Below are 57671 nucleotides of genomic sequence, written 5' to 3' on the forward strand. Positions count from 1 at the left end.
CATACCGTTCCCGCACGGACACGCCGCCAGACTCGCAAGAGCGCGCTGGAGGGCATCAAGAATCCACGCCCCACGTTGAATTCGTGGGACGGGGAGACTTCCGACGGACAAAGGATGTTCGACATGATAGACCACGGCGACAAATGTCCCGCCGCGGGCACGCTTGCGGGAACGGCAGTCCACTCCAGCTGCAGTACAACAGTAATCAATACCAACCGGCGCTGGCTTGAACTGGTCCGGTTCGATTCGACCGGATCCCGGGAACTGCTTCGCAGCCCTAATACTTCGGTCGGCGATCGGATCACGTCCCAGCACGACAGGATCGGCGACGCTCCGCCCCAAAGCATCCGGACCGCAACTGGCGTGATCGAGATGCGCCGCTTGGGCGAGATCAGACTGAGCCTGCTGGCGCAGCGGCCGAGCGATCTCGCCCGTAGTATTCGAAAGGTTGCCTGATTTTGTCAGCCAGCGGCGATGAACACCGTACAGGATCTGTGACGTGGGAACGCATTGAAACGGCGCCCTTTGACCGGGAGCTGGAGATCGCGGTGATCGAGGGTAATACCATTCACCGGTTGGTCTTTCCTTGCCGCCGGATCTTCGGCGGCTGGATCAAGGCCATGACCGGAGAGCACGTCGCTGTGCAGCCCACGCACTGGCGCATCTGGCCGAGATAGCGGCGGCCGCCCTGCACAATAGGTAGCGCAACGAAACGCGGCTGCATCCGGTCGCCTCACATAGACAAACTATGCACAGTCGATCGATGAGAGGGGTTTGCCGGGAAACATGTCGAACCACATCTGGTACCGCTATGGCACAGCCGCGGCGGGCGCCGCGCTGGCGCTCGTGCTTCGTGCGGCGCTGGATCCGTATCTTCAGGACCGCACGTTCACGATCATCTACCTTCCAGTCATCGTTTTTGCCGCTTTCGCTGGTGGCCGCGGACCGGCCATCTTCGCTACGCTGCTGTGCCTCACCATCAGCGCGGCATGTCTTGGGAACAACCTCATCTCCGATTCCGCAAACATGATCGATATAGCCGGGCTCGCGGTACTTGGGCCCCTGCTCGGCTTCATGGGCGATCGGCTGCGGCGAGAATCAGAGCAGGCGCGGTACCGGCAAGCCCATCTGCAGTCGATCCTGGACACCGTGCCGGAAGCCATGATCGTGATTGACGAGAAGGGAATCATTCGCTCGTTCAGCGCCGCGGCAGTGCGTTTATTCGGATTGTCTCCAGACGAAGTGGTCGGAGCGAATGTATCCAGGTTGATGCCGCAGCCCTACCGCGCCGAGCATGACCGCTACATTGAACGCTATCTGACTACCGGAGAGCGGCGCATTATCGGCCTCGGCCGTATTGTGGTCGGCGAGCGAAGCGACGGCTCGACCTTTCCGATGGAGCTTGCCGTCGGTGAGGCCAAGGTGCGCGGTGAACGATTCTTTACCGGTTTCATCCGAGACCTCACCGAACGACGAGCGCAAGAACGCCGATTGCAGGAACTACAGTCTGAGCTCGTGCACGTCTCACGGTTGACCGCCATGGGTGAGATGGCCTCGTCTATTGCCCACGAGATCAACCAACCGCTCTCCGCAATCACAAACTACATGCGCGGCGCCGAGACGCTGCTGGCGTCAGACAAGCCGAATGCCAACCGTATTGGTGATGCCATCGAACATGCTGTCCAGCAAGCTCTGCGTGCCGGCGATATCATCAAGCGCCTGCGGGAATTCGTTGCCAAAGGCGAGACGGAGCACACAACGGAGAATCCGCTCACCCTGCTTGAAGAGGCGGTCGCTCTGGCCTTGCTCGGCGCCAAGGAGCAAGGCGTGCGGGTGACGATCCGCGGCGATCGCGATCTGCCATCGATGATCGTGGACAAGATCCAGATCCAGCAGGTCGCGCTGAACCTGATACGAAACGCGATCGAGGCGATGGCATCCAGCCCACGTCGCGAATTGACCGTCGGAGTTGCCAAAGTCGATGGCCTCGCCAGGTTTACCGTCGCCGATACCGGCTCTGGCATCAGTCCTGATATCGCCGACCGCCTGTTCCAGCCCTTTGTCACGACCAAAGAGCATGGCATGGGTGTTGGACTATCAATCTGCCGGACGATCATCGAGTCCCATGGCGGCCACATCGTTGTAGAAGCCAATCCGGGCGGCGGCACGGTCTTTCAGTTTACGCTACCATTCGCGGAGGGTAATGAAGAAGCATGACCATGCGGCGCATTCTTGTGATCGACGATGACGCCGCGATGCGGGACTCGCTCGCGTTTCTGCTTGATGTTAGAGGCTTCTGCGTGGCAACCTATGAGACGGCGAGCGGCTTTCTCGGTGACACCGCGAGCGGTCCGGTTGACTGCATTGTGTCGGACATCCGCATGCCGGGCATGAGCGGTCTGGAACTGGTCCGCAAACTGAAGGCCGATCGCGCCGACTGTCCCGTCATTCTGATAACCGGTCATGGCGACGTAACGCTGGCAGTCGAAGCGATGAAAGCGGGTGCGGTCGACTTCATCGAGAAGCCCTTCGAAGACGAGGTGCTATTGCGTGCGATCAATAACGCCTTGGAAGCAAGGCCAATCAAGCCAGCGGACGATGTGGCGAAACTGCAGGCCGAAGCCCGCCTGGCAGACCTCTCCTCGCGCGAGCGTGATGTCCTGCAGGGACTACTGGCCGGCAAGATCAACAAGGTGATCGCCCATGATCTTGGTATCAGCCCAAGAACGGTCGAGGTTTACCGGGCGAACGTCATGGCAAAGACCAATGTTCGCAGCATGTCCGAGTTGATGCGAATAGCCATCGCCGCCGGACTCTAGCAACATCGCAAGCGGCGGCATATGAAGCGGATCAAATGCGGGCTCGGATTGTGCTCCGAGGCAGCGGGTCTTGACTCCGGAGAACTACAATGCTCGGGAATATACTGGTTCACCTTCCGACGGAGCTCCCGGTCCGGGCTGCAATCAACGGGTCGATTTCCTTCGCACTGAGCACCGGCGCGCATCTTGACGTTGTAGCCATCGGTTACGAGAGGACCATTATTCCGCTTCTTGCAATCGGCGTAACGGCCGTCACTTCTGTCTTCGACGACGAGCAGGCGCGCGCGTTGGACCGAGCCGAAGCGGCACTTCATATCTTCGATCTGCAGGCACGGAATGCCGGCATTTCCTATACGAGTCGCGCGCTGAGCGCGCTTCCAACAGACGCGCGCCGGATCATCTGCGCGAGCGCGCGAGTCCACGACATGACCATCGTCACACAGCCTCAGAGCGGCTACGATAGTTACGATAATCTGATACCCAGGAAGATCCTTTGCCAGGCTGGTCGACCTGTTCTGTACCTGCCACATATCTTCCACGGCGCTTTTTCGATCAGACGGGTGGGGATTTGCTGGGACGGCAGCCGCCGTGCGGCCCGCGCGTTGCACGATGCGATGCCATTTTTGTGTAAAGCCGATGCCCTCACCATCATAGCGACCACCGCTCCGGACAAGGTTCCGGCAGACAGTTCCACCGCCTGTCTGGGAGAGTACCTTGCGAAATCGGGACTTCCTGCGAAAGTCGTTTCACTTCCGACATCCCAGGCAGCGCAGCGTGCCCTCGTATCGCTTACGACCGACGAGAGCCTCGACCTTCTGGTGATGGGAGGATACGGCCGCTCTCGGCTGCAGGATAGGCTGCTCGGCACCGCGGGGCATATGCTTCGCGGGATCAACATCCCGGTCCTGATGTCACACTGAGGGCAAGACCGTACGGGCGGCATGTCGCCAAATCCGCCAGGATGCCATCAAGATGCTGTCGCGATCGCGTCACCGGCGTCCGACGATGCCCGAGTTCAACATCAGGCTAGATCACGATTTTCCTTTGGTTTCTAAAATTGCTGGAGTGCAGCAGAGCCGGCTGTTGAGCCAGGTCAATATGTCGCGCGAGCCCAGCTCTATGATTCAGCTTCCAACTCGGACCACATGAAATAGCGACCCGGCCGTCGTCCACGTCGACGTCCCAATGACCCCGCCTCGTCACTCCGCGGCCGACCCGGGCTGATCAGGATCAGAGGCATGATTTGCGAAGGAGACTTCGGCGGGCTGAAAGTGACGGTGGACGACTGCTCTTGGATCTCTTCACCTGTGCGGCCGTGCGCTTTCGATTGTTTCCGTGGCGGGCGACCAAGTCAGCATACAGCTTCCGATCCAAAGCTGGCCCAGTCTGATTTGAGCATGTTCGAGTAATGGGGGACCCGCGTCGTTCAAGAGGATCTCATCATGAACTTACGTGTAAATACCTAGTGGCTTCTACTTAGGTAAAATATCCAGATTTCACAGTTCGTCAGGAGCGACCAATCTGCGTCACACCGACGTTTGCAAGCAGAGTCCGCCATGTACGCCCAGGCCGCCAGCCTTACTGAGACCAGCCGCCATCCACCCAACGTCTTGCGTGAGCAATCTGACAGTCGTGGACCGCTTGGTATGATTGCGACACCGATGCGGTTCACACGCAATAGCGAGATTTACGGAGAGGACGAAGCAGCCGAATACCTTTATCAGGTGGTATCGGGTGCTGTGCGAACCTACAAGATTCTGGAAGACGGACGTCGTCAGATCGGCGCGTTTTATTTGCCCGGTGACATCTTTGGCTTTGAGGCCGAAGAAAGCCATATCTCTTCGGCCGAGGCGATCTGCGAGACGCATCTGCTAATGGTGAAGCGCACCGCTGTCATCTTTCGCGCCAGCCACGAGAGGGAACTCGCAAGGCAACTCTGGGACGCGATGGCGCTTGAGCTCCGCCGTTTCCAGGCGCATTCGATGCTCCTGATCAGCAGCGCAGAAGAACGGGTCATCGCGTTCCTGCTCGACATATCTCGCCGCACTACGAAGGGCGCGGCCATCGACCTGCCCATGTCCCGGCAGGATGTTGCAGATTACCTTGGCTTGACCATTGAGACGGTGTCGCGCACTTTCACTCAACTTGAGCAGAATGGCGCGATAGCTCTGCCGAAAACTCGCCGAGTCGAGCTCCGCAAGGACACATTGCCCAAGCGCTTTGCGCAGAACTTTGGCTAACGTGATTTGCGCCAGCTCCAGGCAGGGCGGCGCACTCCTTCTGTGCGCCGAGCAGTGCCGGAAAATACAGCGCAGAAGGACATCAAACTACGGCTTGGGCGATCCGGGCACAGATCGCCGCTAGTTTACATTTTCCCCCATGGAGCACCGCAATGATCATCGATCGCCTGCTTCGAGAGCATCGCAATATTGATATGCTTCTGGTCGCCCTTCAACGCGAATTGGAGATTTTTGAGCAAGGACATCGTCCGGACTATGAGGTGATCCGCGCGATTATCAGCTATTTCGAGGTTTACCCTGAGGTGTATCATCATCCTCAAGAAGACTTGATCTTTTCCAAGCTCAGGAGGCGCGATCCGGATGCGGCCGCAATGGTCGGCGATCTCGCGCATGAGCATCAGGAAGTCATGGACCGTTTGCACCACTTCGCTCGCGCCATTGATGGCGTCCTGGCAGATCGTGAAGTCCTTCGGCAAGACGTCGGCAACATCGTGCGCGACTTTATAGTACGCGAGCGACACCACATGATGTGGGAAGAACGAGACTTCTTCCCCGCTGCGCGTGAGGCCTTATCGGCTCAAGATTGGGGCGAAGTCGCCTCCGCCCTCACCGATCACGGAGATCCGCTATTCAGCGAGACAGCTGAAGCGGCTTCCGACGTGCTAAGAGCGCATATTCTACAATTGGAACAAGAAGCTGAAGCCGAACGGAGCGCACTCGCGTTTTCGAGCGCGTTGGCCGGCAACCAGCGACACAATGCGGGGAGGGATGGACCACATTGATCGCTGCCGCTTTCGGCAGGAAAGTGGACATCATTTCATGGGACCCGAAATGAAGGTCGCCTCACCTGCTCTCAGGTTACGCACAGGCGATATGCTTCTCCGCCCGACGGTCGTTTGCTTCAACTGGCGGCGCAACCGGCATGGCCGAACGTCAAAAGCGGTCTGATTCAAACGTAATCGGCAGTGACCAGGCTCGACCATACCGTATCGCTATCGCGCGAACGGGCATTTCACATCTCCGCGAGCCGATGGAGACGCGTGATGGCGGCCAGGCAGGTGGCGAAACAATCTCCATCCGCAAGCCTTGCCTGGCACGGGCTGAATTCGTGGGCTCGGGGCGGGTTCGGATTGCTGCACGCCATCGCGAGATACAGCAAATCCCGGAATGTTCGCTCTGAACAGCAGAGCTGTCGGATGTCAATTTCGATAAAGATCCGTTTGCTGCTTCGTTTCGTCTCGTTCTCGCTCGATTGACCATGATGAGCCATGGGGGGTGCATTGCTAAGGAGGCTCATTCCTGCCGTGCGACCACTTCATCACAATTCAAAGCATGATGTATGCGCCACTGGCATGACCTACCGGCAAGCCCATCAGAAACCGCGATATTTGAGGCAGCGCAAAGCTTACCATGCACCCATCCGATAATCGGGCGCCCAGAGAGCGAGAGAGGCATCCCAATGCGACCGGACCTAGCACGATCCTACGGGCAGCACCGACTACCGCGCTACACCAGCTATCCGAGCGCCCCTCATTTCTCATCATCAGTTCGGGAGTTCGACTATCAAGCTTGGCTCAAGTCTCTCGACGGCCAGCGGTCCGCCTCGATCTACGTGCACGTCCCATTCTGCCGAAGCATGTGTTGGTACTGCGGCTGCCATACATCTGTCACGAAACGCGACGATCCGATCGCGATCTATACGGCTGGATTGCGCACTGAAGCCTACCTCGTTGCAGAAGCCGTTGGCCAACGACAGCCAATCTCTCATATCCACTTCGGCGGCGGCACGCCGACGATCCTGACACCTGAAGCATTCGCGGATTTGGTCGGCTCGTTGCGTTATTCGTTCGCCGTCCTGCCTGATGCCGAGATCGCCGTGGAGATCGATCCCCGCATGTTGAGCAATCCGATGGCCGAAGCCCTGGGCTATAGCGGGGTCAACCGGGCAAGCCTTGGCGTGCAGAGCTTCGACCCGGTCGTCCAGCAGGCCATCAACCGCTCGCAGAGCTTCGAACAGACCGCAATTTCGGTCGAGCGGTTACGCCACGCCGGCATTTGCCGGATCAATTTCGACCTGCTGTATGGGCTGCCCGGACAGACGGTCGATTCGTGCCTGGACACCGTCGACAAATGCCTCGAGTTGCATCCGGACCGGTTTTCTGCCTTTGGTTACGCGCACGTTCCGACCTTCAAGAAGCATCAACGCAAGATCGACGAATCCACTCTGCCCGACAGCGTCGAGCGCTATCTCCAATCCGAAATGCTAGCTCACACTTTGGTTGACGCTGGATACGTGCGTGTAGGCCTCGATCACTTCGCCCTGCCGCATGACAATCTCGCTGTGGCGGCGAAGCAAGGCAGGTTGCGCCGCAATTTCCAGGGATATACTGACGATTGCGCAGACGCGCTTATCGGCCTCGGTGCCAGCGCCATCGGCCGCCTGCAACAGGGGTTCTTAGCAAATGCTGTCTCGACCAGGGATTACATCGCTCGCATCACCGAGGATCGGCTCGCGACGGCGAAGGGCTATTTACTGACTGATGATGATCGCTACCGGGCGGAGATCATCGAGCGAATTATGTGCGACATGACAATCGATCTCTCCGAGATGTCTCGCCGTCACGGCAGGGATCCGGATGCGGCCGTTGTCGATCATTTCCGGCTTGACAGCCTTATCGCAGATGGCGTCGTCGTGGTCGACAATGGCCGGCTCTCCGTAGCTGACGACGCCCGGTTCCTGATCCGGTGCGTCGCCTCCGCGTTCGACGCTCACCTCGCTCGGTGCGGGGCTACGCACAGCGCGGCGGTCTAATCGTGTGAATGGCGGGCTTGCCACTCTGGCAATCCCGCACTTCAGTCACCAGTGAGAGCATCCTATTTGTCCGCCACGTTCATGGTCGCGCGTCGATCCGCCCATCCATTCCAAACAGAGTCCAAAACCTTCGCCAGAGTGGAACCGGACAGACTGCCTGCACAGCCAGATCAACAGGAAGCCACTCATGTATTGGTTGCTTGAGTAATTCTTGGGTCGCGTTTGCTCGCATGGTCGCGCCGATCCAGCGGGAGGAAAGCGCCGTTAATTGCACTTCGCCTCGATCGGTACCAACGCGGCCGGGCGTCGCCAGCCACGGACTTTTGTCGCCTCGGCAAGCCGTTGTGAACGATGCTCATTGCAGACAAACCTTAGTCTAGTCTTCCAATACTCGACTACATCGGTCGCATACCACAGCATGATTGAGCTATGCTGAGCCGTGCTTTAACTCGGGTTCAGATTTACGGCGAATGCCCTCGCCGGCAATCGGATCATCAGCTGTCCTCCCTCCGCCGATGGGAGTCGGCGACGTTTAGCGTCGCTCTTCTCAGACTTAACTTTTGCCCGGCCTGCTAAGCGTGGCCGGGCTTTTTTCTGTCGTGCAAGCTCGGTCGAGATGATCCAGAGCGCAAACGCCCTATGAGCGGATCAGCGCCCTGGAGGAGAGAGCCAAGCGCTGGATCAACGACTTGGCCGGTCAGATGCCGCGCGAAGTTGCCGGGCGGCGGCGACCATGTTGATCAGCGCCGGGCGAACCTCCTCCCATCTGCGCGTCTTCAGACCACAATCCGGATTGACCCAGAGCTGCGAGTCCTGCAACCGCTGCCGAGCCAATGCCATCAGCTTCTTCATTTCCCCTGCCTCGGGAATGCGTGGAGAATGGATGTCGTACACGCCCGGCCCGATTTGATTGGGATATTTGTAGTTCCTGAACGCGTCGAGCAGCTCCATCTTCGAGCGCGACGTCTCGATCGAGATCACATCCGCATCCATTGCAGCAATGGCGTCGATGATGTCGTTGAACTCAGAATAACACATATGCGTATGAATCTGGGTTTGATCTGCAACGCCTGATGAGCAAATGCGGAAGCTATCGACGGCCCATTGAAGGTAGGCCCCCCACTCCGATCGGCGCAACGGCAATCCTTCGCGGAGCGCAGCTTCGTCGATCTGGATCATGCTCGCACCGGCTATCTCGAGATCGCGGACTTCGTCGCGTATCGCCAGTGCGATCTGCCGGCAGACCTCGCCTCTTGGAATGTCATCGCGAACAAACGACCAATTCAAGATCGTTACTGGCCCGGTCAACATCGCCTTCACCGGCTTGCTGGTCAGTGATTGCGCGTAGAGCCACCAATCCACAGTGATCGGTTTTGGCCGCGAAACATCTCCGAATAGGATCGGTGGCCTGACACAGCGCGACCCATAGGATTGCACCCAACCATTCCTGGTAAATGCGAAGCCGGCGAGTTTCTCGCCGAAGTACTGCACCATGTCATTGCGCTCAAACTCGCCGTGCACGAGGACGTCTAGACCAATGTCCTCCTGCCAACGCAGAGTGCGCGCAGTCTCCTCCTTGAGAAATTTGTCGTATTGCTCGTCGCTCATGACGCCTTGCGAATGTGCCGCGCGGGCATTACGGACCTCTGGGGTTTGCGGGAAGGATCCGATCGTCGTGGTAGGAAAGGCCGGTAGTCCAAAGCGATTGCGTTGGATCTCGGCCCGATGGACAAATGGGCTGGCACGCCGGCGCATGGCTTCGTCGATCGCTCGCATCCGCACCGCGAGATTGGCATCACGGATCTTTGGTGAAGTCCGGCGGACCGTCACGGCCAACTGCGATTCAGCAAGACTTTGAGCAACATTCTTATCACCCGCGAGCGCCCGCGCTAGGATCGCAAGCTCACGCATCTTCTGTACCGAAAAGGCAAGCCAACTCTTGAGATCGGATGCAAGTCCGGTCTCCAGTTCAACATCGACGGGCACATGGAGCAGCGAGCAGGACGGAGCGATCTGAACACGATCCCTGCCCAGCTTCGCAATGGCGGGATCCAGTTGCTGGCGGAGCGTCGACAGGTTCGAGCGCCATACATTTCGTCCGTCGACGACGCCGAGGGACATGACGAGATCACTTCGCCGCGCAGCAATGATCCGGCTCAACAGATTCGGTGCGCGAACCAAATCCACGTGCAGTCCGGCAACGGGCATGTTCAAAGCTATGTCCAGATTATCGCCGAGATCACCGAAATAGCTCGCGACCATGATCTTGACGTCTGGTACTTCCCTGGCGAGCCGATCGTAGACACGCAGCAAAGATCTTCGCGCTTCCTCCTCCAGATCAAGGACCAGGCAGGGCTCGTCGCATTGAACCCAGCTTGCTCCCCTTTTGCCTAGTTCTTGCAGAACCTCGATGTAGACCGGTATTAGCTTATCCAGGAGAGACAGCGGCTGAAACGCGGGGTCCGCACTCTTGCCAAGCTTCAAGAATGTGACCGGCCCGATCAGGACAGGGCGCGTCTGGAACCCCAGGGCCTTGGCTTCCTCATACTCCTCGATAGGCTTGCGAGAGGATAGGCGGAACCTCTGTCCCTGATGAAATTCAGGAACCATGTAGTGGTAGTTGGTGTCGAACCACTTGGTCATCTCCTGTGCGGGCGCGCTAAATCCGCCCGATCCGTGGCCGCAACTCGCATTCTGGCGATCGCATTGTGAACCGCGCGCCATGTCGAAGTACGTCTTGAGCGAAACCGATTCGATTTTCGACGCATAAACTTCCGGGATGGCACCAACCATGACAGAGGTGTCGAGCACTTGGTCGTACAACGAAAAATCGTTGGACGGAATGACGGTGACACCGAGGGATTTTTGGCGGGCCCAGTTCGCAGCACGCAGGCCAGCTGCGGCCTCGAGCAATTGCTGTTCGCTGATTGCGCCGGCCCAGTAACTTTCAAGCGCGCGTTTGAGCTCGCGTCTTGGACCGATCCGAGGCGTTCCAAGCGTGGCAACCGGAAGGGAGAGAAGAGACATAGCGCTAACCCCGTAGTTGGGGGCAAAGGCCAAGGCGGACGCAAGCAGGATCGCCCGAGCGGCGGCGGCTTGGCGCACCACCGGGACACCCCGCCCGTGGACGTATATGTGGTCGAGGCAGGTCTCCTGGCTCGCGGGTCATCGCTGCTGTCCGGCCTTCCCGAAGCCGCACGGGCTTCAGTGACTTTGTTGGACGGCGGCTCGCCGCTTACAGTTGCGGGGGCAGCGCCGGCATGTTCACCGGCTTCCCTCTTAGCTCCGAATCCAGCGGGACCGGAGAACCTCTACGATTTGGATTATCGGCAAGAGACCTCTTCCGTCAACCTCCCAGATGACTCTCTCACGTCAATGCTGCCATCATCAGTGACTCAAAATGATAAACGTCGAAAGTTGATCACGCGATTGGAAGCTTATCCAATAGACGCAGTCTGCAATATATGTGTCGAAAGGATTGTCGAAGGCGCAGGTCGCGGCGCTTCGAGTGTATTTCGGTCTCTCGACAGTCAAAAGCCGCGCCAGGGACAACACACCTGCGAAAACTCCATCAGCAACCGGTCGCCATATTGATCTACGAGCCAACCAATCCTGGTAGGCGATTTGCGGTCTCTGATGACGCTAATACTCGGGCATGCATATCGATTCGCCTCGACGAACACCGGAAGGCCCGCAATGACAATGGCTGTTTGGAGCGCTGTCGGCGTCCTTTCTGTCACCCTCTTTGCGGTCGGCCCGTTCGGGGGCTGGTAAGAGCGTTCATGAATCAATCCGTCAGACAACTGCTCTCGAGAATGTTGAGCAACTCAAGAGGAAGCTAGCGCGACTTGATCGTTTCTCGCTTGCCGCGTGTCGCGACTGGAAAGGGTCATCCCACCATGAATGCGGAGCCGAGGCAGCTGGACTGAGCGGACTGCAACATCGTGCGCGTAGGTAGAAACCCGCGCACCATATCATCTGCCTGCCCCAGAACGCGCTTTCGACGATTCCACACGCCCGGCGGTGACGAGTGGTTTTGCTTATCATCATTACAAGCCGATAGCGATCGCAGGCGTTCGGGTGACCGCGCCGGACCAGACGGTTCAACAGCACTCCAAAGTGCGCCCCGATTTCTCATCCGTAAATCGGCAGCGGCCTTCGCTTTGGCCTCGAAGATCGGCACGACAAAAGCTGAACAAGCTCGAGCGGATCGGCTGAATGGAAACATAGAAACGAGCGTAGGTCGGAAAGCCGACAAACACTGCACGAATCTGGCGGGATTTGCCGGCTATTTCCTGGCACGAAGAATGCAAGCTCAAGGGTGCCCAGGCTTCTCCTCCTGGGCAGGTCCAGCACAGCAAATTGGGGTTGTGGCTGGCCCACTGAAGTTAGCGGCGCGTGACCCGAGGGGACAGCGCCTGCTCGCGCGGGACATCGGCAGGTGCCCGCGTCACGTTGCCGCTAACTTCTTCCGATCGAGCATAGCATTGAAGGCTGCCGCTTTGACGTGTGGATGAAAAATCGATGGTCCGGCCGTTATGAAGAGAATGTCTGCAAGAGGCGTGCTTTGCCTCTGTCAATCGCTAATTTTCGTTGCTGGGCTTGTTGCGACGGGCAACACTGCGCGAGCCGTCGAAAGCGCGCTCGTCGAACGAGTCAAGTCAACCTGGCGAGCGCGAGACGGTGAGACAATCGAGCACATTGTCTCCAAAGTTTCGAAAGTGGCGCAATTCGTCCCTCGAAACTGGGGAATCGCCGAAAGCGTCGACCACACTGAGTATGTTTACCTTTCCTGGACCAGGCATCAGGATAACAGATCAGACGAACATTACGTTATTACCTGGAAAGTCGGGACCGACGGAAAGATTGAAGTTGCGTCTCCCTATGCAAAGCCTATCGAACTCGGCTGGCGCGCCCTGGCGCTTTCACTCATCGCCAGTGAAGTCACCGACGGCGAAAAAGACGCAAACCTTCGTTTTCTGCATAATCCGGTCAATTTCAACTTTGTCACGACTGCGCAAGGCAAGCTCGGCGATCTGCTCCGGCACGGCCGCTGTCATATCATCGAACCTGTAATCGTGGATTACGTTCGAGCGGCGAATGACAAGCCGACCGAGAAAGAAGACCGGTGGCGCGTTCTGCTGTTGGTGAACTGCAACATACCAGGCCCCCGCTATTTCACCCAAAATGGGGTCATCACCTTCGACAAGCGCGAGGGACACGATTGGGAGCCGCAATCTTTCCTTGCCAAGAAGATTGCGACTTTTCCTCCGGGGTCCTGGTTCCATCACAAAGATCAAAATGAACGGGACGCGTTGGAGGGGGGTGCGAAGGGCATCGAGAACTGATCAGGGTGGCAGCGCTACTCATGAGCGTTGAGCGCCTCGGCCCCACACCAAGATCCATCCGACGGAAACTTTAATTCATCGCTCTGAAATGGCATGCGGATCGCCGCTCGCAACAATGCCGGGACGCCTTGGCACCGCAAGCCCGTAAAGCCGACCGCGTCAGTCCCCACGCCGCCATTATGCCGAGCTTCTTGCTTTCTTCCATTCGAGCATCGAAGGCCAGTTAGGCGTTGTTGGAGTCATTTCGCGCAGCGTTTGTTGCGGATACGGTCGCAGATACAGGCCACCGTGTGAGTCAAGCATGGTGGCTTTGTAGCGTAGGATCAAGCGGGAGGCCGATCTCTTTTGAGCAATCACTCTTATCGTGAGTTGTCCCGACTTCCGCTTGATGAACCTCGCGTAGTCCTGTCGAACGATAACAATCATAGGAGGCCCAGCATCGCCGCTTCTTCCGCCCGGCGGCGAAGCGCCCCGCTTCTTCCGAGCCTTTGGAGAAATGACGTACCAAGAGCCGTATTCCTGGGTCGCGAGTGCAGCGCTGAAACATGCGGGATCTCTTCCTGCAGGAGACATGTCGGGGGGAGAGGGAGGGGCAGCTGGAGATGCCAGAAGCACATCGAAAAAAGCCCCCAAAGAAATCCCTTGAATCTCACCCAGCGTCAGGTCGTAGGCTGAAAATATAAGCAAGCCTCCACAACAGCATCGTCGAACGATGCAGACCCGATGACGTATGTGCAGTCAAGCAGTCGGCTGTGACGACACCGGATCGCTGCGATTTTGTGAGCCGATGAACCATGAGCGAAGGGATATTAGGATGAAGTACCGCGTAATGATGGCAGCATTGCTCGCTATCATCGCGTCTCCTGTTTGCGCGGCGAAACTGAGCGGTGCTCCCCAAATCCTCGACGCCAATACGATAGAGATCGAACGAACGCGAATTCGGCTCTCGGGTATCGAGGCTCCCGAGACTGATCAGATTTGCCTGGATGCTCATGGCCGGAAATGGGCCTGCGGGGTAGCGGCTCGCGACGCCCTTATCAACTACTCGAAAGGACGAATATGGGATTGTCAGACCGCAGGAGTAGACAAGTACGGTAGGTCTCTTGGCAGTTGCTTCATCGAGGGCCAGGACGTGAACGCCTGGATGGTAAGCTCCGGTTGGGCACTGTCATCCGAGCCATCCGCCCATGTTTACGTCATCAATGAGGTGGCTGCGAGCAGCGCCTTTGCCGGCCTGTGGTCGGGGGCATTCATCACCCCCTGGGACTGGCGCCGCCGCAACAAGAGCACGATCATTGTCGGCGCGAGCTCGGTGCCGAACGATGCCCAGGAACTCCTGCTCGGATCCGCTCTGCTATCTGACCCACCCTCGCCCGACTGCCTGATAAAGGGCACCGTCGAACGTAACGGCGAGCGCACGTATCACTCTCCTGGGCAACTCAGTTACGGACAAATCGACATGACGAAGAAACCGGCTGAACGCTGGTTCTGCAGCGAAAACGAGGCCGAAGCCATGGGGTGGCATAGAGCCGCGCGATAGAGGTCCTATCCATGTATGCAGACCGTTCACAGGGCAATCCCCATCCGACCAAGCTCGCGCCTTCGCGCCGCTCGCTGTTGCTGTTCGCTATTTCGGCATTTGTCGTGCCGTTTGGCGGCAACATTGTCGAGGCGAAGCAAGCAGCAGCGCCGCCGAAGCCGGATAATCAGCTCTCGCCCGATGCTGCGTTGAAGCGGCTGATGGAGGGTAACGATCGTTATGTGCAGAGCGTGTCGCGAGGGCGCGATCTGGAACGCGAGCGCCGACTTTTAGTCGATAGTCAGAATCCATATGCGGCGGTTCTGAGCTGCGCCGATTCGCGGGTAGCGCCCGAGCTTGCCTTTGACAGCGGACTTGGCGATTTATTCGTATGCCGCATCGCCGGTAACTTCGTCAATGATGACACGCTAGCTAGCCTGGAGTATGCGGTTGCCGTACTGAACGCGCCGTTGATCCTGGTACTCGGTCACGATCACTGCGGCGCGATAGACGCCACGATCAACTCGCTTGACGAAGGCAAGCCGGCACCGGGACATATGCGCTCCCTCGTCAGCGCGCTCGCGCCTGCCGTGAGAGGGTCGGGCCACCAACCAGGTGATAGCTCCGCCGATGCGATCCGGCAGAACGTGATCGATAACGTCAATAAACTCAAATCCGCCAGCCCGATCCTGAACCCGGCGGTTGAGCAGAAAACACTAAAGATCATCGGCGGTCTATATCGGCTCGAAACCGGCAGGGTCGACGTATTGGGCTGACGCTGGTGCCTTCTCGCGCTCGCCCAGCCGGCATTTGTAGGTCCATCGGGCTGCATCAAGTACACCGGACGTGATCCGCTTCACGATTGTCATAGCTTCGGGATAATGTTTTGCGTGGTCTCCTGATACTGGTCATATTCTTCGTACGTGTGTTGGCAACGCGCGGGTCAGCACCAGGAATCACGATATCGGCCGACGGTGTTCATTATCGCTGTCTACAGCAGCGTTGCGACGGCCACCCGGATTCAGCCGCGGCCATCGCCGCCCGTGGAGAGGCCCTCCTTCGCGTAATTGTTTTGTGGCCTTATGGCGCGTTCGAAGACGATGCCGACGGCGATCTCACGGAACTGGTCCATGCCGACGCTTCGGCGGCTCTCTGAAGCCGCGATCCACCAGGGGCCGATGCTGTCCACTCGCTGGCGGCACGCGGCAGTCGGTTGCTGAGCGATGAACAGTCGACACAGTTGGAACCGAATGACCGCAAGACTGTAGCGGCCGGCTCCGCCGGTTCTATCCCCGGTGTCTCACCCAGCCCGCCTGAGCCTAACGAACCCTCCTTCCATTAATTCTGCATTGTAAGCTCGGCCGTTGAGGGCAATGGTTGTTGTGTTGTTTGGACTAGGCATGAAGCCCGTTTCCTGCAGCTTCTCGAGTAGGGCTGGGGGCGCCCACTGCTCCGGAAGCGGAAAACCTCTACGCGACGTCTCGAAGATGAATGCTCCGAAATCTGGTAGCCCCGCCGGCCCGGCTCCAATATTTTGGTCCTCCGGAGGGTTATGAATGAGACGCACGCCGCTGGAGGGGTCCATCGCGGCCGTATAGCGATGCCCTTTGATTTCATAGGTCATACTCGGCTGGTCGGCGTCAGGCAGGAGACCCAAGTGGTTCAGTCTCTCGACCATTTGCCCCGGGGCGGATTGGGTGCCGTGGGAAAACTTGCGGGGAACGGCGAATGAGACATCGTATGCCGCCTCCTCGGGCACGGCGGACGACGATGGCCCGGGTTCATTGATGATCCGATTAAATAGATCATGATCCTCTTGTGTCCAGGCGTACTCTCCTGGAGACCCTTGGGATCCGCCGCCGTTGATCTCATTGAAATCCATGCAGCTCTCCTTCTGTGCGATCCCTTGCAGATCCGCCCGCCAGTACTGCCACCGGTTCGGTCTAGGCGGCTCGACATCGAGAGAGAAGGTCTAAGATGCTTGGCTTTCGAGAAGCTGACGAGTTTCGGGGAGATTGAGCACACCGGCACGCGCGGCGGTCGTGGATCACAGGAAAGGAGATGTCTCGGGTCCGGGCCTCGAACTTAGGTCGATAAGTCCAAGCGAACGACCTACAATCATCGACTTAGGCCGACATCGAGAAAGGGTCGGGGTGCCATCCTAAACCTTCCTGCAATCCCTCCCGTGGACGAGGGCTCCACTGCGACATGGGTCGATCCGGCGATCGGTCGGCATGCTGTTGGACGCAATGTCGAACGGGTTCAGGAAGCTATACGAGCCGGATCGTCCGACCTTGGCGATCAAGCAGGGCTGAAGATTACATAGAGGAGAATTGCGACGACGATGGCTGTCCAGCCCACCGATGAAAGGAAAAGCGCTACTCGCGTCGGCATGTGTCGATTTCTCATGTATCAGTCAACGAAGAGGGCCGCCAGTGTTGGAAACGCAGCCTCGTCGAATTTGTGTTGAGCTCACGTGCGCCGCACAAAGCGGCACTAATGCGTCAGCACATCGTGATCACCGATCGGAGAGGAGATAATTTGCACGCACCGGTGCATCCCTCGGATATCGCTTACCGATCCGGATATCCGCGTCACGTCATGATTATGCGACGTCACCGTACCTCACCCCAAGTCTCTTCAACCAAGGCATCAATCATATCGGATACATCATCTTGCCCGACATTAAGCGTCAGCGAGATCCGCAACCTTGCCGTTCCCACAGGCACTGTTGGTGGCCGTATGCCGCGGATATCAAAGCCGCGCGCCTGCAGTGCAGCGGCGAGCCGCATCGCGCGGACGTTGTCACCCACGATGTAAGGAACGATCTGTGAGCTCGAACGGATCGGCCGGCCGCACATGGCGAACTGCCGATGCGTAAAATCGACAAGATCGGTCAGGCGTTGCTGTCGATCAGGCTCCTCCTGTAGGATCAAGAGCGCCTCCCGAGCAGCGACGGCCATCAGGGGCGATGGCGCGGTGGCGAAAATGAATGGACGGCACCGATTCACCATGAAGTCGCGCAATACGCCGGAAGCGGTGACAAGCGCGCCCTCCGTTCCCAACGCCTTCCCGCAGGTGTGGACCACCAGGAGATTTTCGCGCCCCTCATAGGGCGCGGTGAGCCCCCGTCCCTGGTCGCCGTAAACACCTGTGGCATGAGCCTCGTCCACGACCAAGAACGCCTCGCAGCGCTCGGCGATTGTAACCAGATCCTTGAGGGGCGCGAAGTCTCCGTCCATACTGTAGAGGCTCTCCACCACGATCCAGACGCGTCCCTTTCCGCCCTTGGCGCGCCAGTCGCCAATCGCATCGTCGACCGACTGGGGATCATTATGGTCGCTTATCCGGAACTGGGCTCGGCCCGCTCGTGCGCCTTCATGAATACTGGCGTGCACGAGCGAATCGAGAATAAGCAGATCGCCCCGCTGCGGCAGCGTTGTCAAAAGAGCGAAATTTGCGATGTAACCGCCGCCGAAGAACAGCGCTGTCTCCGCGCGGAAGAACCGCGCCGCCTCCGCTTCGAGAGCTTCGTGTTCCTTACAATTGCCGCGCAGGAGCCGTGACCCACCAGCACCGATCGGCGTGCCTGCATCGAGCGCCGTGAGCAGAGCCTTCTTCATACGTGGCGCGCTCGCCAGCGCCAGATAGTCGTTCGAAGAAAAATCACTTCCTGCGCGCGACTTCAGTCCGCGCAGCCGATCGTCTTCTTTCAAGGCTTGCAGGGCCGCGACATAGCCATTCAGCGGCGTGTTCATTGATCAACATCCTGCCGCCCCGCCGCAGGGCGCGACCAATCGATTCTTCGTGGCACGGATCAGTGCTTGTATCACCGACATGCGATGGATTCGCAAGCAGATCAAGCCACGCAGGCCGAAGACGCGCCGCGCCTCCACCCCGTCGGTCACGGACTGCCGTCCAGCCAAAACAAGCCTCATGAATAAGCAAGCAGGACGAGCATGCCGACGCGATTCTCGACACGCCCGCCCTTGCTGGTGATGCCGACGCGGCTCACCCTGATGCCAGCGCCACGCGGAGACACCTGCGCTCCTAATTTGTTCCGCACCTAAAGGTCCTCCCGGACGGCCGCTGAGAGAATGAACCAGTTGCATGCGCGGACCATTCTGCCTTCGTGTAGCTATTTGGCAGATTTGGCACCCTCATGCGCGCACAAACTTTGTACAGAACGGACAAGCGCGCACACTCAGCGAGCGTGATCTGATTGCACCAAAAGCGCACGCTCCGTACCCCTAGCGATCGCGACGTCGCACGCGATTTCAGGTGCGCCTCCTTTGCGCGCCTCGCCGCACCTGCACCGGCGTTGTGGCGCGGCCAATCTCACGATGTCATTTGGCCGATTTACAACCAAAGCTCGGGTCAACTATGCTTCGTCACATCGTCTTGGATGCTTTTATCGTCGCTTGTAAGAAAGGATAGACTCTCGCACGTCTAGGACGGCGACTTGATCGCAGAATGACACCAAGGGCGGTACGAGCTCGTCTTGATCTTCGTCATATCCTGCGTCTATCGTCGGCTTCTCACTGTAGCTCAAGTATGCATCACCGTGGCGGAGATCGATTTTTTCCCCGCGGCTTTACGTCGTGAACCACGCTCCCTGGAGATGAGCTCCATCAAAAACGGGTACTCAAAGGCCGGTTTCAAGCGACACGCAGGGACGAATTGCATTTAAACATCGCGCTCAGTGAAGATAATGATGCGATCAAATGCGTATCGCTGGCTCGTTGGCGAAAATCGAGCAGGAACAGGAACATGGTCAGTCATTTCTACCGACTGCTTTACCGATTCCGCATGCGCGCATATACTGAAGCTCTGTTCCTGCGTAGCAGGCACGAGAAGCAGGAAAAGCTCTGGCTGCAGTGCAGCCTGATGCGCCTTGGGAGCGAACTACGGCAATCCGAGCACTGGTCCAGTGCAGCGGGTCGGCCGGTCCAGGACGTGGCCGAAGCTATCGGTAGCTCCATCTGAGGACGCGGCAACTCGGCCTGCAATAGCGCGTTACGGCGGCAACAAGCGGTCCTGATGGCCGTGCATCAACGTGCACAACGGCATGAACTAGCGCGAGAAGCACCGACAGGAGGAAAGTCATCCTGAGATAGTCATGCTGTTGGATGGAGCGGGCGCGCCGCGGGTATCACGGCCACTTGTCATCAACCTGCACCGCATCACGCATGCGCTATTCCGTGTTGGCCGACTCTCGCTTGGCAACACCGGTCGTGAGCCCGAGCCGTTCGGTCGGATCGCGCCCGAGCTTCGGCTTCAGCTGCGCTAGTTCAATAAAATCGTCCGCCTGCCGCCGAAGCTCGTCTGCGATCATCGGCGGCTGGATCGCAGTGGTGGAGATGACGGTGACACTGACGCCGCGACGCTGCACCGCTTCAACCAACGAGCGGAAGTCACCGTCACCAGAGAATAGGACCATCTGATCGATATGCTCCGCGAGTTCCATGGCATCGACTGCAAGCTCGATGTTCGTGTTGCCCTTCGCCTTGCGCTGGCCGCTGGTATCGAGGAATTCCTTGGTTGCCTTGGTGACGACGGTGTAGCCGTTGTATCCAGCCAATCGATGAGCGGCCGGATCGACGAATACTCCAGATCCTCAGCAATCGTCGTGTAATAGAACGCCCGCAGCAGCGAGCCCCGCATCCAATACTCATCGAGCAGGCGCTTGTAGTCGATCTCGAAGCCAAGCGCCTTGGAGGTCGCGTGGAGGTTTGGACCGTCGATAAAGAGGGCAAGCTTTTCCGACATTACTGCTCCAACCTCCAAAATGGATCCGCGGGGCCGCGCAGGCTATCGACTGTCCGTCTGCGAGGTAAACTGGGGCTGGCAGCCAAGGCGTGCCGTGCAATGACCCGGAAAGAGCTTTATGTCGAACTCATGCACCGCGGATCCCCTGTTTCATCCAGTTCATGTCATCGGTTCAAGGATCCAGCGGAGGCCCTTTCGAAGTTCTGTTGCTTGCCTGCGCCAGGCGCACGTGCAAGATCTAGCTTGTCAAGCTGACCGTTCGAAACGCTGAGCGCAGGTGCAGAACTGCAATCGGCGCTGCTTTGTACGAAGGCCGTTGAGCGTAAGGATAAGCGGAACGGAAGTCGCCACCGCAATCAGACCGTACTCGACGGAGGTCGCCCCAGCCCTGGCCGTCCAAAACCGCAGAAAAGCAGATGATCTCATGACAATGTCATTTCTGGCGGCTCCCTCCCCGCTTGGCATTCTAGCCCATAAATTCCGTTCAACTTTCAGCACTTTGCGCTAGGTCACGTGAGGTTATTTCAGATCACTTCACAACATGCGCTTTGATGCGCGCAATATCCTTCTTGCAGCACCGCTATTCGCACTATTCACCTATCGTCCCGCGGTGATCGACAGCAGTTCATGTTTCCGTCTGCATGCCCCGGCAAAGAATACTTTGATTCCCTTCGGCTGCGCTCCGACGAACTCAGTACGCAACGGACGAGCAAACTTCATTTTAGCCCGAGCGTCTCATTAGTGCCCTTCGCCCGAGAGGTGCCATCCCGATTAGGCTTTGACGTCATGACCGAGCCTGGATCCGGCGTCCAGCTCCAGGTGCCGTCGTCGCAAATCGGCGCAGCAACCGGGCATCAGACGTCGCGAAAGCGGCTATTGCCCGGGAAGAAACTAAGCTCCTTGAGCCTAAATCATCCGAGCAGGCCTCGCTCAGACCCTGACTGCTCGACCAAAGAACCCACGCGTCTCAAGACAATGAACCGAAGAGGCATAAGCGCTCGAGACAAGCTTATAGCAACAGCATGCCTTTTGCTCGAGGGACTTGCGATCATCAATCTGCAAAACGCCGCGCACCTTGCGAATCAGCCCGTTTCCCTCGAATCGGACGAGCGTCTCCGTGACCGCGGCAAGGCGCAATCCTAAGCCGTCGGAAAGGCAATGATCGGTAATGGGCAGCATAGGGGCGTCAACAGCATCGCTTGCCAAACAGAGCCAGGAGGCGAGTCGCTGTTCGCGATCGTGCCGAACTCCGCACAATGCTGTCTGAACGCACTGAAACGTCATAGCTTGGATGTAACCAACGAGATGCTCTCGGATCTCAGGGCGTTCCTTTATCACTCGACGCAAATCCTCGATACGGGTCCGGTGCGCGTTTCCCGCAAAGAGCACGACCGATTGACGCGTCGAAAGACGCCCTCCCCACAAGAACGCGGCGCCGAGCACGCCCCGATATCCTACGACTGCCGTTTCAAGCATGCTACCCGCCGTGAGAATTCTCAGCGAAGCGAGACCCGACTCTATGAAGTAGACGTGCTCGACATGCTTATTCGGTTCATGCAGAGTCATACCTTTTCTCAAGGTGATCGGCTCAAGGATCTCCCCTATTGCCGCAAGGTCTTGCAAAGAAAGTCGCCCCAGAATCGCATTTTTGATCAAGGCCGCTCCTTGGGCCGCACCAAGAGAGGACGAAGCATTGGCAGCGTGCTGAACGCCCTTGTGAGCTACACTTTCGGAGCAGTCCAGCGCATCGACAACGGCGGGCACGTGGTCGGCCATGGTCCCCTTTTCTAGCGTGCTTTTTGTGCTCCGCGCGGTAAGAGGCCCCGCCCCCACCCACTAGGGAGACGAGGGCGGAGCCCGCCCCCCTTGCCCTGAAGCGGTAAGCCACGCTGTGCCATAGATTCACGGGAGTTCTGGTCTCCCGCGCGTTTTACGCCGTCGCGTAAGATAATTTCAGCCAGCCACACCACCAGGCTTTGAGACGCGCATTCTCTTGCTTTGCAACGTTCCAGCTCGCACTGCTCGTCTGTCATTGCCGAAGCTTCATAGAGAACTTTTTGTCATCGTTCAGTCATATTCATGTAGACCACACGTAGTTGAGAATGCTCCGACTAATGCCGTACGTGAGGTACAAACGATCCAGCTCCTCGACAAAGCGTGTCACCTCGGCCTCAGATTTGATCGTTTCGTACGAACGCAAAAAGAGATCTCAGGGCGGTTTCCTTTGGGTATGTCCGACGTAGAATATCGCCTCGTCCAAGACCTGCGTTGCGGCGGCTATATGAGCAGCGACAGTTCGCTGAAGATAGAGCCGCCGGCGGCCGCGAAAGGTTGACTCACGCCAAGAATCTGCGCGAGTCCCTTGCGTTCGCTGCGACAGACTACGAACAGGCGGATCACTTGCCGGGCAGACCTCCAAATTCTTCGGAGGCTGCTGGAAGCTCTCGGTAGTCGCTTGCATGAGCTGAGGACTCTCGTAGCACCTTTAGGCGGCGACTTGTGCGATGGCAGCGCCGGAAGCCGCCGTCGCATTCTACAATGCACCTTGCATCTGCTGTCCGCTTCTAATCAACAGCTCAAGCGGCGCGGACGAGCCTCGCTAAACTTCGATACAAGTACAGAACTGTGCCGGCGCTGCCGTGAACCTTGGCTGCGACCAGCGATACGTCATGTTCCCAGCTACGATTAACGGCAAATAGCTGAGGCCGGCTATCCGGCCTATTTCAGCTCGCTCGCCTCGCGCCATGTCCGCTTGATGACATCGTGACTGGAACCAGACACAGAGCTCGCACGCATCCTGTTGACGCAACTCGTGCCAGGCGATCTCGCCCCGTGCAAACCAGCTGGCGGACCATGTTTGATGGCACGTCGATTGCTGGGGAAACGGTAAGGGATCCGCGGGCTAGAGCGCGCCAAGTCAGGAATTGACGACGTGGGCTGAAGTGGCCTGCCACCATGTGTGAAAAATCGCCAGCTTGAGAAGACAGGACAAGACATGCGCTGTCACCCCTCGCAGTCATCGTGCAGCCGAGTTGGATGGATCTCGCCGCCGCCTATGGTCTGATTTGCCGGTTCAGCCTCAATACAACGCCGAGCCACATCTTGGCCAGCTTTTCCCGGCCCTCAAGGCCCGTTTCTTTGGCCCGATCCGTTCGGGATGTGATTTAGAGAGGAGACCGCCTGCAATCCGATCACAATCGATATCAACGCAATCGACGATCTTCTCCGACTGGAATCAATCCGGCCGGGCCTCCGCCATGCGTGCACAATCCACATCAATCATGCCGCTGCGCCGCTGGGCGTCTCAAGACACCGAGGACAAATATGAACACTCCGCCAGAGATGATCGCGCCAGAAACCGACGTTACGGCAGCGACACGGGATAATCTGTTGCCGCTGCTGGCCGATATCCGCGCGCGTCGGAACGAATTCACCCGCGCGCAGAAGCTTCCAGACGACATCATCGACGCTTTCAAGCGCGCCGGCGTCTATCGGGCCATGGCCGCCAAGCGCTTCGGCGGCGAAGAGCGAACGCCGGCCGATTTTTGCCGCCTGATCGAGCGCATTTCCGAAGCGGACGGATCGGCAGGCTGGGTCGCCAGCTTCGGTGACGGGGCTTGCTATCTATCCGCTCTTCCAGACGACACGCTTTGCGAAGTATACGCAAATGGACCTGACGTGGTGTACGCCGGTGCGGTCTTCCCGCTCCAGACCGCTAAGCGAAGCGCCGACGGGTTTGTCGTGAACGGCGTGTGGCCATTCGCCAGCGGCTCACCGGGGGCGGAGCTGATAGGCGTTGGGATCACTGTGGCAGATGATCCAACAGGTGGTCTTGCACGTGTAGCCGTGATGCCGGCCGAGAAGGTGACAATCCGTCCCAATTGGGACGTCATCGGCCTGCAGGGCACCGGCAGCCATGACGTCGTTGTCGACGATGTCATTGTGCCGGAGAAGTGGACCCTGATCCGCGGCGGTCCGCCGACACTCGACGGGCCGATCTACCGTTACCCGTCAGTGGCTTTCGCTGCGCAGGCGCATGCGATTGTCGGCATCGGTATTGCGCGCTCCGCGCTAGACGAGGTGATCGCCATGGCCCGAAGCCGCGCCTCGATCACTGGAGCGCCCGTGATGGCAGAGCGCGGCTATATCCAACTGGAGGTGGCCAGAGCCGAAGCCATGCTGCGTTCCGCCCGCTCTTTCTTCTATGAAGCAACCGAGGAGCTATGGAAGGAAGCGTTGGAGGGCACGGTCCGGCCGAACACGACGACGCTGATGCGGCTCGCCGCGACCAATGCCGCCCGACAAAGCGCTGAGGTCTGCAAGGTCGCGAGCGGTCTCGCCGGAACTGGCTCGCTCTATACGACGAGCAACCTGGCGCGCGCGATGTGCGACAGCTTCGTGGTTGCCCAGCACGCCGCTTTAAACGAAGGCACTCTTCAGAGCGCCGGCCGCCTCTTGCTCGGAAGTCCAGCGCCGCCGGGCTTTCCATGAAGTCGTTCAACCACGGCAACTCCGCACGGCCCGCAGCAACGGAGCGTCCGACCTGCGTCATGATGCCGGAACGCACAGCGTCGATCCCGCGCGATCGTGCGCAGTCTAGCCGCCTCTGCACTTGGCCACTGCTATACAGATCGAATTGGATTAAAGCGCCCATGCGAGCGAGCAGTGAAGGAGCGCTTCACCGTATCTCGCGACGAATGATTCCGCACTCGTGGACTTCGCCAATCTGTCCGTTACGTACAAAGTTTGCGCGCAAGACATGTATCGGCAATGCAAGCGACGCACTGGAGCGAATAGGCACGAGGCGGATCTCACTCATCCGATCTACAGCGCCAGGTAAGCCAGGAATGCGTGCTTACTGAAATGGAGAGATCGGAAAACGAGCCGAACACCGCCATGCGATCGGCGCCTCGTTCACGACTAAGCCAATGTGACGCGATATCGCGCCAGGAACATCCTTGTGATCTGCATTAGAATCAAATCATGGTAGATCATCACGATCTGACATGACCGATTCAACCACAGTCCAGTCGCGTAGCGCCGAACGCATCACGGCGCCTCTGCGGCACGCGACGTTTCGCCGTATCTGGCTTGCGAGCCTCCTGTCCAATATCGGCAGCTTGATTCAAGGTGTCGGTGCAGCCTGGGCGATGACGCAGATGACGTCCTCGGCTGACAAAGTCGCGTTGGTGCAGACCGCGCTATTGCTGCCAGTGATGCTGATTTCGATGCCAGCCGGCGCGATCGCCGATATGTACGATCGCCGCATCGTGGCGCTGGTTTCGCTTGGCATCGCGCTTGCCGGCGCAACCGGCCTGACTGTGGCCGCCTGGCTTGGTTTGGCCACACCGAATGTCTTGCTCGTACTCTGCTTCGTGGTCGGCACCGGGATGGCCCTTATGGGACCGGCGTGGCAATCGTCCGTAAGCGAACAAGTGCCGTTGGAAGCGCAGCTGCCTGCGGCCATTGCGCTGAATGGCATCAGCTACAATATCGCACGGAGCGTCGGCCCGGCAATTGGCGGCGTGGTGGTAGCTAGCGCCGGTGCAGTGGCCGCATTCGCGCTCAACACGCTGCTCTATCTGCCGCTGATGGTCGCGTTGTTCCTTTGGAAGCGCGTCAGCGCCCCCTCACGCTTGCCGCCTGAAAGATTGAGCCGCGCAATGGTGTCTGGCGTGCGCTACATCAGCAATTCGCCATCTATCAAAGTTGTATTGCTTCGCACCCTTATAACCGGCGTCGGAGGCGGCGCGATTACTGCGCTGATGCCTCTGGTGGTGCGGGATGTGTTGCATGGCGACGCCCAGACCTACGGCATCATGCTCGGCGCCTTCGGCCTGGGTGCCGTGGTCGGCGCGCTGAACATCGCCGAGATCCGCAAACGAATGAGCGGCGAGGCCGCGATCCGCGCGTGCGCGTTGTCCATGGGCGCGGCGATGGCCGCGGTCGCGCTCAGCCGCCAACCGGTGTTGACCGCGGCGGCACTGGTCCTGGCTGGAGCCGTGTGGATGATGACATGGGCGGTGTTCAACATCGGGGTGCAGCTGTCGGCACCGCGCTGGGTGACCGGACGCTCGCTTGCAGCCTATCAAGCGGCGAGTTCAGGCGGGATCGCCGTCGGCAGCTGGGGTTGGGGCCATCTGACCGACGCGGCCGGCGTTGAAATTGCGTTGCTGGTGTCGGCCGCCCTGATGCTCGCCTCACCACTTATCGGCCGTTGGCTACCTATGCCCCGTGTCGGCGCGCGCGGCGAAGAGCCTGAGCTGCTCGCCGATCCCGAAATACGGCTCGCGTTGACCGACCGAAGCGGGCCGCTCGTCGTCGAGATCGAATACCGAATTGCACAAGAGAACGCCCGCGCTTTTCACAATATCATGCAGGACGTGCAATTGTCGCGCCAGCGCAATGGCGCCTATGGCTGGTCGATCGCGCGCGACATCGCCGATCCCGAATTGTGGACCGAACGCTATCACTTTCCGACCTGGTTCGATTATTTGCGCTGGCGCAACCGCCCGACCCAGTCGGAACGTGCCCTGGAGCGGCGGGCCATTCACTTCCACATCGGTCCTGCGCCGGTACGTGTTCGCCGCATGCTGGAGAGGCCATTCGGCTCGGTACGCTGGAAGGACGACACGCCCGAGGGTGCGAGCGCGGAAATGCGGCCGGAGATGGCAAGCGCGGCAAACGCACGTAGCCGGGCGCTTCGGCCGACCAAGTAACCCGGTTTTCCGAAGCCCGGAACCTTCGCGGACGGACGTGCTCGAATATGCAGAAGGTCGAGTTCCGGGCAGGCTGCACGGCTAGTTCAACGTGCGAGCAGCCCGCCAGCGCCTGACCAAGGCCAGCTCGCCGGCCGTGTCACCCGAGCACTGATGCACTTCTGACAGGCTTCGAACTCGATCCGCTCTTGCTACGCTGCGCTTCAACGAGTTGCGGCGCAATAACGCTGCAAAGATGCACCATCACGCAGAGAAAGCAGGAATAGTGCAATCAGAATCGCCAAGAATTCAGCTTAGCGAACTGCCACCCTGTGCTTCGTTATAGGTCCAATCGAGGGCGATTCATGCGCAATCATGACCTTGTCTCGGGTAGTCTCCTCGCGCTGACCGCAACCAGCTTCGCGCTCCTCTGCTCAAGCCTGCTCGTCTTTGCCTTCATTTGAAACGAGCGCCGGTTGCCTTGTCGCCTTGTGAATGCCGGCCTCGCCATCAAGTATCAAGAGTTCAACGACCTGTAAGGACGACAAGGATTTCTGACCTCGTCGCGGGCTCGGCTGACGCCGAGAGCCTTCGTGCCAGCCTAGCCAGGACAGCGAAAACAACGCTGCAGTCAGTTCCGTCTGCCACCGTCGATGTCGGTAAGGCATGTGGACCGTCTTTCGAATGGCGGACGATGTGAACGATCGCCTCATCTCTCTCCCGTCCAGACCGCTTACCTCTCACGTACGCATTCCTGACGCGACGAGCTCTGTACGTTGCGGACTGAGCTATTACTTTCCTGGCTGCACGTTTCCGCTAGTGTTCGTCCAACGTAGCGCCGCGCGTTGAACGAGCGGCGGGCGATATGAGATGGGCAACGCGTTGCGAGAATGAGACGGGACGAACGTTCGTACGTTAATATTGCTCGTTGATATAGCTCTACCCTTGCGTACGCGCCCCGGCTCCTCCTCACTCTGCTGGAACGGCATCGGAAAATGTCCTTTGTACTGCTTTCGGACGATGAGCTGCCTGCCGATAGTTCACCGTTTTATAGGGTTCGGCGTGACGGACTGCTTCTCCACCGGCTCAAGGTGGGCTGCTCCTCCATCATGGCAGTGCACTCGAAGGGGTTCGATGCGCGACCATGACTTTATCTCCGGCTGCTTTTAGGCGCTGGCCGTCGCCCGGATCGCTTTGCTTTGCTCGACTTACTCGCCGCTGTATTTACCTTGTGAGGACCATCCATGACATCACTCAAGCTGATCGGCTTTGCGTTTGGAGCACTGATTGCGCTGTCCACCGCGGCACTGGCAGAGGACATCACCATCGCCGTCGCTGGACCGATAACTGGGGGCGAGTCCGCCTTCGGGCGGCAGATGAAGAACGGCGCCGAGATGGCGGTGGAGCAGATCAACGCTTCCGGCGGCGCACTCGGCAAGAGGCTCGCCCTCGACATTGAGGACGATGCCTGCGATCCTAAGCAGGCGCGATCGGTCGCGGAGAAGATCGCTGCCGCCAAGACCCCATTCGTTGCCGGGCACTTTTGCTCTTCGTCGTCGATCCCGGCTTCAGAAGCCTATGCGGACGGCAACGTACTGCAGATCACGCCCGCCTCGACCAACCCCCTGTTCACCGAGCGCAAGCTATGGAACGTGGCGCGCGTCTGCGGCCGCGACGACCAGCAGGGCCAGGTTGCTGCCGACTATATCGCCAAGCATTTCAAGGGCAAGAACATCGGCATTCTCAACGACAAGACCACCTATGGCAAGGGGCTTGCCGACGAGACGAAGAGGGCCCTCAACAAGGCCGGCGTCATCGAGAAGATTTACGAGTCCTATAATAAGGGCGACAAGGATTTCAATGCGATTGTCTCGCGTCTAAAGCGGGACAATATCGACCTCGTCTATGTCGGCGGCTATCACCAGGAAGCAGGTCTCATCCTGCGCCAGATGCGTGATCAGGGCCTGAAGACCGTACTGATGTCGGGTGACGCCTTGGCTGACAAGGAATTTGCCTCGATCACCGGCGCAGCTGGAGCGGGTACGCTCTTCACTTTCGGGCCAGACCCACGCAAGAAGCCGGTGGCGGCTGCCATCGTCAGTAAGTTCAGAGCCAGGAACATCGATCCCGAAGGGTACACCCTCTACACCTACGCTGCGGTTCAGGTCTGGACCCAGGCCGCAACCAAGGCCGGCACCACAGATCCGAGGAAGGTGATGGACGTGATCAAGGCGGGCTCCTGGGACACGGTGATTGGCAAGCTGGAATACGACGCCAAGGGTGACATCAAGCAGCTCGACTACGTCGTTTACAGGTGGGATGACAAGGCCGGCTACAGCGAGACCAACCCGAGCGCGTTTTGACGCATCTTAGGCCGACGCATCAAAGCTACGTGTCTCCCGGAGCGGTGATCAATGCCGATCGATCGATTACTCCAGGGCAGTAAACTACGGCCGGAAGAAATTGAATGTCTGAGCTTGGCCTATGCACAGACACTGCATTCGCTTTGCTTGGTTGATCGAGACGACCCTATCGCTGAAATCGTCGCGAAGAAGGTCATCGCGATCGGCGCAAGTGGGGTTAGCGATCCAGCAGAGATATCAAAGCTAGCTGTGGAGCAGCTTCGTATCCATAGATCGCTATCCGCATAAAGCGACCACCGCGTGCATACGCCGATCGTTGACCTTTACCCGATCGATGCACGGCCCGCTCTCCAGGCTCAGCGCCTCCACCGGGTTGGAGGCAATGGAGCTTGTTAGACCTGCCTAACGCAGATCTATGAGGGATCGACAAGATGAAAGGGCTGATCGAGAGCCTGCAGACTCACATCCGTGCGATACGTATCACTGATGTTTATCGATCCACGAAGCGGTTCGACCGGAAATTACGCGGCCCCGCCCCATGAAGAACAAGGGCGGGGCCGCTCCCCTCCCCCAGGGGGACGCCGCGCGGCGGATCATAATGGCTTTGTCTAACGTCCATCATCTGCGGATTAACCATTCGGTATACGGACGAGCGCGTCAGTCGGATTGCGGCTTTCGGCCCTCTGCATTCTGCGTGACATTGCGCAAGACGAGTTCAGAAAGCTGCACGACTAGCTGTTTGAGACGCGCGATCTCCTGTCTGCAGCGCACCAACTCACGCTCTTCATCTGTCGTTGTCGACTCATAGCGGCTCCCAACCGCATGATGCATTTGACCCTCTATCCGACCAATAGCCGCGAACGACAGTTCAAGCACACTCTATTGCCCTGTAATTTTACGGGCACATCGGCCTTTGTACGCCACTAAACATTGTACGCAGCGATCCAACTGTCTCGTCGGCCCTGGCAATGTGTTATCCGCGCCACAGATTGGACCGCTTCGTACTAAACTCACTGGCATGACCGGCAAGGACGTCGAGTTTTGTTCTCTTGGAGCCGGAACGACTCAGCAGGAACGGCGATCGCCTCGTCAGCCTGGGATAGGTTTCGGGTAGGCACGACCGAGCGCCGGTTGTAATTGGCTTTGAGGCGAATGCATTGTTCGTGGGCGAAATCCAGGGCAATTCGCCCACCCGGCCAGCGCCCCGCCGCGATCTCGCCGCAGCGAACGGCTGTCGCCGATCGGATTTCGGGGAAGGCCAGCAAGCTTCAGAAAATCCGCATCGTCAACCGCTGAAGAACCCGCGGCTACAGGAGAGCGATTTCCGTGTTGCCAGCACAGCTCTGGCGCTTGGCTGGGATGGGCCCGCCGAATAAGCCGTGCCCCGCAACTCCCCGGTAAGGATGCTCAGATCGGGCTCCAGGTCTGTCGTGCCCGGACCAATCTGCCGGTATTGGTAGAATGATCATCGCGCATTTGAGATCGTCGACGCCGACCGTGTCATTCGGCTGGCTAACAAGACACTCAAATGGTGCGCTGAAGATTCCCGGCCGCCAATCAGAAAGCACGTCAGCTTCTGGAAAGGCCAACAGGCATGAGCTCACATGGAAAACATGCGCGCAACGACGCCTCGATCGCGGTGCGGTGCACGACCATCAAAAAAAAGCGGATGCAACACGTGAGTCTACCCCTCTCGGAGCACTTAGCTGCTTGTGAAAGACGGTCAGCTTGAAATTGTATGCGGATCAGCTCAAAGAGCTTGATTCGCACGCGGCGTCACGTTGTACCATCTCAGAGCAGCTAACGAGGATACCCGAGCTGCCACGATGAGACGATGACGCCGATGCGGTCGGATGTGTACAGCAGAGTGCAATGCCACTGTTCCAATCATCGTCTATGAGATTACGCAAAGGAGGACAATTCACACCAGATTTGTCAGACATGATCCTTTCGCTGTTTGAATTTGCGGTGAAAGCCTTGCCGCAAATACCGCCGACAGTCCTCCCTCTGTCGACGGAAGTTGGCGCGATGCTTAGCAGCCTCGCTCCCCCAGACTGACTCACGCCCGGCCATCGATCAGGCCGGGCCTTTTTTTGCCGTCTATGGAGGGCGCAGCTTGAGTCGCTCCAGCCGTCGTCTGATGATTGCGGAGAGTTGTGAAAGAAAATGCATTGCTGGTGGGTCCATCATCACACGGACCGGCTGAGTTTCCCGCGATCAAACCGCGCACAATTCGCACAATGATATATGAGAGTAGTGACCGATCGACGCATTCCAGCGGGTGCGACCTTAAAAGCCCCCCGCATGGCGCCTCGAAGCGGAACTTGCGAGCGCCTTCTCGATCACGAAAATATATGTTTGGTGCTCACAACAGGAGCACAGGTGGGTGAATTTGCTTTGAGAGCTCTTAGATCTATCAAAAATTGCGTTCGGAAGAAGCCGCTTGCTCATATTCATGCGGTTGCTGCCTCGAAGGGCTTGAATCGCACGCGGCGTCATATTGTACGATCTCACGGCGATGATCCTTGCAGATGATCCTTGCAGATGAGCGAGGCCAAACCGGATAATCCGAGGCGATCGTATGGATCAGCCGCGCGTTCAGCACTCGCGATGAGACTTGTTTGATGGCACCTGCTCTCTAATGAATACGGCGCTATTGTGCATCGGCGATATTTGTTGCCAGAAGATGGGAAAATGATGGCCGATATTGTTGATGTATGCGTAATCGGGAGTGGCGCCAGCGGCTCGACGGTCGCTCACGAGATTGCGCAACGCGGATTGCGAGTACTGCTTCTCGAGGAAGGTCGAAGACTTCCTCCCGGCGCTTCGCTGGCGAGCGTCCAAAATGGGATGGATAGCGCGCTGGTGCAGTCTGCGGCAGGGACGTTGACGCCGTTCGGGCGTCCGTGGACCGTCTGCGCGCTCGGCGGCGGAATGACTTTGTATGCCGGAATAGCCTTCCGCTGTCGCGCCATCGATTTTGACGCACGAGCGCATGTGGCCGGGGACGCGCTCGACCCGAGCTGGCCGATTGACTACACCGAACTACGCCCATTCTATGATGAGCTGGAACGGCACGTCGGAGTCGCCCGCTTGGCCGGAGCGGACCCGCTCGAGCCGCCGAGCGATCCCCCCGTTCTGCCACCGCACCAGTACAGCGTGCAGGGCCAGTTGATTGCCGATGCCGGGGCACGCCTGGGCCGGCTGCCGTTCCCCACTCCATTGGCAATCAACTCGATGCCGTATCGCGGCCGGCCAGCCTGTGGCTGCGAGGGACCATGCAACGAACATCTGTGCCCGAGCGGCGCGAGGGCCGACGCACGCTCGCCGTTCACGGGTATCGCCCTGCCGCCGGACGCGCTGACGGTTGCGCCCGGCAGCAAGGCCGTCCGCATCGATCTCGGCAACGCCAGTCGAGCCGATTCGGTGGAATGGATGGATACGCTCAACCGACAACGCGCTCGGGTCCGCGCCCGCTGCGTGGTACTCGCGGGCAACGCGGTGCAGTCTGCCGCCCTGCTCCTACGGTCGACGCAACAGGCAGCGCCCAACGGCATCGGCAACGCATCTGGCATGGTAGGCAGTGGCATCTCCTTTAAGATCAGCGGCTACGTGTCCGGTAGGACCACGATAAATCCGCCGATCACGCCCCAGCTTGGCCGCCCCTTCTCCACTGTCGCGGTGTCCGATCACTACCTGGACGACGAGGCGCCTTCGGGGCTTGGCGGAATGATCTACGAAGCAAGTCCGCCTGAACGCACGGATTCCGACGGAGAGATAAGGCTACGGCTGCATTTTTTGGCGGGCGATCAGCCCATGCGCAACAATGCGGTCCGGCGGGCCACCAGCCGGGACGGGCTGGGTTTGCCCAAGATCATTCTCGATTATCGGACCCATCCCCTCGACAAGCGCCGACTAGGTTACTTGTCCCGACATGCGTCGAACTTGCTGGCCGAGGCTGGGGTAAAACAAGTCGATTATCAAGATTCCAACTATCAGTTCGGCAGCGGCCACCTGCATGGCGGCTGTCGGGCGGGACTCGATCCGACACAATCGGTGGTTGACCGATGGGGTCGCGTGCATGACATCGACAATCTCTATGTCGCGGATGGCGGCTTCTTCCCCTATGCCGGGGGCGTCAACCCGACCTTCACCATTCAGGCGAACGCGCTGCGGATCGCTCGAAGAATAGTCACGCAACTGGCGTAAAGAGCGCAACGGAGACGGGTTTTGTCGATCAGCACGCCTACTGCCGCCGTGACCGCGACCGACGGGCATGGATCGGCACTGCGACGCGCCCTGCGCGTCACCGCCTCGCAGAAGTGGGATCTCAACAGGCGTTTTCCGGTCGTGATGACGCGCGTCAGGCGCGCATGCATGGGACATCAATGGAAAGCAATACGTCGATTTCACTTCCTGTAGCGGTGCTGCGCCGCTGGGGGCCGGATTCGAGCCGGTCGTGGCGCATGCAGCCGCTGAGATGCGCCGTACCGGCGGGATTCTGCCCGGACCGCTGTCCGTGCACCGGGTCGAATTGGCCGAACGGCTGGCGGAGATCTTCCCCGTCGCGGAACGCTCAATGTTTTTCCGTACCGGATCTTGCGCTACCACCGCAGCCGTGCGCCTTGCCCGCGCGTTCACGGGCCTCAACCATGTACTGACCAGCGGATATCACGGCTGGCATGACTGGCAGCTGCAGGACCGACCGGAGATGGGGCTGCCCAATCGGGACCGGGACAGCGTGGACTTCCGCTACAACCTAGACTTGCTCGACGAGCTGGCAAGTGTCCAGCGCGTCGCCGCGGTGATCATCACCCCGGAGGTCAACTTCTTCCCGCCTGAATACCATCAGGAACTGCAGAGGCTGGTGCATCGGCACGGCGCCCTGCTTATTCTTGACGAGGTGATGACCGGATTTCGCTACGCCCATGGCGGGTACCACATGGCGATTGGCCTCACGCCCGATCTGATTACACTGAGCAAAGGACTGGCGAACGGAATGGCGCTGTCCGCAGTCGCGGGCCGAGCGGACGTACTCGCCGCGGCCGAAAAGACATACATGGGAAACACCTACCAGCGCGAAGTCACCCCGTTCGCCGCTGCATTGAGCACCCTGCACGCCCTGCGCGACGGGACCGCGCTGGCCCGGATGGGCGAGGTCGGCGAGCAATTGATCAAGGGGCTCAACGGCGTCTTCACAAGACAGCAGGTCGCGGCATGGGCGTTTGCCTGGCCCACCATGTTCGACGTCGTATTTGCTGACGCCGAGCTTGGCCATGCCTTCTTCCAGGAAATGTGGGGTCGGGGCTTTCTGATGCAGTATGGTGGGCGTTTCATGCCATCGGCGGCGGTATCCGACACCGATGTGCAGGCCGCCGTCGAAGCAGCTGGAGAGGCCCTTCCGGCGGCGCTGTCCCGCATGGAGAGCCCGGCTCGCGACCCGGATCCAGTCGCAGCTGCGGTACGGTTCGCCAGAGATCATTTCGTTGCCACCCCGGGAGCGGTTCGGCGCTGGTTCAATGCGCCCGTCCACTGACAAGCACGCATGTCGAACAGAGAACAAGGCCATGTCGCAACCGGATCCATTTTCCACATCGCCGGTGCTTCTCGGAGGTGACAACCGGTCGGGCACCACCCTGCTGAGTATCGTGCTCGACTCGCATCTGGATCTGGTAGCCGGGCCAGAGATCGACTTCCTCGAACCGCCCAACCTCGGGCCGCACATTCTTGGTGCCATCGATCTGCTTGCGGCCGATTCACGGCTCATGGGCGCAAGCAAGAACACAATTGATCCGTTCTGGTACGACGGGACGCATTTTGTGGTGCAGTGCCGCCGCTTCGGTCTCGACTTCGATGACGTGCGCGAACTTATCGGCAAGGTCATGGTCGTCACCGGCAATGACATTGTTTCGTTCGCCGACCGATGCCACCTCATCAACGAGATCGGCGAGTTGCGCCGGACGCGCAGCGGAGCCCAACGCTGGGGATTGAAACTGCAGCGGAAGATCACCCGGATCGACGACTTCGCCCGCCTGTGGCCGCGTGCACATTTCGTGCATATCGTGCGGGACGGCCGCGACGTTGCCGCCTCTCATCTGAGGACAGTTCCTGATTGGGGGTACCGAACAATTGCCGATGCCGCCCAGGGCTGGGCTGAAGTGGTATCCCGGCCGCACGGAATCGCGCCGCCTGGCCGTTACCTCGAGGTGCGTTACGAGGACCTTGTCAGCAGTCCCCGCAGTACTCTGGCGGCGATTTTGGATCACCTCGGCTTGCCTTGGGACGAGGCCGTGCTGCGTCACGCTGAATACGAACACGCGTTGTTCGAACAACCGCACGACCATCCGGCAGCCGAGGCTGCGGGAAAGCCGCTGCATCAGGGACGGATCGGTCGCCATGTCCAGGATTTGACGCCAGCTCAGATTTTGGAGTTCGAGGAGATCGCCGGAAGTGAACTGGCCCGACTAGGCTATCTGTCCACCTCAACCCCGTCTGGCGACGCGTGAGTCGCCGGCACCGATCTGGTGTGCCTCACCGGCTGCCAAACAGCTACCTTGCGCTGCTCGTTGGTCAGACCATTTCCTTGCTGGGCTCCAACGTAACCGTGCTGGCGCTACCGCTCACTGCAATTACCCTGCTGGATGCCGGACCGGCGCAGGCGGGGCTCTTGCTGGCCTGCGGTCGGGCACCGTGCCTTTTCGTGAGCCTGTTCGCCGGGGTCATCGTCGACCGTCTCCCGCACCGACGAATCCTTCTGACCGCCAATGTGGTGATGGCGGTAACGCTCGCCACCATTCCGTTGTGCGCCAGCCTTGGACATCTGGGAATGGTTCAGCTGTACGTGACAACCGTGCTGGTTGGGGTAGCCGCGGTGATCGCCGACGTGGCTTATCTGGCGTGCATACCCGCAGTCCTGGACCGGTCTCAGCTGGTTCGGGTGCAGAGCTCATTGGAATTCAGCCAGGCGACCGCGATGGCCGCAGGTCCGTTTCTGGCCGGCTGGCTCATCAACGCGTTTTCCGCTCCAACCGCAATCCTGGCCGACTGCGTCTCCTTTCTGCTTGCCGCCGCGTTGCTCTCGCTGGTGCCGATGCGTGCCGCCTCATGCTCAGCGGCCCCCTCGAGCACTGTGCTCGTCCAAATTGCGGAAGGGTTGGCGAGCGTGTTCGGCAATCCAGTTTTAAGGGCCGTTACCCTGGCCACCGGCACATTCATCTTTTGGCACAACGCGTATTCTGCGGCTTTTCTGCTGCATCTGACCAGGACTCTCGAATTCGACAGCCGGATCGTCGGCATGGTTCTCGGCATCGGCGCGCTTGGTGGTGTGGTGGGCGCGGCAGGCTCACCATGGGCGGGCCGGACAATTGGGCTTGGTCCCGTATTAATGACCGGTTTGGCGGTGAGCGCGGCAGGCATGAGCCTTGCGGCCCTGCTCACCGGGCCCTGGTGGGCAGCAGTGGCATGCGTGGCGCTCTCCCAATTCATTCTGTGGATCGGCCAGGGACTCTACCACGTGCAGCAAGTTCCAATTCGATATGGGTTGGTCCCGCAGCACCTGCAAGGCCGGGTCAATGCGAGCATCCGCTGCGTCGTGTGGGGACTGGGCTCATTGGGCGCACTGGTCGGCGGCGCGGCCGCCGCTGCAACGGGCCTGCGCACCATGTTGCTGACCAGCAGTGTGCTAGGCACTGCCTCGATACTCTGGATCTGGCGCTCGCCGCTGCGCCGCATGCGCAGCTTGCACCTGTAACCATCGCGACGACCCTTCATGGACATCAAGGAATTTTGCGATACTGATCGGCAGCCGGGTCGGCTGATGGTATGGCGGGTCGGCGTTCCCGACCCGGTCAGCTGGCGGCCCGACCCGCGCCGTCCGTCCCATGTTCAGGAGGACCATCTTCGCTTTGCGCAAGATGGCCGGCCCGGCTGGCTCGGCACCGCCTTCGACTTGCCGGGCGAGTTCAACAGCGCTGCGCTGACCAAATCGATCCTTGGCTGGGTCGACCGGCACGAGGCGCTACGCAGCCGGTTGGTCAAGGATGGATCGGCAATTCGTCGTGCCACGATTGATCGAGGCGCGGCAGCGCTTGAAAAAACCGTGGTGAGTGACTGCGCCGATCCCGATGAAATAGCTCAATTACTGGAAGAGCTGTTCGACGCAGAGACCAAGCCGCTGTCCTGGCCGGCATATGTCTTCGTGACGATCACCCGGCCGACATCGACAAGCCTCCTCTTGGCCTGCGACCACTCCGTCAGCGATGCCTATTCCATCGCCTTGGTGCCATACGAAATCCGCGAGCTGTACACAGCCGCAATCCTAGGAGTGGCACCCGGGCTGGCACCGGTGAGCAGCTATCTGGACCACGCTGAATCCGAACGAGCGCGACTGGGCGATTTGACCGATGATCATCCTGCTATCGCTCACTGGCGCGAACTGATCGCCGCAACCGGCGGTCAATTGCCGGATTTTCCGCTACCACTCGGTGTCCCGGAGGGGACCTTACAACGCACAGGGCGAATGTGGCTGCTCGATGCGGCACAAGCATCTGAGTTCGATCGCGGCTGCAGGTCCCAGGGCGGAAACGCGACGACGGGATTATTCGCCTGTCTGGCGCTCGCCGGAAAGACACTGGCGGACCAACGAGAATTCCTCGCCGTTGCCCCCTTTCACACGCGGTACGATCTGCCCTCGATGCGCTCGGTAGGATGGTATGTCGGGATGGGCCCGGTGCGTTTCCGCCTGGCTGGCACGTTGCCGGAACTCCTGCGCGTCGCGCGGCTCGAGCTCAAGCGAGCCAAGAAAACCGCTCAGGTGCCATTTCCAAAAGCGATGGAGCTGCTCGGCACCGCGCTGCGCGACCGTTTCATGGTCTCTTATATGGACAATCGCATTGTGCCGGGGTCAGACCTGTGGCCGCGGTGGCGGACACGATTTATGATCAGTCGTAGTTCTGATGCTTGCGAGACATACCTGTGGATCAGTCGCTGGCAGGACGGAATTTATGTGCACTTCCGTCACCCCGGCACCGCCCTCGCGCGAACCGCGATGGATCACTATCTCGCTGAAGTCGCGGCGCACGCTCATTTCATCAGTCGCGCTCGTCCGCTGCCGCAAGTTTCGCACTGACCAAAAGGCGCACAGCATCCTCACCTGCCTTTTTTGCACTGAGCCTGGCGATGGCACAGTCCTTGCCAAGTCTCGGCCGTGAGATTAATTCGTCCCAGAACGGCCGAGGAGGCCTACGGGATGATCGGCTGTTGCAGTTATGCTCTCATGGATAAAGGGAGCTTCAAATGAAGCCTGCTGCGACCAAGTTGTCCGCAGATTCAGACCCGTTCGAACAAGGAAGACGCCAGGGATGGCGTGAGCAACGGCATGAAATAACAATAGCGGCGCCAAGTGCGTGACGAAATCCGACCAACTCAAGGAGCTACGCGAACTCATGCAATTGCTTTGGCATTTGTTCGAACGGGTGCACGAGCTTCCAAGAGGCCCAGAACATACAGCAGCCGTTCAGACGCTCAAACGCTTGGAGCGCCGGCTGGTAGTCCTGGTTCAAGCATCTGAAACGGCTCGGGCGACTGACCGCAAACTCGCCGGTCGTGCCGGCTCGCCAAGCCGGTGATTGTCACACTCTCACCAAAGCCTCGACGTGGCCGCCATGGGCGGGATCTGCAATAACAGCCGCGAACAAAAACGACGCTTGCAAGCCTGTCCGACCGCTACGTCTGTTCGCCCTATTGATCACTGGTTGAGCAGCTTTGGGCGGCATAAACTGCGCAAATCAGTCTTCCAGCTACGAATGAGCGCCGTATTCAAGTAGCCGTTAGAAGCGCGTATTTTTGAGCAATACATCGCCTTCCACGTCGCGCGGATAATGCGCCGCCACTTCGAACGACGGTAACAGGTCAAGAATGGCCTGGAGGGACAGCTGCCCTTCGTACAGCTCGCGGTCGCTGTATTCCGTGTAGATGAAGCGCGTGTTGCTGACGGTCTGCATGCCGCCGGCGATGACGTCGGCTTCGGCTCCCTGGACATCCATCCAGATGAAATCGACCCTGTTCAGCCCGGCTTCGTTGCACCAATCGTCAAGCCGCCGCGTTTGAACCGGGACGGGAAGATCGAAACGAACCCAATCATACTCAGTCAAATGATTTTTCGGGCGGCGTATCGAGCCGGAAAGGTCCCATTCCTTCGCATCACCATCTGCATTGCTTGGATGGAATTCGATCACCCCGTTTCGATCGCTGATCGCGATTTCAAGCAACCTCACCTTGTCGAGAGATGGGCCCAGCTTCTTCTTGAAGCGCGCGATCGCTCTCGGGTCAGGCTCGAAGCAGTAGAGCTGCGCTTGCGGGCACAGGTTGAGAAAGTGTTGCGTGTCGGTTCCGTCGTTGCATCCGATATCCAGGATCACCGGATCCGACTTCTGAAGAAGGGAAACAATGTGCTGATGTATTTCCACAGAAGACACCGGTCCTGCCCCAATAGTTGAGATTTGTGCTCGAAGCCGCAATCACATGCCAGACGCCCCCGCACAATGCATATCAACGTATATAATTCATATGCCTGTCCCCCCTTTATCCAAGGCCATCTGGACGGTGATACCAAAGCCGCAGCGATTGTCCTGGGGCGACAGAGCTATCCGGAAGGACCTAAATCGGAAAACGTGCATGAGAAGCGGATAGCCATGCAGGTGTGCGATCCCTCGCCCTCGAGACTAAAGATCGTCTTCCTCTAAACATCGTCGTGCCGGCGCATTACCCGTCGGCGGCTCTCGATGGAGCGGTCGAGGACAGAGTGACCGCTCCTGCGCAACGATGACCAATCACCGTCTATCGCAGTTGCAGCCCAGCCAATGTCGCCCTCCATCTGATAGTCGGCGTTCCGGATTCGCGCACTCTCGATCCTTCGGCTCACGACTTTTAGGCAGTTTGGCCTGAAGGAGCGCGATCACGCCGGAGATCCAGAGAGCGCGCCCCAGGCCACGCTGACCGCCGCTGAATGATGGTCGCAGAACTCACCGCAACGTTCGCCGATGGCGCTCGGAGAAAACAGCATTGGTGCGGCGCGAACTCCTTAAGGAGCATCGATCACGGCCACTCCGACGGGTCACGCGGCCTCCCAGGTGGTCGGGCGCTCCCGACGAATCGGCTCGGTTCCGGAAGGCTACGTCAATTCGGACCGTCGACCGCGGGTCACGCTACGTTCCGCTACCCTTCACTTCGCGGACCCGCGGGGTGCATCCAGAGACCGCGAGATAAGGGTATAGGGGGAATGTGGTTGTGTTGATGAAATGCAATGTCATTTTCGCAACAGCTTGGCTGTCTCTAGACATGATGACGTCTGCTTCCGACCTAGGACACGCGCAGTCCAGGCGCACGATTCAGCAGAACCGCAGGCAAGAGGCGCTCCTCATCGTTGGCCTGGCTCTTGCTATCACCGATACTGTTGCAATGTGGCGAAACGCCAACTCGTTCAAACGCTCAGGAGGCCCGTATGAATTTCCGTCCGCTTCACGACCGCGTCGTGGTCAGGCGCATCGACGCTGAAGAGAAGACCGCTGGCGGTATCATCATTCCCGACACAGCCAAGGAAAAACCCTCGCAAGGCGAAGTCATCGCCGTTGGCCCGGGCGGCCGCGACGAGACCGGCAAGCTGATTCCGATCGACGTCCAGGTCGGCGACCGTGTTCTGTTCGGCAAGTGGTCGGGCACCGAAGTCAAGATCGACAGCCAGGAGCTGTTGATAATGAAGGAAAGCGACATCATGGGCGTTCTCACCGATGTGTTTTCCAAGAAGAAGGCCGCCTGACCCGGCTACTCGCACATCTCACCCCGACGGGCGCCTGTTGGCGCGCCGAAGGATGAGAGAATAACCGAAGGAATTGTTTATGACAGCCAAAGAAGTCAAATTCGGAGTAGACGCGCGCGACCGCATGCTGCGTGGTGTGGACATCCTCGCCAACGCGGTACAGGTCACGCTCGGTCCGAAGGGCCGCAACGTGGTGCTCGAGAAGTCGTTCGGCGCTCCCCGCATCACCAAGGACGGCGTCGCCGTCGCCAAGGAGGTCGAGCTGGAGGAGAAGTTCGAGAACATGGGCGCCCAGATGGTGCGCGAAGTCGCCTCCAAGGCTGCTGACGCGGCTGGCGACGGCACCACCACGGCGACCGTGCTTGCGGCCGCAATCGTGCGCGAAGGCGCCAAGTCGGTCGCCGCCGGCATGAACCCGATGGATCTGAAGCGCGGTATCGACCTCGCGGTCGAAGCCGTCGTGGCGGACCTCCAGAAAAATTCGAAGAAGGTCACCTCGAACGAGGAGATCGCCCAGGTCGGCACCATTTCGGCCAACGGCGATGCCGAGATCGGCAAGTTCCTCGCCGACGCCATGAAGAAGGTCGGCAACGAGGGCGTGATCACGGTCGAGGAAGCCAAGTCGCTCGAGACCGAACTCGACGTCGTCGAGGGCATGCAGTTCGACCGCGGCTACATCTCGCCCTACTTCGTCACCAACGCCGACAAGATGCGCGTTGAGATGGACGACGCCTACATCCTCATCAACGAGAAGAAGCTCTCCTCGCTGAACGAGCTGCTGCCGCTGCTCGAGGCCGTGGTGCAGACCGGCAAGCCGCTGGTCATCGTCGCTGAAGACGTCGAAGGCGAAGCGCTTGCCACCCTCGTCGTCAACCGCCTGCGTGGCGGCCTGAAGGTCGCGGCCGTCAAGGCTCCGGGCTTCGGCGATCGCCGCAAGGCCATGCTGCAGGACATCGCGATCCTGACCGGCGGCCAGGCCATCTCGGAAGACCTCGGCATCAAGCTCGAGAACGTCACGCTGCAGATGCTCGGTCGCGCCAAGAAGGTGATGATCGACAAGGAGAACACCACGATCGTCAACGGCGCCGGCAAGAAGGCCGACATCGACGCCCGCGTTGCCCAGATCAAGGCGCAGATCGAGGAAACCACCTCGGACTACGACCGTGAGAAGCTGCAGGAGCGTCTCGCCAAGCTCGCAGGCGGCGTCGCAGTGATCCGCGTCGGCGGCTCGACCGAAGTCGAAGTGAAGGAGCGCAAGGATCGCGTTGATGACGCGATGCACGCGACCCGCGCGGCTGTCGAGGAAGGTGTCCTGCCGGGCGGCGGCGTCGCCCTGCTCCGTGCCTCCGAGCAGCTCAAGGGTCTGCGCACCAAGAACGACGACCAGAAGACCGGCGTCGAGATCGTGCGCAAGGCGCTGTCCTGGCCGGCCCGCCAGATCGCGATCAACGCTGGCGAAGACGGCTCGATCGTGGTCGGCAAAGTCCTCGAGAACGATCAATATTCTTTCGGCTTCGATGCCCAGACGGGCGAGTACAGCAATCTCGTCTCCAAGGGCATCATCGACCCGACCAAAGTCGTGCGCATCGCGGTCCAGAACGCGTCCTCCGTGGCAGCTCTGCTGATCACCACGGAAGCGATGGTCGCCGAACTGCCGAAGAAGGCCGCGGCGGGTCCCGCAATCCCTCCCGGCGCCGGCATGGGCGGTATGGATTTCTGACGCCGTCCATCAAAGGGTCGACACCTGCGGAGCCCTGGCAGGAATGCCAGGGTTTTTAGCTTCGGGCGAACCATCTAGACACCTTTTGACCTGGATCGGCGGGTGGCGTCGAAAGCCGCATCGGTCATCCATGTCAGGAGCGGTTGGCCCGATCAAGCCTCTTCTGACGTATCCTCCGCGCCTGTTGCTTTGCGAAGTAGAGCGGGACGACCGGTATCTTTTCGAGCATGGTATAATTCCATCTAGCTCGGTCCAGGTTGCCATCGCGAACACCCGCATGCTTTCACCTTGGTGGACCCGCGCATTGAACAGGCTCCAGAGCTCCGGTCGCTGGTTGCGGGGATCCCATATGTAGTCCGGCCGAACGGTAGGAGAGTATCCGTTCTTTGGCCCGGCTCTTTTCTTCGTCACGCCGGGCTCCCCCAAACGCGGCACCATCTGTAAAGCTCGAGCGCCTGCTTCAGGGCATCGGTCTTCATAACTTGGGTATGAAGCGCCGATCCGGAGTCGATCGGATTGCGTCCGCGCGCAATGCCCTCCTTGTTGACATGCACGATCAGATCGAGGCCGAGCCGTTTGGCCGTCGCGTCCCGGAAACTGATGATCTCGCGGAACTTCCATGTCGTATTGACGTGAAGCAACGGAAAAGGCAATTTTGCCGGACAGAACCGCAATATGCAGCAGCACGCTGGAGTCTTTTCCGATCGAGTAAAGCATGACCGGCTTTTTGAACTCGGCAACTACCTCACGCATGATTTCGATCGATTCAGATTCGAGACGGCGGAGATGTTTTGGCAGCATGTAAGTTCTTTGGATGCTGGATTTCGGTTCTTCACCGCTCCGCGACGCCGGCCTAGAGGAGTAATGTTGGCGGCGGACGGGCCCGGCGCTGCGCGTGGCTATTCAGAAGGTCGAGCGCGCGTTGGGCAGAAGACCGACACAGCCTGAGACCTGTCGCATTCCGCCGCAATGCTGTGGCATCAGCCTCACACCTATTACGTAGATCAGCTCGTTATAGGCTAAGGGCTAAATCAGCCAGCAGGTTTTGATCGCAAGCATGCAGATCACCTAAGCTACATTGATGATCTGCTCAAGCCGCGCAACCTGACCTCGCAAGATCTCGATAGCCGCATCGCGAGTTCGAATAGCATCCAGCCTTGCAGCTCGATCAGCTTCTGACGCCAACAGTGCCTGTTGCAACTGTGTCGGTGAATTGGCCAGCTGCAAATTCTCCTCAAGCTCGGCAGACGACGGATCTTGCGATTGCACCACGGAGGAGTCGGACGCGGAGCGAAAGTTCTGCGCAACCTGTCGAGCAATGTGGACTTGCCCACTAGATTGAGATGGCCCGGACGATGCCCCCTTGCCAACTCGCAAATCCCACCAGGTTCGGAACACCTGTCGATAGAGCTCAGTTAGCTGAGGTCCTCTATCGACGACCCCGGCTTGCTGTGCACGGAGCAGTTCCGCCTCATATCCGAGTTCTGTCAAGAGCTCGGTGCCAACCAGATCGGTCACGGTTTGCATCTCTTCAATGCTTAGTTGGGATTGCCATGCATCGACAGAGCTTTGGTCGACCGCGTTTCGTTCCAGGATTTTTCGATCTCCGAAGCGGCTTGATCGAAGATAGTCTACTTGTCCAAAGCCTGCCGATGCGTTCGCCGCCGGATCACAGCCGAGTCCAGTCAGCAGGCGTCGAACCTCTTCGTCCGAATGGGCCACAAGCAGTTCGTATCGCACGAGCTGTGTGTGCGGGCGCGTGCGCTGCGCCGCCAATCTGGGAAGGCCCAGAACCAAATCGGAAAGTGCAGATATCAAGACATCTGGCACGCGGAGCACGAGATCGGCGAGACTGGACACGCTGAGCGAATAGGAGCTTTCCGCCCGAAGCGGGATTCCCCACGTGGATTTCAGTGAAGCCGCGATGGCATAGGGATTGCGCATCAGAAGGATGTGTGGCGCTCGCGGATAGACACGTTCAAGAAATTCAAGCGCTGCCCAATAGCGTGGCGTTTTGTCTATGATGATTCGCTTGCCTGCTGCTGCCAGATACTGACCATATGCTGCGTCGGCGAAAGCGCGATCGGCAATCGTCCGATCGATACGCGCTAGGAATTCGGAGTTTGCGCCCTCAATCAAGGAGGGGCCTGCCGGGTGGCCTTGGTCCACCCTGCCAAAAGCCTCGAGCGCCAGCATCAACCAGGGTTCAGGCGGAGCCGCAATTTCTGGGTGTTGCTGAAGCAAATGCGCCAGGAGCGTCGTCCCCGATCGTGGAAGTCCAAGCAGAAAGCAGACCGCGGGCGGACGGTTAAAAGTACTATTCATAATTCAGACCTCATGCTTCAGCAGCGAATTCATAGCCGCTCGTTCGACTGAGCCAACCCAGCCGCGGGGCTAGGGCGCTACTCATAAAGTTACGACAATACCTGGCGTCAGGTCAGTTGTTCGCGCAGTTCCGGTTCAGGTGATCAAGCGGGATTGCGGCGCAACCATCCTTCATTTTGAGACCGTCCCGCATGTTGAGAGCAAGAAGTGTAATGTTTGTTGCGCCGGCGACGAGCTCGATCGCCTGCACAGCATAGAACGTGGCATCGAATTCTGCCGCCTGAGCCTTGGACGCAAGGAAGAGCGCAGACGGAATAAGAATCAGGATGCCGTTTCCTGTAACGAATGGCATGCGCTTGAATTTGGCCGCGATCAGTCCGGCCCGGCGCCCCTTTGCCAAGATGACACCTGTACCACCGGTCACAGCGAGCGCCGGAATCAGCAACAAGAAACCCCACGCTATGGTGTTCTTAACCGCTGCAACTGTGGCATGGAACGCGAACAGCTCACTGAGTACCGTCGATAGCCAAAATGTGCCGATCGTTGCGATAGCCAAGGCGCCAGCGACAGGATGGATCAACTTGATCATGAGTATCTTCACTTCCTAAAAACAGCAGGGCTAGGCAACGCAGATGCCTGGCACGGCAACTTTCTGGAACAGATGAGGGGAAGCTATCGCCGAGGCCGGATAGCTGGCGATTTTTGCTAGAAAGTCAGGATGGGTGAAGGCCGCGCGGAAGTGTGCGGTGGATTCCCAGACGGCGTAGTTCAGATAGGTCGAGCTGTCGCCGAGAGCCCTGTGCAGCTGAGTGGAAATGAAGCCCGGCTGTCGCTTCATGAACGCTGCGTCATCCTGCCAGGTCTTGAGAAAAGCCGCCTCATCGGCCCTGTCGAGAGTGAATGGGTTTACCAGGACGACAGAATTTGCCTCAATTGCGATCTGGCGGTCGATCGGGAAGGAAGGGTCGAGTGGGCGTAGCAGCGACATGAGTGCCTCCATGGCTATTTAATCTATGATGCCTAATTGGTATTATGACTACATAACGACTTGACGTCATGATGTCAATATAAAGCAATGGTGACAAATGAAAAGAGCCAAGCGAACCCCCGAGGGTGACGCCCTGACCGACCTTGTTCTCGATCTATTCAGGCTCGACAGCCTACTTCTGACGGTCGGCGACCGTCTGGTCGCCCCGCTTGGCCTAACAAGCGCACGCTGGCAGGTGCTTGGCGCCATTGTGTCCGCCGAACGTCCCCAACCGGTCGCTTGGCTCGCTCGCGACCTCGGCGGCAATCGTCAAAACGTGCAGCGGATTATCAATGATCTGCACAGGGAGGGCCTCGTATCTTTTGAGGTCAACCCGCATCACCGACGGGCGCAGCTCGTCGTGCTCACTGATAATGGACAGCGCGCCTTCGAAGCCGCAATGGAATTGCAGGCTCCCTGGATCAACGATCTTTCAGAAGGGCTGTCGGTCAAGGATATACGGATCGTCCATCGCGTGATCACGGCCTTGCGAGATAAACTTGAGGGCAGCCGTGAGGACAAGTCGGCCTGACATGGCAAAAGCATTGTGCTCGCCCGCGATTCAAGCTCCCAAACTGGGGCCTCGAATCATGCGCCATGAACTAACGGACTACGAATGGGCAGCTATCAAGTCTATGCTACCAAACAAGCCGCGTGGAGTTCCTCGGGTAAACGACCGACGCGTCCTCAATGGCATCTTTCTAGGTCCTGCGATCTGGGGCACCTTGGCGCGATTTGCCGGATCATTTTGGCCCTTACACTACCTGCTATAACCGCTTTGTTCGCTGGCGCCGGGCCGGTGTCTGGGGCCGAATCATAGATGCACTCGCCGCTGCTCACGATGCGGCCGTCCAGATGATCGACACCTCTATTGTCCGCGTTCATCAGCACGGATCGTGCATCGCCAAGAACCAGAGGCAATCGTGTGCACCGACTTGCGAAAGTTGACCGGCTGTGCCGCCAGCACCACCTTGAGGTCAGACCGTAACGCAATCAACGGATGCGCCGAAGCGCCGATAGCACTGTCGAAAGCGTCGCCAGCTCCACTCCCGGCTCGACCCGGATGCGTGCCCTGCCCACCTCGATCTCAATCATCCCGCCAAGCTTGCCTGGGGGCGATGCGATCTGCGGCAGCACCTTATGCGCGGACGCGAACCGGTCCGGTTCGTCTGCCGTCGCCGGACCGCTCTCGGAAGCGATCCGGACCGGCACGAAGCCTGGCGCCTGAAAGCTCGCTGCCGTCGCGAACTTGCGCCGCCACACCGTCGCAGCCCACGGACAACGCCATGGCGCCGAGCGACCTCGGAAATATTAGCCCTTCCTTGAAGCTCTCCGCCACGATTTGGGCCTTCTCTTCCGCCGTCCAGTACCGTCGCCAACGCTGCCCCGTGATCACCTCGATCCCACGATAGGAGCCGCCTTCCTGCCTGGCATCAACCACGGCTTCATGCATCTGCCATAGCCCACCTCAAAAAAACAGGTCATACCAGGCTGTATCGCAGCTCATTCGCGCGATGCCCAGGTGGGGCGCTCATGCCGGTTACCATGTGATTGACGCTGTTGAGTGTTCGACAGATCGCGGGATCTCTGGCGAAGGAACAACTTGCTCAAGAGGCTGCAAAGATACTCCACTGCTGCGAGCCGTTCGCTTGATCAAAGATCAAGCGGCGCGGCCAGTTGTCCGGGCTGTACAAGCAACGGCCAAAGCCCACAGAGCCAACCGAGCACCGAACGCAGCCGCAAGACCGCCAATCTGACGCCTCAGTTTCACAAATGAAGAGGCCGCAGCGGGGACCCCGCTGAGGCCAGTTGAGATTGCCGAAACCGCTGGTCGCCGAAATCAGCAGCCGTACGTGGGGCTGAAAAAATACGAAATGAAAATTACCTGCGCCATAGCAGCATAATCTGAAAAAATTTGGGTTCCGAAAATAACAGGTGTCAATCCTCTTGAGAATTGCCACATCTATAACGGCGGTATCATAGTCCCAACCTTCCAATTTTGCTTATCGGCTCCCGTTTCCAAGGGGCAAACACTCAAACTCGAGCCCCGCGCACCCAGTTCGTGGGTGGACACGTCAATCCGCTATGGAAATCCGCGCAAGGTCGGCCGACTTTGAAGCAAAGCAGTGAGCCGCCGGGGCAGCGGTCTTGTGTTGTCCAGTGCTCCCAACTTATCCTCGCAACCCGAGCTGAGCCGAAGGCCCGGCATCGGCGAGCCACCGCCCTCGCCGACCGCTGGCGACACTCGGTCAGCCACTTCTCGACCCGGCCAGCTCATTATTGTTGAGTCCCGGACTGCTGATTGCTTGACGCGCCCGTGTTCTGATTTATTGAATTGCTTGGCTTGGCTTCTGGCGACGCAGGACCTGAACCAGCCCCTGCTGTGCCTTCACTGCTTTCCGTCCCGTTCATTGCTTCAAACACAGACATTCCATGCGGACCAATGCCCATAACGAGAGGTTTGCCGTCCCGTGACTTCGCCTGAACAACGAACAACCTCGCAACGACTTTGACGTCTGTAAAGCCGGCGTTCTGGAGGTCTTGTCGAATACGACGGCTTCATCCCACGCCGACCTGGCGCACCGAGAGCCTCGACTCTCCATCAGAGCCGAGGTTCGCAAATGAAGCCTATGACCGCCTGCACCTAAGATGCGGATGAACTCTTCTTTTGTAGATCAAGCCACCTTGTCAGCTAGCGTTTTCAGCGCGTGGCTGAGAGGACGCGCCAGCTCCCCGAATACGCGGCCTGGCTGTAACACTTCGCCGATGGTAGCCGTGCGTCCGGATGTCTTCGCGGATTTGCTCGCTCACCGACCGTACGACGCGTTTCTTCCGCCAGTTCCTGTTGAAATGGAGCGGAATGGAATCGCCCCGAGGAACAACGAGAAGGTCGTTCCGTTCGTTCACGTAGATATCGTACATGGATCCTCGCTCCCGACGAACATAGGCCGATGCTCAAGCGTTTTGGTGACTTTGACGACACGGTCGCGAGAAACCCACATGAGCCGCTTTGCTCCTCGAGAGGGTCACAATCAAGCCGCCGCCTCCACGGCAACGCGGCGCCGAGCGTGAACTAGCCAAGTCGCAAGAATCCCGCACGCGGACATCGAAAGACGCCTCGGCGTCTTCCTCAAGTTCCGTTTCCACGTCGGTCTTCAAATTACTCAGCATGCTGCGGCAATAACCTGCAACGTAGTGAGCGAGAGGAAGGCCTCGGGGTCTACGAGCAGCTTGCCGACCAACCTTTTGACGTCCTCTGGAAAACGGCCCCAGCACCTCTGGGGGCCAAGGGCCGGTACTGGGGCCGCCATCTTGCCTGACTCAGGGATAAGAGACGGGCGGCTTGAAAATACGGAGCGGGCCAGACTGGGCAATTAGCATATGCGAATCTCGGCCACGTTTTCCAACGAGAAGCGATCGTAGCCGACCTTGCACCCCCGCCTGAACTGGATGCGCGCCAATATTCTTTTCACCAAAGCGGCGGTTGACTCGCTTCTGAACGTTGGGCCCCCTCTGTCGCGAGCTCGGCGCAGCGTCTCGGTTCGAAATCGCTCCGACATCGATCGGGCCGACTTCGTAAAGCTCGATGTGGGGAATCACCGGTGCCAGTCGGCGGGACGGTCCGGGTCGCCGTCTGGCAGACCGTCAGTCTGATCAAGACTCTTCCGCTTCGCAGAACTCTGCAGAGTGAGCGGTGCCACGAGCCTGCTGCACGTCGTTCGCTCATCGGGGAAGCGGACAACGCCGGGCGCCACGTTCTAATGCGGAGTAAAGGGGTCCTCAGAACCGACGGTGCGCTCTGACCGGCAATTCCGCGGGCGTCCTGTTGCCTAGCGTCCCCCGCACAAATTCTGGGGCTCTGGCGAGCGAGCTATACCAATGTGTATTCCGGCGAGCCGCAGGGATAATTGGCATAAAGCGCAGGGGCAATCATTCTGGCTGCATGGCTATGTCCTCTCAAGTTTGCGCCCTTTTCGAGGAGGCGCCGGAACGCTCAGCCGGAGTTCGTGCTTCCAGCCTATACTCCACTCTGATCGATGACCTCAGTCAGTTAAATTTCGCAGACGCGGATGACCGTCGAGCATTCCCTCCGACCCTACATAGTATGCTGGCAAGGCATGGACTGTTCGGGCTCACCATACCGGCAGATCGCGGCGGATTGGCTCTTTCCCTGCAAAAGGCCATCGAGCTCATCTCTGCCACTGCATCTTTCGATGTCTCCGCTGCCTCTACCCTCGTCATCCATAACTTTCTGGCCTTGCCCTGCATCGAAGCGGCACCGCATCTCCCCAACCAAGAGCAGGTCATACGGGGTGCAACACGCGGCGATCTTTGCGCTTTCGCTTTGACGGAGCCTGGAGCAGGTTCTGCCCCGAGGCACATAGAAGCTTCGGCATTCATGCATGAAGATAAGGTTCGCATCTGCGGCCGTAAGATTTGGATTGGCCTCGCTGACTGGGCCCGGTGGATCGTTTGTTTTGCGCGAGCGTCCGGTCATGATGCCAAAGGTCGCCTCGTTGGTGTACTGGTTGATAGGCAGGCTCCCGGCCTTAAAGTCACGCACGAGCATCGCACCCTCGGTTTGCGTGGAATTATACAGAATACTCTCGAGTTCCAGGATGTCGAGGTGCCACGTGCTTACGTGCTTTCTCGCGACCAAGACGGTTGGGGCGCAGCGGCATCCAGCATGAACCGCGGCCGAATAGGTGTGGCTGCGATGGGCCTTGGCGCCCTTGAGCGCGCGATCCAGGTCGCGGCTTCATATGCAAATCATCGTCGCCTAGGTAAGCTGCGCATGATTGAGAACAGCTACATAGAGCAGCTGTTTGGGCAGATGGTACTTCGACGCGAAGTCGTGAAGGCGATGCTTACGGCATCCTGCCGACTCGTCTCTGGGCAGGGATCTCCTAATAACCACCTTGCGTCGGCAACGAAGGTACTGTCGTCCGAATGGTGCGGCCTTGTCGCCGATCAATGCGTCCAACTGTTGGGTGGCCGAGGGTACGACGAGGGGACGCCCTTAGCTAAAATCTATCGTGACGCCCGTATTCTCCGCATCTTCGAAGGTCCGACGGAGACGCTTTTATCCCATCTTGGCCGTTGTCTTCTTTCCAGAGCCACACGCGACGAAATAGCCGATCTTTTTGTCTCTCTGGGTGCGGCGTCGGTCCATGCGGACGCCGTTGAGGAGCTCCGCGGCCTCGATGAGACAGATGGTGCCGTGCTAATCTATGCAGGTTGGCTCACCACATTGGGATTAGCACAAGCTGTCATGACTGCTGGCACTTTCACTGCCTCGAACTGTGCCACAGCGGCGGCTGATCTGGTCAGCACCGAACTAGCTGCTGTGCGTTCTCGCGCGCCGACACGCCTAAGTGTCGAACGCCGCAGTCATGCCAGCCAGACGCTGGCCAATTTTCTTCAAGACGCGGCCTGCTCCATCCGCTCCCCTGTTCTCACAGACGATTACCTTAAATTGGTACAATATATCTAACGTCCAGCCACGAGGTGGAGCGAAGGCGAACTGCCACACAGGCATTGCAGATGCGCCGAGTCTCACCTCGACCATGGCCTGACCTTGTCAGGGACAACAAGCCGCTGACCACGCAAAGCTGCCGGTTCATGATGGCGCATCGCGTCAGCCTTGAGATGCTCCATCACCGCCCCGCCGGACGAGGGTCCACGATCGCGCGGCGCGGCACTTTCCGTTGAAAACGATCTGTGGTTCTTGCAGCATTTTCGTTCTGGACCGTTGCTTGCTCGCGGCGTCCGCATTTGAGACGACGTTGGACGGCATATGCCTGCTAAGGCTCGTATCCGCGTAACAATCCCTACTTCACTGAATCGATGCTCAAAACCGACTTGCATTTCATCTTTTCTGTTGACGCCTACGACGAAGCAAGCGTCGCCCCCTCCTCCCCCTTCTGCATGTCTCGTAAGACGAACGCGAATAACCTTCACACCTGCTCGTTACTGAAATGAAGGAAATTACAGACGTCAGAGTATTTTGCCTCATTCAAGCGGAATCCAAATGCCGATATTCGGCTCGTCAGAACACACGGATCGAAAGCAAACGCCTCGAAGCCGTTCGAGCAATCTAATCGGACGTAGTCATCTGTCCGCACGACAGCCTGAACGTTTATCCCGCACAGATCATAATATTCTAGCCGCGCCGCGGTCGCTGCCTCGCTCGTTGAAAAGAGCGACAACGCGAGATCAAAGGGCGTTTGGCAGATTAGCGTGAGAAATTCGATTGGACGATCCATGGTGCCAAGAAAATTGAACGGCAAAATGCAAAGCACTCTTCCGTCATATCGCCGCACGATCTCATCGACCAGACGCCTTCTTTTAAAGAATTTGTTGGCCTCGCAGCGGACAATAGCCGCGTTGTCATCCTTTAACCTTCGCGCACGAGGTGGATTGATATCGACACCGAGGTAATCACTGTCATCGTTCTTGATGCCGACAAGGCGGTAGCAACTGCAACCTACCTCAATAATCAACCGGTATGTGGTCGAACGCAGGAGTTCAAGATAGAAGGCTCTCTCACGTTCATGGAACTGACGCACCCGAGCGGTGAAGTAGCCCGGACGCATGAGCCGCATACCTTCGTCGCCCAGATAGATCGCTCGATTCACTTGGCGAGATCGGAATGCAGAGGAGTTCATTGGCGCCTCATCTCATCCCGCTTGGCCGAAACATAAAGTCTGCGACATCGTTGTCCGATCGCCGTGGTTAATTCATCGCTCAGCATATTCGCGACCAAAGCCACATCTGCGACGGTCTGCTCGGGGCAGATCAGGTCGACCGTTGTACCCGGCGCAGTCCAGCTCTCGGGCAGATCCGTCACATCGATACTGATGAGATCCATCGAAACGAAGCCGACGATTGGCGCGCGAGCACCACATATGAAGACATGACCTCGATTGCTGAGACTACGCGGAAACCCATCTGCATAACCGATAGAGGCGGTCGCGACACGCATCCGTCTCTTCACTGGGTATGACCTGTGGTATCCGATCGCTTCCCCGACCTTTACCCTGCGACTTTGAAGGATTCGCGTTCGCAGGCGGACGACTTGCGACGGCCTGAAGTCGGGATCACCGGATACGGAAAGGCCGAGAATTCCTCCACCCGACCGTATGAGGTCGAAATGAAATTCACATCCGGCAAATAGTCCCGCGGAGTTCGACAGCGAAAGGATCGCTTTGGGAAACAGATAGGTGAGTTTGCGGAACTGATACAATTGTTGCCGACTGATTTCGTTACGCCACTCCGCGCAGGCGAGTTGGCTCATGAACAGCACGACCGGCAACTCCGACAGCCCCCTTTCATTCTCGGCGGCTTTTTGCAGCTCATCGATGGGAAACCCTAGTCGAGACAAGCCCGTGTCGACATGGATACCTGCGGGCAACAACCGGTTGCGAAGGCGGCAATGCCCAAGCCATGCATCCAGCTGTTCCCTGCTGTTCAGGATCGGCAGCAAGTCATGGTGCTCGATAGCCGCCTCCGAACCGGGCATAACCCCATGAAGCAGGTAGATTTTCGCAGCTAAAGGCAGCACCTTGCGCAAGGCTACGCCTTCTTCCACATCGGCCACGAAGAAATGCCCGCAGCCAAGCCGCGCAAGAAACGGCGCTATGCGGAGCGCGCCAAGGCCGTAGGCGTCTGCCTTGAGAACTGCGCCGCAAGCGCTATGGGGCGCAAGCATCCGAAACTTCCGGTAGTTAGATTCTATCGCGCCGAGATCAACAACCATGGTCGATCTCGATGTATTGGCATAACCGGCATCTGACAGATTATCAGAGAGATTGGAGTTGAGACCAATCACATCCGGCATATGCCGCCCCTCATGTCGCCGTACTGTCATGCCGATCCGCAGCATATAGGGATCGTACCGCCTCTTCCGCACACGCCGGCCCAAAGCGAAACCCATTACCCGAACCACCGCCGATCACATGCAAACCTGCGATATCTTTCGCAGGACGGGAGAACGGGACACCATCCGCCGAATAGCAGTCGCAGAACACACGTGCTGACGCCACCGCTGGCACTTCGGCGGAAAACCACTTGGCCAGAATTGCGGTAGCACGCGCGAGATCATCCGAACTGAGCCGCAGTTCATCGGAGACCGGATTCACATCCCATTCCTGCGAGGTAAAGCTAAACAGCCAGTATCCCTGCTCGATCATGGGAATGAGGAACGCGTAGTCATCGAATAGCCCGATCATTGGACAGTTCGGTGTGGGCCGTGCGGCCAAATGGAGCGCGACTACCTTCTTAACTCGCAATCCCGATTCGTCTGTTAGATGCCGACGCAACGGTGACCCTGGTAACCAGGGCCCGATTGCAAGAATGGCCCGCTTCGTCGAGAGCTCGCTGTTATCAAAGGTCTGGAGAAGAATATTGCGCGGCCCCTTCCGTATTCTTGTAATCGATGTACGCTCGCTTATTGAAACCCCTTCAATCTTGAGTCTTTGAGTCAGATCCTGAATGATGGAATCGACTTGACAGTACGAACCACGATCCAACAGGACGGCCACATCGCCGGGGACCAAGAACTGTGGCAGCGAAAATAACCTCTCGGCCAGAGCGAAGGATGTTGATGGGGACGGGTGGCCCACGCTGCTCTGTCGCGCGAGTTCGCCGGGATTGCGCGTCAACCAAAACACATCACAGTCTCGTCCCTTGGGCCATTGTCCGTCAGGATAGATCCCACGCCAGAATTTCGAACCACAATCGATGAGGCTCCTTTCCTTCTGGTTACGACAGATGTTGATCTGGATCCCAGGCGCAAATCCGCTAGTACCAGATCCAACGATATCTCGTTCGACGATGACTATTCTTTTTCCCGGGCCATCGCTCGCTGCGATGAAGGCAGCACTGAGGCCCATAACGCCGGCCCCGATGACTGCGAGGTCATAGATCTTGTCAGTCATTGAGTTTGTTTCCAGGAGATGGAGAAGGCGCTCAGAACTTCGCTGCCACTATTCCGCAAGTGATGGGTCTGATTTGGCCGCAGAAACACCAAATCGCCGGCCTTCACGGCCAACTCACCATCGTCGGTCACTACCTGACCGCGCCCGCTCGTGATCCGCCAGATCTCGGTCGAAGGATGGGAATGAGGCGTCGACACCGCGAGTGGATCGAGGCGGAATTCGATAAATTCAACCGGAACGGTGATCTCCGGATCATCTATGCCTTTGACGTCCTGTACCAGTACGCCGGGGCTATAGACCGTTACGTCCCCTAAAATCATCAGCTGAGCATTCTTCACGGTGTATCTCCAATCGTGCAGCGGGATCGCGACACGTTGCCCATTGCCGATCCTCAGCGGGCGCTCTCAGGCACCGCACCATGCCACTTGAGAGCTCCTGTTGCAGGCCCGCAATCGTAAGCTACCCGACCAATGATCGAATTGAGCACCGTTGAGGCGCGCCAAGGAACCAAACTCAGATTTGTGTCGGCGATGCCATGTTGAAATCGTGCGCCATTCTGGACGTATAAGCGGCAGCTTTCGGGGCCATCAAACCGGGCCCGGAACTCCTTGCCGACCACGATCTCCCGAGAGCCACCAGGCGCACTCACAATCGAAAGCCGGTTTGCGACCGGCTCCAGAAAGGGAGGGATCTCGGTACGGTAGCCCGTGGCCAGCACGATAATGTCAGCGACATGTTCTGCGCGGACGCCGGTGGCCTGCTGACGCACTCCCAGGCGAAATGGAGATGTGGCACGCAGCTCCTCAGCCATGGTGTCGACGCGTATTTCGACCTGAGTGGGATACGAACCTCGACCAACCTCGCGATCGTAAAGTGCGTTGTAGATCGCGCGTAGTGTCGATGGGTTGACGCCATCGCTCGCCAAAACCTGCCGTGCAAGGGTTTGCTTTCTGGCGACGTCGCTTTGCTCAAGGAACCATGCGCCAAACTGTGGAAAGAACCACTCATTGACGAAGGGACTATCTTCGAGGGCAAATATGCTTGCGCGGCGCGTGACCCAGGCCAAGGCTCCCAGCGCGCCGCATGCACCGGTTAGCAGATGAAGAAATATTTCTGCTCCGCTTTGTCCCCCACCTACCACAACAACACGCTTGTTGGGGAACTCGCGGCGGCGCAGGAGAAAGGTACTCGCGTGAAACACCTGATTCTCCGGTGCATTTCTGCTCCAGTCAGGAACAGAGGGCACCCGGCCTACGCCGACCACTGCCGTACGGGTCTGATAATCGCGGCGGTTGGTAGCGATACTGAACGCATCACCGCGTAGTTCGACTGCAATAACCTGCTCGCCGAATTGAACGTTCGCTAGCTTTTCTGCTGCCCATTTCAAATAATCTTCAAATTCGCTCCGGCCAACCGAAGCGATTCCTCGAACAATGGCTTGATAAAGCCGTCTTTTCTCGTGCAGGTAGGCGAGAAAGCTATATGCACTGGTCGGATCTGCTGGCGTTACCAGGTCCTTTAAGGGGCTGGTTTGCATAAGAGCCCCATCTAGAAGCAACCCTGGATGCCAACTCGGCGCCTCCGATCTTTCCAGGATGTGTAAGGAAATTTCCGGAATCGGGGCCGCGAGCGCTGCCAGGCTCAGATTCGCCGGGCCTGCGCCGATTGCCGTTACCTGATGGCCGCCGCCCTGCTTCGACATCACACTGTCCGCGAGACGAGCCATTTAGCGCTCCCGGCTGGTTGAAAACACTTGAATTGCGAGAACGATGCCATTGCTACCGACAAGCATCATCATGCTGATCAGCAGATCATCGAAGCTGTGGGCACTCACGATCTGCCCGGCGATATATGGAAATCCGAATAGACCAACGAAGTAGGAAAGCGTGAAGACCTGAGAAGCAACCGCCAATGAAGTCCCGTCTGTACCTGCAATGAAGACGACCATACCGTTCAGAGTCGAATAGCTAAGTCCGTATCCAAGGGCGAATATCGCTGTACCGAGGATGTAGATCTCCGCACTCCTTGCATTGATCAAAAGCAAGAATAGTCCCGCCATGGTGCACACGACGAGAAACGCAGCGACCCACTCAAGCCGGACCTTTCCGATGACGGGCGCCGCCGCGAAGCGCAAGAAAACAGCCGTCAACGTGAAGACTATAAAGAATGTATCGGCGGATTGCCCCCGCGATGAAGCGTAAAGCGTCTGGAACGTGGACAGACCGGAAAACACGCATGCGCCGATGCCGATCATGACGATCGGATAACGCGTATTCG

The 57671-nt window shown here is 58.7% G+C and carries 38 protein-coding genes, 4 pseudogenes and 1 riboswitch (1 of these 43 only partly in view); of the genes and pseudogenes, 25 read left to right on the forward strand and 17 right to left on the reverse strand.

Annotated elements, in window-relative coordinates; all coding sequences use genetic code 11:
* Positions 1-123: 123 nt before the first annotated feature.
* The 8 genes from J2R76_RS17345 to hemN all read left to right on the forward strand — a co-directional run bounded on the left by J2R76_RS17345 (position 124) and on the right by hemN (position 7871).
* Positions 124-456 carry a hypothetical protein gene (locus tag J2R76_RS17345; protein WP_253624296.1) on the forward strand — a complete coding sequence of 111 codons (333 nt, stop codon included), beginning with the start codon at positions 124-126 and terminating at the stop codon, positions 454-456.
* Between the two features lie 38 nt (positions 457-494).
* On the forward strand, positions 495-677 hold the full coding sequence (locus J2R76_RS17350; RefSeq protein WP_050421514.1) for a hypothetical protein: 183 nt from the start codon (positions 495-497) through the stop codon (positions 675-677).
* A 109-nt stretch (positions 678-786) separates the two neighbouring features.
* The gene (locus J2R76_RS17355; RefSeq protein ID WP_253624297.1) at positions 787-2217 is read left to right on the forward strand and encodes a PAS domain S-box protein; all 1431 of its coding nucleotides are present in this window, start codon (positions 787-789) and stop codon (positions 2215-2217) included.
* A complete protein-coding gene (gene fixJ / locus J2R76_RS17360) occupies positions 2214-2819 on the forward strand; it encodes a response regulator FixJ (RefSeq protein ID WP_253624298.1) in 606 nt (201 codons plus the stop codon). Before J2R76_RS17355 ends, fixJ begins: the two co-directional genes overlap by 4 nt.
* Positions 2820-2908: 89 nt before the next feature.
* Positions 2909-3739, forward strand: a complete 831-nt coding sequence (locus J2R76_RS17365) for a universal stress protein (protein ID WP_253624299.1) — start codon at positions 2909-2911, stop codon at positions 3737-3739.
* A 636-nt stretch (positions 3740-4375) separates the two neighbouring features.
* A complete protein-coding gene (locus J2R76_RS17370; RefSeq protein ID WP_253624300.1) occupies positions 4376-5059 on the forward strand; it encodes a helix-turn-helix domain-containing protein in 684 nt (227 codons plus the stop codon).
* Between the two features lie 152 nt (positions 5060-5211).
* Positions 5212-5841, forward strand: coding sequence for a hemerythrin domain-containing protein (locus tag J2R76_RS17375; protein ID WP_253624301.1), 630 nt, complete (start codon positions 5212-5214; stop codon positions 5839-5841).
* 677 nt (positions 5842-6518) lie between these two features.
* On the forward strand, positions 6519-7871 hold the full coding sequence (gene hemN, locus J2R76_RS17380) for an oxygen-independent coproporphyrinogen III oxidase (RefSeq protein ID WP_253624302.1): 1353 nt from the start codon (positions 6519-6521) through the stop codon (positions 7869-7871).
* A 681-nt stretch (positions 7872-8552) separates the two neighbouring features.
* Here the strand turns inward: hemN and metE are convergent.
* The gene (gene metE / locus J2R76_RS17385) at positions 8553-10898 is read right to left on the reverse strand and encodes a 5-methyltetrahydropteroyltriglutamate--homocysteine S-methyltransferase (RefSeq protein ID WP_253626018.1); all 2346 of its coding nucleotides are present in this window, start codon (positions 10896-10898) and stop codon (positions 8553-8555) included.
* 98 nt (positions 10899-10996) lie between these two features.
* Positions 10997-11199: riboswitch (cobalamin riboswitch) on the reverse strand.
* A gap of 1393 nt (positions 11200-12592) precedes the next feature.
* On the opposite strand from metE, the gene J2R76_RS17390 reads away from it, so the two are divergent.
* The 3 genes from J2R76_RS17390 (at position 12593) to J2R76_RS17400 (ending at position 15514) form a co-directional block, all read left to right on the forward strand.
* The gene (locus J2R76_RS17390; protein WP_253624303.1) at positions 12593-13219 is read left to right on the forward strand and encodes a nodulate formation efficiency C protein; all 627 of its coding nucleotides are present in this window, start codon (positions 12593-12595) and stop codon (positions 13217-13219) included.
* Positions 13220-14033: 814 nt separating this feature from the next.
* Positions 14034-14759 (forward strand): thermonuclease family protein, encoded by a 726-nt coding sequence (locus J2R76_RS17395; RefSeq protein ID WP_253624304.1) that lies wholly within the window; start codon positions 14034-14036, stop codon positions 14757-14759.
* Between the two features lie 11 nt (positions 14760-14770).
* On the forward strand, positions 14771-15514 hold the full coding sequence (locus J2R76_RS17400; protein WP_253624305.1) for a carbonic anhydrase: 744 nt from the start codon (positions 14771-14773) through the stop codon (positions 15512-15514).
* A 524-nt stretch (positions 15515-16038) separates the two neighbouring features.
* Here J2R76_RS17400 and J2R76_RS17405 read toward each other — a convergent pair.
* The 4 genes and pseudogenes from J2R76_RS17405 to J2R76_RS17420 all read right to left on the reverse strand — a co-directional run bounded on the left by J2R76_RS17405 (position 16039) and on the right by J2R76_RS17420 (position 22283).
* Positions 16039-16620 (reverse strand): hypothetical protein, encoded by a 582-nt coding sequence (locus J2R76_RS17405; protein WP_253624306.1) that lies wholly within the window; start codon positions 16618-16620, stop codon positions 16039-16041.
* 733 nt (positions 16621-17353) lie between these two features.
* Complete coding sequence (locus J2R76_RS17410; RefSeq protein WP_253624307.1) at positions 17354-18496, reverse strand: 8-amino-7-oxononanoate synthase; 1143 nt, start codon at positions 18494-18496, stop codon at positions 17354-17356.
* Positions 18497-19932: 1436 nt separating this feature from the next.
* Positions 19933-20507, reverse strand: a pseudogene (locus J2R76_RS17415) (NYN domain-containing protein).
* A gap of 930 nt (positions 20508-21437) precedes the next feature.
* Positions 21438-22283, reverse strand: a complete 846-nt coding sequence (locus J2R76_RS17420) for a Crp/Fnr family transcriptional regulator (RefSeq protein ID WP_253624308.1) — start codon at positions 22281-22283, stop codon at positions 21438-21440.
* Between the two features lie 1548 nt (positions 22284-23831).
* Between J2R76_RS17420 and J2R76_RS17425 the strand changes: the two genes are divergently transcribed.
* From J2R76_RS17425 to J2R76_RS17460, 9 genes and pseudogenes are all read left to right on the forward strand, one after another.
* Positions 23832-24998, forward strand: a complete 1167-nt coding sequence (locus J2R76_RS17425; protein WP_253624309.1) for an acyl-CoA dehydrogenase family protein — start codon at positions 23832-23834, stop codon at positions 24996-24998.
* Between the two features lie 515 nt (positions 24999-25513).
* A complete protein-coding gene (locus J2R76_RS17430) occupies positions 25514-27226 on the forward strand; it encodes an MFS transporter (RefSeq protein WP_253624310.1) in 1713 nt (570 codons plus the stop codon).
* Positions 27227-28449: 1223 nt separating this feature from the next.
* Complete coding sequence (locus tag J2R76_RS17435; protein WP_253624311.1) at positions 28450-29568, forward strand: branched-chain amino acid ABC transporter substrate-binding protein; 1119 nt, start codon at positions 28450-28452, stop codon at positions 29566-29568.
* 2694 nt (positions 29569-32262) lie between these two features.
* Positions 32263-33777 carry an FAD-dependent oxidoreductase gene (locus tag J2R76_RS17440; RefSeq protein WP_253624312.1) on the forward strand — a complete coding sequence of 505 codons (1515 nt, stop codon included), beginning with the start codon at positions 32263-32265 and terminating at the stop codon, positions 33775-33777.
* A 160-nt stretch (positions 33778-33937) separates the two neighbouring features.
* Positions 33938-34201, forward strand: a pseudogene (locus J2R76_RS40655) (aminotransferase class III-fold pyridoxal phosphate-dependent enzyme); the annotation flags it as partial.
* A complete protein-coding gene (locus tag J2R76_RS17445) occupies positions 34187-35104 on the forward strand; it encodes an aminotransferase class III-fold pyridoxal phosphate-dependent enzyme (protein WP_375166570.1) in 918 nt (305 codons plus the stop codon). The pseudogene J2R76_RS40655 and the gene J2R76_RS17445, both read left to right, overlap by 15 nt.
* Positions 35105-35135: 31 nt before the next feature.
* Positions 35136-36074 carry a sulfotransferase gene (locus J2R76_RS17450; protein WP_253624313.1) on the forward strand — a complete coding sequence of 313 codons (939 nt, stop codon included), beginning with the start codon at positions 35136-35138 and terminating at the stop codon, positions 36072-36074.
* A gap of 20 nt (positions 36075-36094) precedes the next feature.
* Complete coding sequence (locus J2R76_RS17455; RefSeq protein ID WP_253624314.1) at positions 36095-37318, forward strand: MFS transporter; 1224 nt, start codon at positions 36095-36097, stop codon at positions 37316-37318.
* A gap of 18 nt (positions 37319-37336) precedes the next feature.
* Positions 37337-38695, forward strand: coding sequence for a condensation domain-containing protein (locus J2R76_RS17460; RefSeq protein WP_253624315.1), 1359 nt, complete (start codon positions 37337-37339; stop codon positions 38693-38695).
* A 700-nt stretch (positions 38696-39395) separates the two neighbouring features.
* Here J2R76_RS17460 and J2R76_RS17465 read toward each other — a convergent pair.
* Entirely contained in the window at positions 39396-40043 is a 648-nt protein-coding gene (locus J2R76_RS17465; protein ID WP_309143539.1) for an FkbM family methyltransferase, read from the reverse strand.
* Positions 40044-41068: 1025 nt separating this feature from the next.
* On the opposite strand from J2R76_RS17465, the gene J2R76_RS17470 reads away from it, so the two are divergent.
* The gene (locus J2R76_RS17470; RefSeq protein ID WP_229158150.1) at positions 41069-41383 is read left to right on the forward strand and encodes a co-chaperone GroES; all 315 of its coding nucleotides are present in this window, start codon (positions 41069-41071) and stop codon (positions 41381-41383) included.
* Between the two features lie 79 nt (positions 41384-41462).
* The gene (gene groL, locus J2R76_RS17475) at positions 41463-43103 is read left to right on the forward strand and encodes a chaperonin GroEL (RefSeq protein ID WP_253624317.1); all 1641 of its coding nucleotides are present in this window, start codon (positions 41463-41465) and stop codon (positions 43101-43103) included.
* Positions 43104-43284: 181 nt separating this feature from the next.
* Here groL and cysD read toward each other — a convergent pair.
* The 4 genes and pseudogenes from cysD to J2R76_RS17495 all read right to left on the reverse strand — a co-directional run.
* Positions 43285-43904, reverse strand: a pseudogene (cysD, locus tag J2R76_RS17480) (sulfate adenylyltransferase subunit CysD); the annotation flags it as partial.
* A gap of 267 nt (positions 43905-44171) precedes the next feature.
* Positions 44172-45428: a sulfotransferase gene (locus J2R76_RS17485; RefSeq protein ID WP_253624318.1), complete on the reverse strand. Its 1257-nt coding sequence runs from the start codon at positions 45426-45428 to the stop codon at positions 44172-44174.
* Positions 45429-45540: 112 nt separating this feature from the next.
* Positions 45541-46017 carry a hypothetical protein gene (locus J2R76_RS17490; protein WP_253624319.1) on the reverse strand — a complete coding sequence of 159 codons (477 nt, stop codon included), beginning with the start codon at positions 46015-46017 and terminating at the stop codon, positions 45541-45543.
* Between the two features lie 30 nt (positions 46018-46047).
* Positions 46048-46416 carry an antibiotic biosynthesis monooxygenase gene (locus J2R76_RS17495; RefSeq protein WP_253624320.1) on the reverse strand — a complete coding sequence of 123 codons (369 nt, stop codon included), beginning with the start codon at positions 46414-46416 and terminating at the stop codon, positions 46048-46050.
* A gap of 97 nt (positions 46417-46513) precedes the next feature.
* Between J2R76_RS17495 and J2R76_RS17500 the strand changes: the two genes are divergently transcribed.
* Positions 46514-46987, forward strand: a complete 474-nt coding sequence (locus J2R76_RS17500; RefSeq protein WP_253624321.1) for a MarR family winged helix-turn-helix transcriptional regulator — start codon at positions 46514-46516, stop codon at positions 46985-46987.
* A gap of 58 nt (positions 46988-47045) precedes the next feature.
* A pseudogene (locus J2R76_RS17505) lies at positions 47046-47379 on the forward strand (IS5 family transposase); the annotation flags it as partial.
* A gap of 69 nt (positions 47380-47448) precedes the next feature.
* On the opposite strand, the gene J2R76_RS17510 reads toward J2R76_RS17505, so the two are convergent.
* Positions 47449-47718, reverse strand: a complete 270-nt coding sequence (locus J2R76_RS17510) for a hypothetical protein (protein ID WP_253624322.1) — start codon at positions 47716-47718, stop codon at positions 47449-47451.
* Positions 47719-50404: 2686 nt separating this feature from the next.
* On the opposite strand from J2R76_RS17510, the gene J2R76_RS17515 reads away from it, so the two are divergent.
* Entirely contained in the window at positions 50405-51949 is a 1545-nt protein-coding gene (locus J2R76_RS17515) for an acyl-CoA dehydrogenase family protein (RefSeq protein ID WP_256520897.1), read from the forward strand.
* Positions 51950-52412: 463 nt separating this feature from the next.
* Here the strand turns inward: J2R76_RS17515 and J2R76_RS17520 are convergent, their stop codons facing one another.
* The 6 genes in view from J2R76_RS17520 to J2R76_RS17545 are tightly spaced (at most 53 nt apart) and all read right to left on the reverse strand, a layout consistent with a single transcriptional unit that may run on beyond the window.
* Positions 52413-53123 carry a hypothetical protein gene (locus J2R76_RS17520; protein ID WP_253624324.1) on the reverse strand — a complete coding sequence of 237 codons (711 nt, stop codon included), beginning with the start codon at positions 53121-53123 and terminating at the stop codon, positions 52413-52415.
* Positions 53120-54340, reverse strand: coding sequence for an alanine racemase (gene alr / locus J2R76_RS17525; protein ID WP_253624325.1), 1221 nt, complete (start codon positions 54338-54340; stop codon positions 53120-53122). Before alr ends, J2R76_RS17520 begins: the two co-directional genes overlap by 4 nt.
* Positions 54306-55394 carry an FAD-binding oxidoreductase gene (locus J2R76_RS17530; RefSeq protein WP_253624326.1) on the reverse strand — a complete coding sequence of 363 codons (1089 nt, stop codon included), beginning with the start codon at positions 55392-55394 and terminating at the stop codon, positions 54306-54308. Before J2R76_RS17530 ends, alr begins: the two co-directional genes overlap by 35 nt.
* A complete protein-coding gene (locus tag J2R76_RS17535; protein WP_253624327.1) occupies positions 55391-55732 on the reverse strand; it encodes a cupin domain-containing protein in 342 nt (113 codons plus the stop codon). The genes J2R76_RS17530 and J2R76_RS17535 overlap by 4 nt, the downstream gene beginning before the upstream one ends.
* A 53-nt stretch (positions 55733-55785) precedes the next feature.
* Positions 55786-57120, reverse strand: a complete 1335-nt coding sequence (locus tag J2R76_RS17540; protein WP_253624328.1) for a lysine N(6)-hydroxylase/L-ornithine N(5)-oxygenase family protein — start codon at positions 57118-57120, stop codon at positions 55786-55788.
* Positions 57121-57671: the final stretch of an MFS transporter gene (locus tag J2R76_RS17545; RefSeq protein ID WP_253624329.1), read on the reverse strand. The gene runs 667 nt beyond the window's last position; the window shows 551 of its 1218 coding nt (coding positions 668-1218); its start codon lies beyond the right edge, outside the window; its stop codon occupies positions 57121-57123. It lies immediately after the preceding gene.

It is taken from the genome of Bradyrhizobium sp. USDA 4532 (assembly GCF_024171315.1).
GTDB lineage: Bacteria > Pseudomonadota > Alphaproteobacteria > Rhizobiales > Xanthobacteraceae > Bradyrhizobium > Bradyrhizobium australafricanum.

Coding starts and splice junctions, on each gene's coding strand:
- J2R76_RS17500 (WP_253624321.1), top strand. CDS start 46,514: ATGAAAAGAGCCAAGCGAACCCCCGAGGGTGACGCCCTGACCGACCTT.
- J2R76_RS17440 (WP_253624312.1), top strand. CDS start 32,263: ATGATGGCCGATATTGTTGATGTATGCGTAATCGGGAGTGGCGCCAGC.
- fixJ (WP_253624298.1), top strand. CDS start 2,214: ATGACCATGCGGCGCATTCTTGTGATCGACGATGACGCCGCGATGCGG.
- J2R76_RS17530 (WP_253624326.1), bottom strand. CDS start 55,394: ATGACTGACAAGATCTATGACCTCGCAGTCATCGGGGCCGGCGTTATG.
- J2R76_RS17485 (WP_253624318.1), bottom strand. CDS start 45,428: ATGAATAGTACTTTTAACCGTCCGCCCGCGGTCTGCTTTCTGCTTGGA.
- J2R76_RS17495 (WP_253624320.1), bottom strand. CDS start 46,416: ATGTCGCTGCTACGCCCACTCGACCCTTCCTTCCCGATCGACCGCCAG.
- J2R76_RS17420 (WP_253624308.1), bottom strand. CDS start 22,283: ATGGCCGACCACGTGCCCGCCGTTGTCGATGCGCTGGACTGCTCCGAA.
- J2R76_RS17540 (WP_253624328.1), bottom strand. CDS start 57,120: ATGGCTCGTCTCGCGGACAGTGTGATGTCGAAGCAGGGCGGCGGCCAT.
- J2R76_RS17375 (WP_253624301.1), top strand. CDS start 5,212: ATGATCATCGATCGCCTGCTTCGAGAGCATCGCAATATTGATATGCTT.
- groL (WP_253624317.1), top strand. CDS start 41,463: ATGACAGCCAAAGAAGTCAAATTCGGAGTAGACGCGCGCGACCGCATG.
- hemN (WP_253624302.1), top strand. CDS start 6,519: ATGCGACCGGACCTAGCACGATCCTACGGGCAGCACCGACTACCGCGC.
- J2R76_RS17520 (WP_253624324.1), bottom strand. CDS start 53,123: ATGAACTCCTCTGCATTCCGATCTCGCCAAGTGAATCGAGCGATCTAT.
- J2R76_RS17365 (WP_253624299.1), top strand. CDS start 2,909: ATGCTCGGGAATATACTGGTTCACCTTCCGACGGAGCTCCCGGTCCGG.
- J2R76_RS17405 (WP_253624306.1), bottom strand. CDS start 16,620: ATGGATTTCAATGAGATCAACGGCGGCGGATCCCAAGGGTCTCCAGGA.
- J2R76_RS17460 (WP_253624315.1), top strand. CDS start 37,337: ATGGACATCAAGGAATTTTGCGATACTGATCGGCAGCCGGGTCGGCTG.
- J2R76_RS17355 (WP_253624297.1), top strand. CDS start 787: ATGTCGAACCACATCTGGTACCGCTATGGCACAGCCGCGGCGGGCGCC.
- alr (WP_253624325.1), bottom strand. CDS start 54,340: ATGCTGCGGATCGGCATGACAGTACGGCGACATGAGGGGCGGCATATG.
- J2R76_RS17490 (WP_253624319.1), bottom strand. CDS start 46,017: ATGATCAAGTTGATCCATCCTGTCGCTGGCGCCTTGGCTATCGCAACG.
- J2R76_RS17400 (WP_253624305.1), top strand. CDS start 14,771: ATGTATGCAGACCGTTCACAGGGCAATCCCCATCCGACCAAGCTCGCG.
- J2R76_RS17470 (WP_229158150.1), top strand. CDS start 41,069: ATGAATTTCCGTCCGCTTCACGACCGCGTCGTGGTCAGGCGCATCGAC.
- metE (WP_253626018.1), bottom strand. CDS start 10,898: ATGTCTCTTCTCTCCCTTCCGGTTGCCACGCTTGGAACGCCTCGGATC.
- J2R76_RS17370 (WP_253624300.1), top strand. CDS start 4,376: ATGTACGCCCAGGCCGCCAGCCTTACTGAGACCAGCCGCCATCCACCC.
- J2R76_RS17425 (WP_253624309.1), top strand. CDS start 23,832: ATGAACACTCCGCCAGAGATGATCGCGCCAGAAACCGACGTTACGGCA.
- J2R76_RS17435 (WP_253624311.1), top strand. CDS start 28,450: ATGACATCACTCAAGCTGATCGGCTTTGCGTTTGGAGCACTGATTGCG.
- J2R76_RS17410 (WP_253624307.1), bottom strand. CDS start 18,496: ATGAACACGCCGCTGAATGGCTATGTCGCGGCCCTGCAAGCCTTGAAA.
- J2R76_RS17450 (WP_253624313.1), top strand. CDS start 35,136: ATGTCGCAACCGGATCCATTTTCCACATCGCCGGTGCTTCTCGGAGGT.
- J2R76_RS17345 (WP_253624296.1), top strand. CDS start 124: ATGATAGACCACGGCGACAAATGTCCCGCCGCGGGCACGCTTGCGGGA.
- J2R76_RS17515 (WP_256520897.1), top strand. CDS start 50,405: ATGTCCTCTCAAGTTTGCGCCCTTTTCGAGGAGGCGCCGGAACGCTCA.
- J2R76_RS17430 (WP_253624310.1), top strand. CDS start 25,514: ATGACCGATTCAACCACAGTCCAGTCGCGTAGCGCCGAACGCATCACG.
- J2R76_RS17395 (WP_253624304.1), top strand. CDS start 14,034: ATGAAGTACCGCGTAATGATGGCAGCATTGCTCGCTATCATCGCGTCT.